Source organism: Pseudomonas sp. RA_105y_Pfl2_P56 (assembly GCF_963970845.1).
Taxonomy (GTDB): domain Bacteria; phylum Pseudomonadota; class Gammaproteobacteria; order Pseudomonadales; family Pseudomonadaceae; genus Aquipseudomonas; species Aquipseudomonas baetica_A.
The window spans coordinates 1-55,704 of the sequence record NZ_CAXAPL010000028.1 but is presented as its reverse complement, the minus strand read 5'-3'; the positions used below and the strand labels follow the sequence as shown (position 1 = coordinate 55,704).

The following is a 55,704-nucleotide window of genomic DNA, read 5'->3' as shown; positions in this document are numbered from 1 at the left end:
GATGAGTTGCATGGTTGCTACCTCGGGCCGAAGGCCGGAAAGCATACCAGAGCTGTAGATTCATCATAAAAGCCAAGAACTACAACGGCTTATGACTGTCTGTTGAGGCCGCTAGACGGCTTGTGTTGGTATGGTGGCACACTACTGTGCCACTCTCTCGCACTTTGCCAGCGCTCCTGGCGCTCTGTTTTCGTCGGCGATTTTGCCTCTCAGCGGTGAAATCGCCCCGTATTCTTTCCGGAGAGTGGATGATTCGTCCCTCGGTTTTGCTGCTGTTGTGTGGATCGTTACTGCTGCCGATGGCGGCGGTAGCGCGCCTGCCCGGGCCGCTGCAAGCCGTGCCGGCCGCCAAGGTGCGTGACTTGTCCGAGATTCGCGGCAGTCGCGTGCTGCGGGTGCTGGTCAACCAGAGTCGTAACAGCTCCGGCGAAGTCCAGGGGCAGGCCATCGGCGTCGAATACCATCGCCTGCGCGCCTTCGAGCAATACCTCAACGGCCATGCGCGTGACGGCCAGGAAATCACCCTCAAGATCATTCCCAAAGCCAAGGATCAACTGCTCGGTGCCTTGCAGCGCGGTGAGGGTGATCTGGTGGCGCCCGGTGAATTGCTTGATTTGCAAGCCGGCCGTGCGGTCGCCAGCAGTGAGCCGATAGCCAGCGACGTGCCGCTGGTGCTGGTCGGCATCAAGGGCGAGCGGCGCTACACCAGGCTTGAGCAACTCGCCGGCAAAACCCTCGCCTTGCCCACCGGCAGTGCGGCCGGGGAAGCGGTCAGCCAACTCAATCAGAAGCTGGCGCTGCATAAGCTGGCGCCGATCAAGATTGAATGGGTCGATCCGACACTGGCGGTCGAAGATGTACTGGAAATGGTCCAGGGCGGCATCTTTCACCTGACCATCGTCGAACAACCGATTGCCGAGCGCTGGGGCAAGATCCTGCCCAAGCTGCGTGTTGAGCGGCAACTGAGGATCGGCGATCCCGGCGAGGAATACTGGTTCGTGCGCCGGGATGCATCGATGCTGCGGGCGAGCATTGATCGCTTCCTCAGCGGTTACAAGAAGCCGTCGAACGAAGATGTAGCGTTTCTGCGCATCTATCGCCGTCTGTATAAAGTCCACTATCCATTGGCCAAGGCTGACCGTCAGCGTCTGGAGAAATTGCGCCCCGTGCTGCAAAAGCATGCCGCGGCGCAAAACATGGACTGGCTGAACCTGGCAGCGTTGGCATTCAAAGAGTCGCGCCTGCAGCCCAATGCCCGCAGCGGCAGTGGCCCGACCGGGCTGATGCAGATCACCCCGTCCGCAGCGCGACGGGTCGGTGTGAACAATATTCAGAATCTCGATGCGAATGTGCAGGCCGGGGCCAAATACCTGGCGATGATCCGCCGCAAGTTCTTCGCCAGCCCCAAGCTCAATGAGCGCGAGCGCATGGCGTTCACGCTGGCGGCTTACAACATCGGGCCGGAGCGGGTCCAGGGTATGCGTGCCGAGGCCCGGCGGCGGGGGCTAAATCCTGATCAGTGGTTCTTTCAGGTCGAGCGCATTGCCATGGAGCAGGTGGGAATGGGGCCGGTCAGCTATGTTAATAGCGTGAACAAGTATTACTTGGCCTTCGACCGGGAGCGGGAATCATTGGAGCCCGGTGGGCCGAAAGTTTTCTCACGTAAATAATCTAATAAATCGATTGTTATGGCGAAATATTTGCGCTTTTAACATAGAATTTACTGATTAATATAGCGGCCAATCCACACACACTTCTCGCAAAACAAGGAATGCCCCATGAGCTCTCTGATCAATAAGGTTCTGTTCACCCGCGCAGGCTACGGCTTGACCCTTCTGCGCATCGCTGTCGGCGTGATCTTCGCTGCCCACGGCTCGCAGAAACTCTTCGGTCTGTTCGGCGGTTACGGTCTGGCTGGCACTGCGCAGTACATGGAAAGCCTGGGTCTGACGCCTGGGTATGTGATGGCCACGCTGGCCGGCGGTACCGAGTTCTTCGCCGGTCTGGCCTTGATCATCGGCCTGCTGGTTCGTCCGGCGGCGCTGGGCCTGACGTTCCTGTCGCTGGTTGCGATCTTCACCGTGCACATCAGCAACGGTCTGTTCATGGTCAACAACGGTTACGAGTTCGCTCTGGCGTTGCTCGGTGGCAGCCTTGCCGTTCTGATCGAAGGTGCTGGCAAGCTCTCGGTGGATCGCGCCATCGCCGGTTGAGCGCTCTGACTCACGCCTAAGGCTCGCATTGTGCGAGCCTTTTTTGTTGCGGCTGATTCTTGACACTGATCGGTCACGTTCTCTAGGATGCTGCTCATGCGCCGATTTAAACAGCTACTTGCGGGGCGCCAGGTGACTACAACAGTTGCCGTCAGAAGCCGGAACAGGGCTTCGAAATACCGCTAAAGCGCTGGTTCGGTGTTGCCTCTCACCTGCCACGCAGACTTTTGAGGCAGAGACACGACACGATGAATGCACTACGCCCTCCAGCACGTCCCGCGCCGATCACGGCACATATCACCCAACGCAATCCAAAAATCCTGCTTGGCGGCAAACATCAGCCGACGCTGTTGCGTTATCTCGATGGCTGGCCACGTCGCAGCGGCGGCCCCGCCGCGTTCCTGATCCAGTTTGTCGAGGACGGCGAGTCGCTGGCACGGTTTGCCACTGACAGTTTTGATCTGGCCGTGATTCAGGTGCCGAGCCAGGAAGACGTGCCGCACATGATCGCGCAACTGGTCCGCGTCGCACGGCAAGGCTTGATTACCCGTCGCTAGGGTTTTCAGGGGTAGTCGATGGCCACGATGTACACGAACTGTTCGCCAGTCGGTGTCTGTACCCGCACTTCTGCGTCGAGCGCCTTGCCGATCAGGGCGCGGGCCAGCGGCGAGTCGATGCTGATCAGGCCCAGTTTCAAATCCAGTTCATCCGGGCCGACGATGCGGTAGCGCGATGGCTTGCCGTCTTCGTCTTCGATGGTTACCCAAGCGCCGAAGTAGACCTTGTTCGGGTCGCTGGGCTTTTCGCTGACAACCTTCAACGCTTCCAGCCGTTTGGTGAGGAAGCGCACACGGCTGTCGATCTCGCGCAGCATCTTTTTGCCGTAGGTGTATTCAGCGTTCTCCGAGCGATCACCCTGAGCCGCCGCCTCGCTGACCGACTGCGTGACCTGTGGACGGCGCACATGCCACAGTTCATGGAATTCAGCGCGCATCCGCGCTTCACCTTCGGGTGTGATCAGCGCGGTGCCGGCGGTACGGGGAGGGCGATAACGGCTCATGGCAATTTCTTGTGAGTTAGACGGCTGGAGTCTATCAACCCTCGCGCAACACTGTCAGCGGACTTGCGTTGAGTGCCCGACGTGTACCGAAGACGCCCGCGCCCCCGATCAGCGCCGCGCCAATCAGCGGTAGCACCAGCAGCCACGGGTGCGGATGCCACGGCAGATCGAAGGCGTATCGATACAGCACCAGGCTCACCGCTTCCGAACCAATGGCCGCTAGCAGTCCGCTGACCGCGCCGAGCAAACCGAACTCAATGCGACGTGCCTTGATCAGCAACTGCCGCTCCGCGCCCAGTGCTCTTAGCAATGCACCTTGGCGAATACGCTCATCCAGCGTTGCCTGCAACCCGGAAAACAGCACTGCCATTCCCGCCGCCAACACAAACAACAACACGTACTCCACAGCCAGCGTGACCTGGGCGAGGATGCTGCGCAGTTGTTCGAGCAGGGCTTCGACCTGAAGAATGGTCACAGCCGGGAAGGCCCGCGACAGATCGACGATCTGCTGGTCGTGTCCAGGCGCCAGATAGAAGCTGGTCAGGTAGGTCGCCGGCAGATCCTTCAATGTGCCGGGCTGGAAGATCATGAAGAAGTTCGGCTGGAAATTGTCCCAGTTGATCTCGCGCAGGCTGGTGACCTTCGCTTCTCGATTGACCCCGCCAACGCTGAACACCATGTGATCGCCGAGTTTGAGCTTGAGGCTCTCGGCGACCTTGCCTTCCACCGACACCCCGGGAACATCGTCAGTGGGCTGTTCAGTCCACCACGACCCGGCGGTGAGCTTATTGCCGGGCGGCAAGTCGGCGGCCCAGGTCAGGCTCAAGTCGCGTTGAATGGCGCGGTCGCCAGCAGAGTCCTTGCTGACGATCTGCTGCACCGCTTCGCCATTGATGCTGATCAGGCGCCCCGGCACCACCGGATACAGCGGCGCCGCTTGCGCTGACACGTTGATCAGGTGATCGGTAAAGGCCTGTTTGTCGGCTGGCAAAATGTTCAGGGCAAAATAGTTGGGGGCATTTTTCGGCAGTTGATTTTGCCAGGTGTCGAGCAGTTCGCCGCGCAGCAGGGCGATCAAGGCCATGGACAGCAGGATCAGCCCGAATGCCAGCGATTGGCCGGCTGCTGCGAGCGGATGACGCAGCAATTGACCCAGGCCCAGACGCCACGGCAAAGAAGCACGGGCGAGCATGCGCCGCAGGCTTTTGAGCAACAACAGAAGCAAGCCACCCAACACCAATGCGGCGACCACGCCACCGCCGAGCAAGGCAAACGTCAGCAACAGATCAAGGCTCAGGCGCCACATGATCAGGCCCAGCGCGCCGAGCGCCGCGCCATAGACCATCCAGGTGCTCGACGGGATCGGGAGCATGTCGCGGCGCAAGACTCGCAACGGCGGCACTCGTCCCAACGCCGCCAGTGGCGGCAGCGCGAACCCGGCCAGTGCCACCAGCCCGGTCGCGATCCCGGCAAGGGCCGGAAACAGGCCACCTGGCGGAACATCACTCGGCAGCAGATCATGCAACAGCGCGAACAAGCCCAGTTGCGCCAGCCAACCGAGTAACGCACCACTGAGGGCGGCGAACAGCCCAAGTGCCGTCAGTTGAATACTGAACAGCAACATGGTTTCCCGTCGCGACAAGCCGAGGCAGCGCAGTAATGCACTGGCATCGAAACGGCGACTGGCAAAACGGTTTGCCGACAACGCCACCGCCACGCCAGCCAGCAGCACCGCGACCAGGCTGGCCATGTTCAGATAGCGCTCGGCCTTGCCCAGCGCGCCGCCAATCTGCCGATTGCCGTCGCGGGCATCTTGAATCCGCTGATTCGCTGCCAGCCCTGGCTTGATCAGTTGTCGATAGGTTTGCAGTGCTTGCGGTTCGCCGCGCCACAGTTCGCGATAGCTCACTCGGCTACCGGGCTGCACCACGCCGGTCGCGGCGAGATCGTCGAGGTTGATCAGCACGCGTGGCGTCAGGCTATAAAAGTTACCGGCTCTGTCCGGTTCGTAAGTCAGTACCCGTGTCAGCTTCAGGGGCTTCATGCCGACGTCGATGCTGTCGCCGATCTTCAGGTCCAGCGCGGTCAGCAGGCGTGACTCGACCCAGGCTTCGCCGGGCTGGGGTTCGCCTCCGGGCTCTTCAGTTGCGAAGGGGACCGGGGCGCTTTTCAGTTCACCGCGCAATGGATAGGCGCGGTCTACCGCTTTGATGCTCGACAACTGAATGCCGTTGTCGGTCGCGATGACACTGGAAAATTCCACGACCTGCGCGTGATCAAGGCGTAATTCGGTGCCAATTCTGATTTGTTCCTGACGGGCCGGTGAGCTGCCTTCCAGTACCAGGTCGGCGCCGAGAAACTCGGTAGCGCGCAGCATCATGGCGCCATTGAGGCGGGCACCGAAATAGCCGATGGCGGTACTTGCCGCTACGGCGACCACCAAGGCGAAGAACAACACCCGCAGTTCTCCGGCGCGTGCATCGCGCATGAGTTGACGGATGGCGAGACTCAACAGACGCAACAGCGGCAGGCGTGCCATCAAGGCTCCAGAGGGGCGACCAACAGCCCGGCTTCAAGTCGGATCAGGCGCCGGCATCGATGGGCCAGGCGTTCGTCGTGGGTCACCAGCACCAGTGTGGTGCCGCGCTCCTTGTTCAATTCGAACAGCAAATCGCTGATGCGCTCGCCGGTGTGGCTGTCGAGGTTGCCGGTGGGTTCGTCAGCGAACAGCACGTCAGGCTCGGCGGCAAAGGCTCGGGCAATCGCCACGCGCTGTTGTTCGCCGCCCGAGAGCTGGCGCGGCGAGTGAGTCAGACGCTGGCCGAGGCCGACCCGTTGCAGCAATTCAGTGGCGCGCTCGCGGGCGTCTTTACGGCCATCAAGCTCAAGCGGCAGCATGACGTTTTCCAGCGCGTTGAGACTGTCGAGCAATTGAAACGATTGAAAGACGAAACCCACATGTTCGGCACGCACCCGAGCGCGCTGGTCTTCGTCGAGATTACCCAGACTCTGGCCGGCGAGGGTGACTTCGCCGCGGCTCGGTAAATCGAGACCGGCAAGCAGGCCGAGGAGGGTGGATTTGCCGGAACCGGACGCGCCGACGATGGCCAGGCTGTCGCCCTTGTTCAGTTCCAGGCTGAGTTCGTGCAGGATAGTCAGTTCACCTTCCGCGCTGGGAACCACTTTGCTGAGGTTCTTCGCGGTGAGAATGCTTGCGCCCATGGAGAATCCGATGCGTGTGTGGTTTTTGAGTGCTGGCCTGGCCTTGATGTGCATGGCCCAGAACGCAGCGGCGGGTACTGTCCTGATCGTTGGGGATAGTATCAGCGCCGGTTTCGGGCTGGATACCCGGTTGGGATGGGTCTCGTTGCTCGAGCAACGGCTCAAACAGGAGGGTTTCGACGACAAAGTGGTGAATGCCTCCATCAGTGGTGACACCAGTGCCGGAGGCCAGGCGCGGCTGCCCGCGCTGCTTGCAGAGCATAAGCCCGACCTGGTGATCCTCGAACTGGGTGGCAACGATGGCTTGCGCGGAATGCCGCCAATTCAATTGCAACAAAATCTTGCTTCGATGATCGACAGCTCCCGCCAGAGCGGTGCCAAGGTGCTGTTGCTCGGCATGCAACTGCCGCCCAATTATGGCAAGCGTTACACCGACGCTTTTGCCCAGGTGTACGGCAAACTCGCCGACGCAAAAAAGATCCCGCTGGTACCGTTTTTCCTCGACGGCGTGGGCGGTCATCCAGACTTGATGCAGGCTGATGGTTTGCACCCGGCAGTCGGGGCTCAGGGCAAGTTGCTGGAAAATGTCTGGCCTACGCTAAAACCGTTGTTATGAGGCTTTTCTAGCGGCAGGCTTTCGGCTAATGTGGCGCCCCCTTATTCGGAGCCCCCAATGCCACGTTCTGCCTGGTCTCTTTTTGCCTACCAACTGATCGAGCCTGACGAACAGCTGGATCTGTTCGCCTGCCAGGAAGTGCGGGTGCATCTGGTGACCCGTCAACTGGAACTCGGTGGTTCTGCGGATCGGACCCTGTGTGGCAGCCTGCTACCGGCGCAGCCGCGCTGGTCGAGCGTAGATCGTCGGGTGTTTCAGGATCAGCGCCTGTGCTCGCTGTGCCGGGCGATTCTGGAGTCGCAGAAGCGCGGCACCTCACCGATCTGGCCTGAGTTGCGCTTCGAACTCTAAAATCTTGAGTCAATAGGTTGACCGCGTCTTGAGAGCCAGTCTCCTCGCCGCAGGTCTTGTGGCTCCCCGAATTCCCGAGGTGCGGTGTACAATCGCGCGCTCATACCCTTGTTGATCATGCGAAGGATGTTCCGGATGTTGCCGCGCTTTCCTGCCGTCGCCCGCTGCCTGTCTCTTGCCGCCCTGTGTGTGGCCGGTCCCGTTGCTGCATTGGAGTTTCCCCTGCCACCGCCTGGTGAAGACATCATTGGTCAGGTGCAGGTGATCAAAGCCAAGTACGAAGACACTTTCGCTGATCTGGGCACCGCCTACGATCTGGGCTATTCGGAAATGCTCGCGGCCAACCCGGGTGTCGATGCCTGGTTGCCCGGCGCCGGCACCGAGATCGTTCTGCCAACCCGTTTCATTCTGCCGCCGGGTCCGCGTGAAGGCATTGTCATCAATCTGGCCGAATACCGTCTCTACTATTACCCGAAAGGCCGGAACGTGGTGTACACGTTCCCGCTGGGGATCGGTCGTGAGGGCTGGGGTTCGCCAATCGCGCACACATCGATCATTGCCAAGACGCCGAACCCGACCTGGACGCCTCCAGCCTCGATCAAGGCTGAACACGCTGCTGATGGTGATCCGCTGCCCAACGTGGTGCCGGCCGGTCCGGACAACCCGCTGGGACCTTTCAAATTCACCCTCGGCACGCCGGGCTATCTTATCCACGGATCGAACAAGAAATTCGGCATCGGCATGCGTACCAGTCACGGCTGTTTCCGCATGTTCAACAACAACGTGCTCGAGATGGCCAGCATCGTGCCGGTCGGTACCTCGGTGCGTATCCTCAATGAGGCCTACAAGTTCGGGAGCAGTGGCGGCAAGGTTTACCTTGAGGCGCACACGCCGATCGACGACAAGGGCGATCCGTCGGTGGTCGACAAGCACACAGCGGTGATCAACGCGATGCTCAAGCGTGATGACATTACTAACAACCTGCGCGTGAACTGGGATGTGGTGCGTGATGTGGTAGCGGCCGAGGATGGTCTGCCAACCGAAATCGGTACGCCAAACACGTCGGCACCGATTGTTTCGAACACGCCGATCGACCCGCTGCAGTAGGGTCGGATCCGAACCCGTCGAGCCTTGAGGCATCGACGGGTTTTTTATTGCCAGGACAAAAGCACCGGCAATAAAAAAGCCGACCCAAAAAATGGGTCGGCATGATAATAATCCCGAGGGACTATTACTTGCGGCTAGCCTTGTCGAGCATGCGCAGAGCGCGCTCGTTAGCTTCGTCAGCAGTCTGTTGTGCTTTTTGAGCAGCAGCCAGAGCTTCATCAGCTTTACGGTAAGCTTCGTCTGCACGAGCCTGGGAGCGAGCAGCTGCGTCTTCAGTAGCGGTCAGACGTGCTTCGGTTTCTTTCGATACGCTGCTGCAACCGGTAGCCAGAACTGCGGCCAGAGCCAGAGCAGAGAATTTCAGAACGTTGTTCATCGTGTTCCCCTTCAAGGACTTTCAATTAAGTGGCTGTCTCCTCGGATTGAGGAAATAGCCGGCGTACATACTACCCATTACTTGTAGTAAGTAAACTGACGTAGCGCAAGAAGCAAAAAAAATTGTAGGCGCTGATTCTTTTTCGAGCAACTTTTAACTGCCCTGTATAAAAAACATCCAGCTACAGGCCCCGCGCTGAGCGAGTCAATGAGAAAAAGTTCCCGTTGTCCTGTGCTGTTTTTGCAGAGTTGTCTAAAGTCTTTCTAGATGAATTCGTCCATACTTTTGTTCCGATTCTGCGTGCTGCTTCGCTTATCTTTGTTCATGTTGAGGTGACTTTATAAAAGGCGGCACGTCTTAAGTCTCAACATCCGGCAATGTTCAGGTGAGCGGCCCGGGAGATATCGTCTCCAGGCCATCCCTGCGTCCATCGGAGCAGCCCCCCCCGTCAAGCCGCTTGATGACGAGCGTACCTTGAGCATTTTTGCCAATGGTGCCTACTATTTACAGGTGCTCGATTGCGTGGGATCGGTGTGGCTCTTCTCGTTGTCCATCAGGCACGGGGTGGCGTAGATGTTCCTTCGCCGGAAAAACATCGGTAAGGTAGGGGTCAAAATTCAAGACCCGCGAGGAGTAGTGATGAGCGAGGCGTTGTCCATCCACCATGACCAGGCTGGTCATCAGTTCGAGACCAATGTGGACGGTCATCGTGCCTACCTGACCTACATGGATCTGGGTAAACAGACCCTGGATATCTATCGCACGTTTGTGCCCAACGCCCTGCGTGGCCGTGGCATTGCCGCAGCGCTGACAGAAAGCGCGTTGCAATACGCCGAGGAAATGGGCTACACGGTGATCCCGTCGTGCTCCTACGTCGAGCGCTACATGGAGCGTCATCAGCGCCGCGCTGCGAAAATCTGAACAGCACACACAAAAACGCCGGGCAATGAATGCCCGGCGTTTTTTTATGCCTGTAAAACGCGGATCAACTGCGCTCGCGTTTCGGCAACACATCCTTGAGCTTGGCGTGCATGCTGCGCAGGGTGCTCTCGGTGGCGGACCAGTCGATGCAGGCATCGGTGATCGACACGCCGTATTGCAGGTCGGCGAGGTCTTTTGGAATCGCCTGGCAGCCCCAATTCAGATGACTCTCGACCATCAGACCGATAATCGACTGGTTGCCTTCGAGGATCTGGTTGGCCACGTTCTCCATCACCAGCGGTTGCAGGGCCGGATCCTTGTTGGAGTTGGCGTGGCTGCAATCGACCATGATGTTCGGCTTGATCTTGGCCTTGTTCAGCGCCTGCTCGCACAGGGCGACGCTGACCGAATCGTAGTTCGGCTTGCCGTTGCCGCCGCGCAATACCACATGACCGTAGGCGTTGCCTTTGGTGGTGACGATCGATACGCCACCTTCCTGGTTGATTCCGAGGAAACGATGCGGGCTGGACACCGACTGCAGGGCGTTGATCGCTACCGTCAGGCCGCCGTCTGTGCCGTTCTTGAAGCCGACGGCCGAAGACAGGCCCGAAGCCATTTCACGGTGCGTCTGGGATTCGGTGGTGCGCGCGCCGATAGCCGACCAACTGATCAGGTCCTGCAGATATTGCGGGGAGATCGGGTCGAGGGCTTCGGTGGCAGTCGGCAGGCCTTTCTCGGCCAGATCCAGCAGCAATTGACGACCGATGTGCAGACCGTCCTGGATCTTGAACGAGTCGTCCAGATACGGATCGTTGATCAGGCCTTTCCAGCCGACGGTGGTGCGCGGCTTTTCGAAATACACGCGCATGACCAGGTACAAGGTGTCGCAGACTTCCTCGGCCAGCACCTTCAGGCGTTCGGCGTATTCGTGGGCAGCCTTGATGTCGTGGATCGAGCACGGACCGATCACTACGAACAGGCGGTGGTCGGTGCCATCAAGAATGTTGCGAATGACTTCGCGACCCTTGGTGACGGTGCGCAGGGCCGCGTCGCTCAGAGGGATATCACGCTTGAGCTGATCAGGAGTGATCAGGGTCTCGTTAGAGGCGACGTTTAGGTCGTTGATCGGTAAATCAGCCATCGTTTACTCGTCAGGTCACGGGTGCCGGCCGCCAGCGATCCCCGCGCGGCGGAGCACAGCAGATTTAAGCGCGTCGGGGAGCGGAACCTTAGCGCGTTAGACGCCTGCTCGACAATGGGCACGTCACTGTTTAAAACAGAGCCTAATCCAGCAATGGCTGCGCGAAAGCCTTGCGAACGCTGTCGTGGGAGAACTCGTCGGCATGTTGCTCGACCCAGTGCAGGGCCAACGCCTGAATATCCTGCAGGGCATCGTGAGCATCGTTTATTCGGCAATAGCGTTCGATCTGACACACTTGCTCACCCATTCGCGCACTGAACAGCGCCTGTTCATCGGTGAAGGCGATGCCCACCAGATACCCCTTTTTACGCCGCAGACACCACGCCACATAGCCCGGATAACAGATATCGGCATTGAGCGTCGGCATGCGGATTTGCAGCGCCGTGCCATGGCGCCAGGCGCGGTGATAATTGCAAGCGATCCCGCCGAGGCTGATAGTGTGCAGCTGTTGTCTGGAAATACACTCAGGCTTGAGCAAGGTTAATTCAACCGGCACTTCGTCCGGATGAGGAATGAAACGTCCCATGAGCACAGACTCCCTGTGTCGGCCATTTGACATTGTTTCCCCCAGTATAGTGGTCGAATCGCAGCTGACCGATTTCGACGCTGACCAGCGGCTGTTGGCGATGAACGGCGTTTCGCTGGTGATTTTTACCAGCGTCGGTTGCGCCAGTTGCCGCTATGCCCGTGAGGTCCTGCCCGGTTTGGATCTGACGGTGGATCGCTTGTGCTGGATCGACGCCGGCGAAAACGGTGGCCTGGTGGCGCGGTATCAGGTCTTTCATTTGCCGGCGCTGTTTGTCGTGCGTGACGGCGAGTTCTTTGGGGCATTGCACACGCGCCTGACGGTCGATGCGCTCAACGAGGCATTGGCGCAGGCCTTGGTTCGAATAGCAGAGGAGTTGCCATAAATGGGGACAATCAGCAAACCGGTGGTGGGGATTATCGGCACCGGCGCAATAGGTGGTTTCTACGGTTTGATGTTGGCGCGCGCTGGGTTCGATGTGCATTTTCTGTTGCGCAGCGAGTTCTCGTCGGTCGCCGAACGGGGCTTGCACGTTAACAGTGCGGTGCATGGCCCGCTGACGTTGAGCCCTGTGCAGGCTTATTCTTCTGCCCAGGACATGCCGCCGTGTGACTGGTTGTTGGTCGGCGCCAAGACCACCAGCAATGTGGGTCTTGCCCCCTCGATCATTCAAGCCTCGAAGCCCGGCGCGAAAGTGCTGCTATTGCAGAATGGTCTGGACGTCGAGGACAGCCTGCGTGAACAGTTGCCCGATTCGCTGCACCTGCTCGGAGGTCTGTGCCTTATCTGTGTACACCGCGAAGGGCCTGGGCAAATAACCCATCAAGCTTTGGGTGCTGTGAATGTCGGTTACCACAGCGGCCCGGCCATCGATGATGCCGGACGCATGGCGATTGTCGAAGAGGGCTGCACTTTGTTCCGCGCCGCGGGTATCGACTCGCAGGCGATGCCCGATCTGCAGCAGGCACGCTGGCAGAAACTGGTCTGGAATATCCCCTACAACGGTCTTTCGGTGTTGCTCGGCGCGAGTACCACGCCGCTGATGGCCGACGCCGACAGCCGCGCGTTGATCCAGGCGTTGATGACCGAAGTGGTGAAGGGGGCCAAGGCCTGTGGGCACGACATGCCGCCCGGTTACGCCGAGTACCTGTTCACGATGACCGAGAAAATGCCGGACTACTGGCCTAGCATGCACCACGACTTTTTGCACAAGCGTGCGCTGGAACTCGAGGCGATTTATGCCCGGCCACTGTCGGCCGCGAAAGCGGTGGGCTGCGAGCTGCCACGTATCGAAGCGTTGTATCGCACGTTGGGTTTTATCGACCGCCGCAACGTTTAAGTTTTTTTGTGAAAGGGCGGGTAGGCATGGCCAAGAACATCGATGACAAACTGGTGCTGGCGATTTCATCGCGCGCCTTGTTCGACCTGAGCGAGAGCCACAAGGTCTACCTGTCGAGCGGCGTTGAAGCCTATCGGCAATATCAGATCGAGCACGAAGACGAGATTCTCGCACCCGGTGATGCCTTCCCGTTGGTGGAAAAACTCCTGAGTCTTAACAGTCGCCTCGGTCGTGCTCGGGTCGAGGTGATTCTGGTGTCACGCAACAGCGCCGATACCGGCCTGCGAGTGTTCAACTCGATTCACCATTACGGTCTGGCGATTTCCCGTGCGGCGTTTGTCGGCGGGCGCAGTCCTTATCCGTATCTGAAAGCGTTCGGCTGCGATCTGTTTCTCTCCACCCATGCCGAGGATGTGCGTGCGGCACTGGATGCCGGTTTCGCCGCCGCGACGATTCTATCCGGGGGCGCCAGCCGTGCGGCCAGCGATGAGTTGCGCATCGCCTTCGACGGTGACGCGGTGATCTTTTCCGACGAGTCTGAACGCGTCTATCAGTCCGGCGGGCTGGAGGCGTTTCAAGCCAAGGAACGTGAGTCGGCCCGTGAGCCTTTGCGCGGAGGGCCGTTCAAGGGCTTTCTCGCCGCGCTCAATTTGCTGCAGCGCGAGTTCCCTGACGACGACTGCCCGATCCGCACGGCGTTGGTGACGGCGCGTTCGGCGCCGGCGCATGAACGGGTGATTCGCACGTTGCGCGAGTGGGATATCCGCCTCGACGAATCGCTGTTCCTCGGCGGCCTGACCAAGTCGGCGTTTCTTGAGGCCTTTGCTGCCGATGTGTTCTTTGATGATCAGACCGGCCATTGCGAACTGGCCCGCGAAGTCGTCGCTACTGGCCACGTGCCTCATGGCATCAGCAACGAACCGTCGATCTAAAGCCCCGGTGCTTCAAGACGTTGCGTCACACGTCGTACTCGCCAAGGCACTGCTAAGCTGAATCAAATCTGCGCCATGTTGGCTTGCGAGGGGGTCATATGATTCGTTCGATGCTGTATGCCACTGACCTCGGTCTGTACGCACCGTTAGTGATGCAGCACGCCTTGGCTTTGGCGCGAACGTTCGATGCCGACCTGTACGTCGTGCATGCGGTGGAGCCGATGGGGTTGTTTGCCGAATCGGTGTTGCAGAGTTATCTCGACGAGCAGGCGTTGAACGAATTCCACAGCCAGGGCTTGAAAACAGTCATCGCCAATATCGAGCAGCGGGTACTGGAAAGTTTTCGCGAAGAACTGGGGGACGAGGGCGAGCTGGATCTGCAGCGCATTCGAGCGGTGCGCGTGCTGCAGGGCGATCCGTCGCAGGTGATTCTTGATCAGCTACAGAAACTCTCTGTCGATTTGCTGATCGTAGGAAGTCACAGCCACGGGGTGGGCGCGGAAACGCCGTTGGGGCGCACGGCCGCTCGAGTCCTGCAATTGGCCAAGGTGCCGGTGTATCTGGTGCCACTGGTGGAGCGTCGGCGGCGGGAGGATCGCTAAAGCAGGAATAATGGCGCTTTGATAAAAAAGTTCTAGATTTATTATTCTAACCATTAATATAGTTATATATCGTCGCTGATGCCCGTGGCGTCTACCTGCTTTGAGGGATACATATGAAGCTTCAACAATTGCGCTACATCTGGGAAGTGGCGCACCACGACCTCAACGTTTCCGCTACAGCCCAAAGCCTCTACACCTCGCAACCGGGCATCAGTAAACAAATCCGTCTGCTGGAAGACGAACTCGGCGTCGAAGTGTTTGCCCGCAGCGGCAAGCACCTGACCCGCGTGACGCCGGCCGGCGAGCGCATCATCACCACCGCTGGTGAGATTCTGCGCAAAGTCGAAAGCATCAAGCAGATCGCCCAGGAATTCTCCAACGAGAAGAAAGGCACCCTGTCGATCGCCACGACTCACACCCAGGCGCGTTATGCACTACCGCCGGTGATCAGCAATTTCATCAAGCAATACCCGGACGTGGCGCTGCACATGCACCAGGGTTCGCCGATGCAGATCGCCGAAATGGCTGCTGACGGCACCGTCGACTTCGCTATTGCCACCGAAGCGCTGGAGTTGTTCGGCGATCTGGTGATGATGCCGTGCTACCGCTGGAACCGCTGCGTGGTGGTGCCGCAGGGCCACCCGCTGACCAAGCTGCCGAAGCTGACCCTCGAAGCGCTGGCTGAATACCCGATCGTGACTTATGTGTTCGGTTTTACGGGACGTTCGAAACTCGACGAAGCCTTCAGCCATCGTGGCCTGTCGCCGAAAGTGGTATTCACCGCCGCCGACGCCGACGTGATCAAAACCTACGTGCGCCTGGGGCTGGGCGTAGGCATCGTGGCGAAGATGGCGGTCGACACCAAACTCGACAACGACTTGGTGGTGCTCGATGCCAGCGAGCTGTTCGAATCGAGCGTGACCAAGATCGGTTTCCGTCGTGGTACTTTCCTGCGCGGGTTCATGTGCGACTTCATCGAGAAGTTCGCGCCACACCTGACCCGCGAAGTGATGGCCAAAGCTATCCAGTGTCACAACAAGCAGGAACTGGAAGATCTGTTCGACGGCGTCGAACTGCCCGTTCACTAAGCGCCCGCCTCAGAGCACCTCGGTGACAGTGAACTGTTGCCGGGTGCCCGCCACCAGAATCTCGACCTCATCACCTTCCAGCTTGCCTAGCAGGCTCTTGCCCAGTGGCGAGCGTGGGGTTATGACAGTAATTGGCTGACCCACCACATCGACTTTCAGGCCCGCCGCATCCGGGGCCAGAAACAGCCACTGCTCGCGCCCCTTTTCATCTTCCAGGCCGAGCAGGGCGCCCACTTCTATACCTCGGTTTTCGTCGTGCGCGCGCAGCGTCAGGTTCTGGCACAGCGCCAGTGACTGGCGAATTTCCTCGACCCGTTTCGCTTGCCCTGCCGCCAGATACGATGCCTCAAGCCCGAGGGTGTCGTACTTGTTTTCGGCGATGTTTTCTTCGTGGGTGGCGGTTTCGTAAGCGGTTTGCGCAGCGCGTTCGGCGATGTCGAGGTCGATGCGCAGTTTGTCGAGAATCAATTGGTGGACAGTGTGCTTGTTCATGATCAATCGCAGAATTGTAAAACGTTGGCGCGGCTTTTTTCGCTTGGCGCGGTCTGGTCCTGTTGCAGCCAGAACTGGCATTTCGGGTTTGACTGGTTGCGGCCGCTGCTGCGTGCCTGATCAAGGCGATTTTGCTGCTCGTTCTTGCGCAGGCTTTCTTCGTACTGCTCAAACAGCGGACTCTGCGGTGCAATGTCTGGTTGTGTCCGGACGGCTGGCGGGTTGGCCAATTGCTGTACAGCCTGGGCGACCGGCGCCAGTTGTTCGTTGAACAGAACGTGTGAAGCCAGCCAGCACGTCAGCGCAATGGCAAGAAAACCCAGCCATATGCCCAGGGCAATGCTGCCGGTCAAATGCAGCGCGCTCAGTTGAACCGGCAAGGGGCGACGCGGGTTAGGACGGTAGGGCATGGCTGCCTCCTGGCGGATGGGTGCGGGCAAATGGTGATTGTCGCACGAAGATTAATCGCCGTCGGCTCTTCTGCATGAGGTCATTTATGCGGACAATCGGTGTTTTGCCAACGGGAGTCTTGAATGCCGGAACCGAAAACCCGCTGGGATATTTTTTGCACCGTGGTCGATAACTACGGCGACATTGGCGTGACCTGGCGCTTGGCCCGGCAACTGGTGGCTGAGCATTCGCTGACAGTGCGGTTGTGGGTCGATGACTTGCGCGCATTCGAACGCACTTGTCCGCAAGTCGATATCAACGCCGCGCAACAATGGCAGCAAGGTGTGGAGGTGCGACACTGGCCAGGCGAATGGTTAGAGACGGACGCCGCTGATGTGGTGATCGCCGCATTCGCCTGCCAACTGCCGAGTGATTACATGAGCGCCATGGCCGAGCGGGAACAACCGCCGTTGTGGATGAACCTCGACTATCTCAGCGCCGAAGACTGGGTCGTGGGTTGCCACGGCCTGCCATCGGTGAAGTATAAGTCGGTGCAGAAGATATTCTTCTTTCCGGGATTCCGTCCAGGAACGGGCGGATTGTTGCGTGAGCGAGGTTTACTCGAACGGCGTCGGCAGTTTCAGCAAGATCCCCAAGTGCAGCGAGAATTCCTGCACGGTCTTGGGATCGACCGCGTGCCTGAAGCCCAACTGATTTCGCTGTTTGCCTATGAGAACGCTGGTTTGACCAGTTGGCTCGATGTGCTGGCAACCGATGCAAAGCCAACCCATCTGCTGGTGCCTGAAGGTCGGATACTCGGCGACGTCGCGCGATGGCTTGGGATGGAAAATCTCGACGTCGGGGCGATTCATGTTCGTCAATCGCTGACGGTGCAGGTGCTGCCGTTCGTCCGCCAGGATCAATACGATCATCTGCTCTGGTGCTGCGATTTCAATGCGGTGCGCGGGGAAGACTCGTTCGTGCGGGCGCAATGGGCGGGGCGGCCGATGCTCTGGCACATTTATCAGCAGGACGAAGACATCCATCTGGACAAGCTCGATGCCTTCCTCGCGCTCTACACAAAAGGCCTGTCACCGGCCGCTGCCGAGGCGATGAGCGGTCTCTGGCGAGCCTGGAGCGCCGGTCAGCCGATCGGCGAACACTGGCTCGCGGCCCGTCATCATTGGCCAGAACTGCAGAAAAATGCCGAAGCGTGGTGTCTGGAACAAGGCTTGCAGGCTGATCTTGCCGCGGCGCTGGTACAGTTTTACCTAAATTGGATATGATACGCGGCCTAGATTTTTGTAAATCCCATCCAAATTCGGATATTCGCAATGAAAACTGGTAAAGAACTGAAACCCGGTACCGTGATCCGTCTCGAAAACGATCCTTGGCTGGTTCAGAAAGCTGAATTCACCAAGTCGGGCCGTAACAGCGCGATCATGAAGACCAAGCTGAAAAACCTGCTGTCCGGTTACAAGACCGAGATCGTTTACAGCGCCGACGACAAACTGGACGACGTAATCCTCGACCGCAAAGAAGCGACCCTGTCCTTCATCAGCGGCGACACCTACACGTTCATGGACACCACTGACTACACCATGTACGAGCTGAACGCTGAAGACATCGAAGCCGTTCTGCCTTTCGTTGAAGAAGGCATGACCGATGTTTGCGAAGCGATCTTCTTCGAAGAGCGTCTGGTTTCCGTAGAGTTGCCGACCACCATCGTGCGCGTAGTTGACTACACCGAAGGTTCGGCTCGTGGCGACACTTCCGGCAAAGTCATGAAGCCAGCCAAGCTGAGCAACGGTACCGAGCTGCAAGTTGCCGACTTCATCGAAATCGGTGACAAGATCGAGATCGACACCCGCGAAGGCGGTTCCTACAAAGGCCGTGCCAAATAAGCACTGCTTTTTGCGGAAAGAAAAAACCCGACCATTGAGTCGGGTTTTTTTGTGCCTGCGATTTGTGCTGTTGCTCATCCTCTGTGGGAGCGGGCTTGCTCGCGAATACGTTGTTGCATCCAGTGAAGGGTTGACTGACAGGACGCCTTCGCGAACGAGCCCGCTCCCACAGGTTTTTTGCGTTTATCTCAAACGGTGGTGTGCAAACGTACATCAACATTGCCACGGGTGGCGTTGGAGTACGGGCAGACTTGGTGCGCCGCTTCGACCAGGCTTTGCGCGTCGGCCTGATCAAGGCCCGGCAGGCTGATGTGCAAATCGATGTCCAGACCGAAACCGCCTGGGATCTGGCCGATGCCGACGTGGGCGGTGATCGAAGCGTCGTCCGGGATTTTGCGTTTGGTCTGGCTTGCGACGAATTTCAGCGCGCCGATGAAGCAGGCCGAGTAACCGGCGGCGAACAGTTGCTCAGGGTTGGTCGCTGCGCCACCGGCACCGCCGAGTTCTTTCGGGGTTGCGAGTTTGACGTCGAGGATGTTGTCGCTGGAGATTGCGCGACCATCACGGCCACCGGTGGAAGTTGCGATTGCAGTGTAGAGAGTTTGCATGGTGTGAGCCTCGTTCAGTGTCGTTTTTTGCGCTAACTGTTTGCGCGCTAAGTAAGTGCGAGATGAATGTAGCTCGCAAATATTTTGTGCGCAAGATAATTTTTCAAAAAATGTCGGCCCTGATGTGTGAACAGTCCACTAATCATTAAAAGTGCATGATCTGAAAGGAATTTTTGAGTTGGCGCAGAAACATTGTGGAAGCGGGATTGCTCGCGAAGGCGTGGTGTCTGTTAACGAACAGGAATTTGACACCCCGCTTTCGCACGCAAGCCCGCTCCCTCATGGGGGGAGGTAATGGATTCAGGTGAGGCTGTCGTGCAGATGGCTGCGAAGTGCCTGCAACTCAGCTTGCAGATTCTGCAGGCGCTCCAGGGTGAAACCGCTGGCGCCTAGAATGCATTGCGGAACTGTTCTGGCTTGTTCCTTCAGTGCCCGGCCCTGTGCGGTCAATTCGACAATCACCACGCGTTCGTCTTCACGGCTGCGGGTGCGGCTGAGCAAGCCTTCGCCTTCCAGGCGTTTGAGCAATGGCGTCAACGAACCCGGATCCGTCAGCAGTCGTGTGCTGATTTCTCCGACAGTCAGACCGTCCTTCTCCCACAGCACCATCATCGCCAGATACTGCGGATAGGTCAGGCCCAGCGCTTGCAGCATCGGTTTGTAGACCTTGGTCATCATCAGTGAGGTCGAGTGCAGGGCGAAGCACGCCTGATTGTCCAGCAGCAGGTCTTCGCAGGTGTCGCGTTCGGATGTCATGTCAAAGCCTTGATCGGTGATGGTCATGAATCTAGCGTCCGAATGTTTAATGCGCCAGATAATTCTCCAGTTCTAGTGGCGGCCCAGATCACGCTGGAGTGCCAGATCCCACGGCGGTACGGGGCTGAATCGGGTCTTGAGGTATTCCAGCAACAAATGACTGCGCGAATGGGTTTGCCGTTCCATGCGCAACGCGTAGATGCCCGCGGATTCCGGCGCAGGCAGGCCGTGCTCGCAGAACAGCGGCAGCAACTCGCCGCGCAACAGGTACTCGCTGGCGAGCCAGGTTGGCAGGTGCGCAATCCCCAGCCCGGCCAAGGCGCCACACACAAGTGCCTCGGCGTTGTTGGCGCTCATGCGAATGCGTGCGGGACGATGCAGTTGCATCTTCCCGTCTGCCTCGAAACGCCAGGCAAAGGGCGGGGCGAGACCTTCCCAGTCCAGACCGTCGTGTTCACTCAATTGCGCGGGATGGTCTGGCACGCTTCGGCGTTTGAGATAGTCAGGGCTGGCGCAGGCAATGCGTACTATGCTTGCCAGCGGAGTGGCCACCAGCCGTGTGTCGGCCAGTTGTCCGGCCCGCAGCACCAGATCCACTTTGCCCAGGTTCGAACCGCTCATATCGACGAAGCTGTCGATCAGGTGCAACTGCACATCCAGCCCGGGATACAGAACGAGGAAGTCAGCAATGACCGGTGCCAAGTGTCGCCGCCCGAACGCGGCCGGGGCGTCGATGCGAATCAAGCCTTCCGGCGCACTGCTCAGGGAAACGGCTTCGGCGCGGGCCAGTTGCAGTTCGGCGACGATCCGTCGCGCCCGTTCGGCAAAGGCCAGGCCTGCGGGGGTGGCGCGCACGGCGTGTGTGCTGCGGATGAACAACTGGCTGCCGACCGCGCTTTCAAGGCTGTCGATGCGTCGAGCGACTGCCGAAGGCGTCAGTGGATGAAGGCGTGAAGCGGCGGAAAAACTGCCGCTTTCCAGCACATCGAGAAACAGCCCGAGTTGATCGGTCAATTGATTGGGGTTCATGTCGGTTCAACGCTTTTGCGAAATCGGCATAGCCATTGTGCGTTGCTGTGCGTTTCCCTGCCAGCCGCGACTGCGTAGGATGAATCGCCTGACGTAAGAGGAATTTGGCTGTGATGGACTTCTTGTTGTACCTGCTGTTCGGCGCGGCCCTCGGCACACTCGGTGGCATCTTCGGCATCGGTGGCGGCCTGATTGCCATTCCTTTGCTGGGCGTGTGGTTCGGGCTCGACCAGCAGATTGCCCAAGGCACCGCGCTGGTGATGGTGGTGCCGAACGTGATGCTGGCGCTGTGGCGTTACCATCAGCGCAATCGCATCGAACTGCGGCATGCGTTGCCGCTGGCCGTCATGGGCTTCTGTTTTGCCTGGATCGGCTCGATCTGGGCGGTGGGCATCGATGCACAGACGATGCGCATCGGTTTTGTCGCCTTTCTGGTCGTGTTGTCCGTCTATAACCTGGTGCGCATACTAGGCGCGCGGCCAGCGACGACACCCCGAATGCGTTATTCCTGGCCATGGCTGGGTGTACTTGGTGCGGCGTCCGGAACCATGGGCGGGTTGTTTGGTGTCGGCGGAGCCGTGGTGGCGACGCCGGTGCTGACCAGCGTGTTCGGTGCCACTCAGGTGGTTGCTCAAGGCCTGTCGCTGGCGCTGGCGTTGCCGAGCACTGGCGTCACCCTGGTCACCTACGCGGTGCATCACGAAGTTGACTGGATGATCGGCCTGCCACTGGCCATCGGCGGTCTGGCGAGCATCAGTTGGGGTGTGAAAGTTGCCCACGCGATGCCGGAAAAAATTCTGCGTGGGCTGTTCTGCGGCTTCCTGGTGCTGTGTGCGGTGATGCTCGCGATTAAAGTTTGAAGCCGTCGACGATGTGTTCGGCCAGGCACTCGGTAATCGGGGAAGGTTTGTTCAGGTTGCGGATCAGCATGATGCTCGCCTCGGGCAGCAGCGGCAGGTTTTCGTCGGCGCCGAGAATACGCATATCCGGGGTGATCAGGCTTTCCAGTTGGGCGGTGATCGCCAGACCAGCGCTCACCACCGCCATCAGCGCCGACAGGCTGGTGCTGTTGTAGGCGATGCGGTAATCGCGGCCCATTGCGTCCAGCGCATTGCATGCCCACAAGCGACAGAAACAATCACTGTTGAACATCGCCAAAGGCAACGGCGTCTGTTCGTGGGCGCTGAAGTTTTGCGCCTCGGCCCAGACGAAGCGCTCCTTGCGCAGCAGTTGACCAATCTCGTTGCCCGGCTCGCGGGTCACGATCGACAGGTCCAGGTCGGTGCGCTGCAATAGCTGTCTGGTCGATTCGCAATGCACTTCGATCTGGATCAGCGGATAGAACTGCGCAAACCGCGACAGGATTCCCGGCAGAAAGCGCATCACGTAATCATCCGGCGTACCGATGCGCACGGTGCCGACCATGTGCGGCTCGCGCAAGGTGTTGAACACTTCGCTATGCAGTTTGAGGATGCGCCGCGCGTAACCGAGCAGAACCTGACCCTCTGCAGTCAGTCGCACCTGACGGCCATCACGCTCGAACAGTTGGCGCTGCAACACGTCTTCTTCCAGCCGCTTCATTTGCATGCTCACCGCTGATTGCGTGCGGTTGACCATCTCGCCAGCGCGGGTGAAACCGCCCTGATCGGCAATCGCGACAAAGGTGCGCAGGACATCGGTATCGATACTGGGGTAGGCCGACAATTGATGAATCTCCGTGATGAATGCCATCAGAAACATTCGTTGGATTGATCTTAGCGCCAGCGCGAGACTGGGGCCATCCACAACGGAGGGCAATACGATGAAAGGTCAAAAAGTCTATGTAAGCGATGAAAGAGTTCCTGTTCATCTCATCTCGGATCTGCTGCACAAGTTTAGTCGCTGGTACGAGCTTCACCGCGAACGCGAGTTGCTCGCCAGTCTGAGTGACGAAGCGCTGAAAGACATCGGCGTCAGTCGCGCCGACGTCGAACATGAGTCGGTGCGGCCATTCTGGGACGATCCGATGCACAAATGATCAGGGCATTACTACACAAACCACTTTCAGGTGAGGTAGGTTGCGAGCAGACAAGGAGATGCTCATGCCCGCGACACTGTCCTTTTCCCTTAAACAGGCTCGACGTCTGGCGCTGGCTGCCCAAGGGTTCAACGGGCGCCAGCCGCCGACCGTCAAGGCATCGCACCTTAACCGGCTGATCGAACGGCTGGGCCTTTTGCAGATCGACTCTGTCAATGCCGTGGTGCGCTCGCACTATCTGCCGCTGTTCTCCCGTCTCGGTTCCTATTCTTCTGACTTGCTCGACCAAGCGGCCTGGACTTCGGGACGGCGTCGCACGTTGTTCGAATATTGGGGGCATGAGGCATCGTTGCTGCCGCTGTCGATGTATCCGTTATTGGCGTGGCGGATGCAGCGCGCCAAACGTGGCGAAGGCATCTATCAGCAGTTGGCGAAGTTCGGTCGCGAGCAGCAGGACACGATTCGTCGGGTGTTGGCGTCTGTTGAAGCACAGGGTGCTTTGGGGGCCGGCAGTCTGTCGACCCGCGAAGACAAGGCTGGGCCTTGGTGGGACTGGAGCGCGGAGAAGCATGCGCTGGAATGGTTGTTCGCCGCTGGCGAAGTGACAGTGGCGGGGCGACGCGGATTTAAGCGTTTGTATGATTTGCCCGAGCGGGTATTGCCGGCGTCGATCCTGCAGCAGACCCTGCCTGATGAGGCCCAGGCGCAGCGCGGATTATTGCTGCATGCCGCTGAAGCACTGGGCGTCGGCACGGAAAAAGATCTGCGTGACTACTTTCGTTTGAATCCGGCGGATGCCCGTCCGCGTCTTGCCGAACTGGTTGAGGCCGGACAGTTGCTCACCTGTGAAGTGGCCGGTTGGCGGCCAATCGCCTATTGCCTGCCGGAGCCGAAAGTCCCGCGCAAGGTAGCGGCCAGCGCGCTGTTATCACCGTTCGATTCGTTGATCTGGGAGCGTAGTCGCACCGAGCGTCTGTTCGATTTCCGCTATCGACTGGAGATCTACACGCCTCAGGACAAACGGGTTTACGGGTACTACGTGTTGCCGTTTCTACACAACGAACGGATTGCTGCGCGGGTCGATCTGCGTTCCGAGCGGGCATCGGGGCGATTGGCGGTGCAGGCGGTACACGAGGAGGCGGCGGGGCTGGATGACGAGGGGATGCTGGCGCTGGCGGTGAACTTACGGCGGATGGCGCATTGGCTGGGGTTGGAGAGGGTGCAGCTTAATTGTCAGCGCGAGAGTGCAGGGCGGTTGCGGGTGGCATTGGCGCAAATTGATGTTGATTGATTGGGCCTTTTCGCGAGCAAGCCCACACTGGATTGGTGTTGTTCACTAAACCAGTGTGGGAGCGGGCTTGCTCGCGAATGCGACCTGTCAGACGCTAGATGCCTGACTGATTCAACGGCGAACCTGCTTCAGCGTCTCAGCAATCAAAAACGCCAGTTCCAGCGACTGATCGGCATTCATCCGCGGGTCACAGTGCGTGTGATAACGATCCGACAAGCCATCTTCAGTGATCGGCCGCGCCCCGCCAATGCACTCGGTGACATTCTGCCCGGTCATCTCGATATGAATCCCGCCGGCATAAGTGCCTTCGGCTCCGTGTACCTGGAAGAACTGTTTCACCTCGCCGAGGATCTGCGCAAAATCACGGGTCTTGTAGCCGCTGCTGGCCTTGATCGTGTTGCCGTGCATCGGGTCGCAACTCCATAGCACCTGCTTGCCTTCGCGCTGAACCGCACGGATCAGTGCTGGCAGGTGATCGCCAACCTTGTTCGCGCCCATTCGCGCGATCAGGTTCAGGCGACCCGGATCGTTGTCCGGGTTGAGCACGTCGATCAGGCGGATCAAATCGTCGGGGTCCATGCTCGGGCCGACTTTCACCCCGATCGGGTTGTTCACGCCGCGCAGGAATTCGACGTGAGCGCCGTCGAGCTGACGGGTGCGGTCGCCGATCCACAGCATGTGCGCCGAGCAATCGTAGTAATCGTTGGTCAGGCTGTCACGACGCACGAAGGCTTCTTCGTAGTTCAGCAGCAATGCTTCATGGGCGGTGAAGAAACTGGTTTCGCGCAATTGCGGCGAGCTGTCCATGCCGCAAGCGCGCATGAAGGCCAGGGTTTCATCGATGCGGCCAGCGAGGTGGCTGTACTTCTCGGCCAGCGCCGAGTTGGCGATGAAATCGAGATTCCATTTGTGCACTTGATGCAGGTCGGCAAAACCGCCCTGGGCGAAGGCGCGCAACAGGTTCAGGGTCGCGGTGGACTGGTGATAAGACTGCAGCAGGCGTTCCGGGTCCGGCACACGGCTTTTTTCGTCAAAACCGATGCCGTTGACGATGTCGCCACGGTAGGCCGGCAGGGTCACGCCGCTGATGGTTTCGTCGTTGGCTGAGCGCGGCTTGGCAAACTGGCCGGCCATGCGCCCGACCTTGACCACCGGGCAGCCCGCGGCGAAGGTCATGACGATGGCCATTTGCAGCAACACTTTAAACGTGTCGCGAATTTTCGCCGCGGAAAATTCGGCAAAGCTTTCGGCGCAGTCACCGCCCTGCAGCAGGAACGCCCGCCCCTGAGTCACTTCGGCAAACTGACGACGCAGTTCGCGTGCTTCGCCGGCAAACACCAGTGGCGGATAGCTGGCCAGCGTCTGCTCGACCTGGCGCAAGTGCGCGGCGTCGGGGTATTGGGGTTGTTGCTGGATCGGCAGGGCACGCCAGCTTTCAGGGCTCCAGGGTTGGTTCATCACGGTCTCTAAGGTTCTACGCACGGAAGGCCATGGTATCAGCAAATTAGTGCGTGACCTGTTCCTGCCCCTTCGCCGACAATCGCCTCTTTGCCACGGCGCCAAAGCGGTGCCATCGCGTCACCGCGCCCGGTGACCATCAGGAGACGAAATGACTGAGGAGCGCGTCGAGCATCTGCTCGCCGAAGTACAGGATGAGTTCGGCGTGATTCGCGTGCTGGAAGTGGCGGATTACCGCTTTCTCGAATTCGGCGATGCAATCGAGCAGAGCTGTGTGTTCACCGCTGATCCGAGCTGGCTGGAATACGACTACACCCGGGCGATGCTGATTGGCGCGTTGTGCCATGAGCGCCCGGAGAGTGCGCTGTTCCTCGGACTGGGCGCCGGTACGCTGACTCAGGCCTGCCTCAGGTTCCTGCCTCTGGAGGATGTCGAAGCGATTGAGCTGCGTCCCGATGTGCCGCGTCTGGCCGTTGAATACCTTGGGCTGGATGATGATCCGCGTCTGTACATTCGCGTTGGCGATGCGCTCGAGTTGCTGCCAACCGCCGAGCCGGCGGATCTGATTTTTGTCGACCTCTATACCGATGTCGGGCCGGGCGTCGGGCACCTTGCCTGGCGTTTCCTGGGTGACTGTCAGAAGCGTCTGAATCCGGGCGGCTGGCTGGTGATCAATCAGTGGGCCACCGATGACGGCAAGCCGCTGGGTGCGGCGTTGTTGCGCGGGCTCTATCACCGGCATTACTGGGAGTTGCCGGTGAAGGAGGGCAATGTAATTCTGATTGTCCCGGCGGATCTCGATCAGGCACTGGACATGCAGGCGCTGACGGCCCGGGCCGAAGCACTGGCGCCGCAGTTGGGGTATTCGTTGCAGTCGTTGATCAAAGCCATTCGTCCGGCGACTTGAGTCTTCAGCGCTGACCCCTTCGCGAGCAAGCCCGCTCCCACACTTGAAATGCATTCCAAATGTGTGAGCGGGCTTGCTCGCGAAGAGGGCCTGAAGAGCACCACATTTCTCAGATCCCTTTGAAGATGCCCGGGCGCCGTTCAACCAGCGACTTGATACCTTCCTTGGCATCCTCACTACTCAGCAACTTTTTCACCAGCGTCGGCAACCCCTGCGCCGCCGCCGTCTCACCTTCATAGCGCGCCTGTCGCGCCGATTGCAACGTCGCCTGTACCCCCAACGGCGCCTGTCGGGCAATCCGCTCAGCCAGTTCAATCGCCCGTGGCAGCAGATCTTCGCTGGCCATCACTTCCTGCACCAACCCCAGCCTTAATGCGTCGTGGGCATCAAACTCATCCCCGGTCAGCAACCAGCGCATCGCATTGCCCCAGCCGGCCACCTGATGAAAACGTAAAGTCGCGCCACCAAAAGGAAAGATCCCACGCTGAACTTCCATTTGCGCGAAGCGGGTATTGCTCGCACACAGGTTGATATCCGCTGCCAGCATCAACTCGATACCAATGGTCAGGCAGTAGCCCTGCGCTGCAACAATCACCGGTTTGCTCACCCGTGGCCCGACGAAAACGCCCCAGGGATCGCAACCGCCGGTCGGAACCTGCCAGCCTTGCGCAAGGGCGGCGCTGGCATTGACCAGATCCAGACCGGCGGTAAAGTGTTCGCCATGCCCGAACACCACCGCTACCCGCGCCTCGCTATCCGCCTCGAACTCGCCGTAGGCCAGGCTCAGCTCATTGAGCAGGTCGAGGTCGAACGCATTGCGCTTGGCCGCTCGGTCGAGGCCGATCAGGTGGACATGACCACGACGTTCTCGGCTGACGCGGCCGGGGCAGGGCTGGTTCATGGCTAAATCCTCAGGCAGGAAGGGCGGGGCAGCGACGGTATGCCGCACATCGGTGAATCGTTTTAGCGTCATCACCCGTAGGGCCGGGCCTTTGAAAAATAGACCTTGGCGCGATTATCCGCAAAACCCCATTACACAGCGGTGACGCACGGATTCAGGCGATAAAAAAAGCTCCCTTTTTGGGCAAAATCCGGTATAGTGCGCGCCGGCCTTTAACCGGGCCGCGTTTAGGTAGCGCAATTTCCCGAAGTCAGCTTCGGCTGCACGTCCGCATTGCGGGCTCTTCCCGGACGATTCTTTTTCTCATTCATTCGTTTTCGCAAATCCCCGCCGACAAAGCTGCCAGGGCGACTCTTGAGTCTCAACACGGCATGCGCAGCTTTGGAGCATGGGTCTTTGCGGATGCACTTAGAGGCAGACCCATGACCCAGGAAACCGGCGGATTCGCCGCTTTTAATCTTAATCCGAATATTCTTGCAGCCGTCGCAGCGACCGGCTACGAAGAGCCTTCGGCGATTCAGCAGCAATCGATCCCGATCATCATGGCCGGCCAGGACATGATTGGCCAGGCGCAAACCGGTACCGGTAAAACCGCCGCGTTCGCACTGCCTATTCTGCACCGCATCGATCCTGCCAAGCGCGAACCGCAAGCCCTGATCCTGGCGCCAACCCGAGAGTTGGCGCTGCAAGTAGCAACCGCTTTTGAAACCTACGCCAAGCAAATGCCAGGCGTCACCGTTGTCGCCGTTTACGGCGGCGCGCCGATGGGCCCGCAACTGAAAGCAATCCGTAACGGCGCACAGATCGTTGTCGCCACTCCGGGCCGTCTGTGCGACCACCTGCGTCGCGACGAGAAAGTGCTGTCGACCGTGAACCACCTGGTTCTCGACGAAGCTGACGAAATGTTGAAACTGGGCTTCATGGATGACCTGGAAGTCATCTTCAAGGCTCTGCCAGCGACCCGTCAGACCGTTTTGTTCTCGGCTACCCTGCCGCAGTCGATCCGCGCCATTGCCGAACGCCACCTGCGCGATCCGCAACACGTCAAGATCCAGACCAAGACCCAAACCGTTACCGCGATCGAACAGGCTCACCTGTTGGTTCACGCTGACCAGAAGACTTCGGCCGTTCTCAGCTTGCTGGAAGTGGAAGATTTCGACGCTCTGATCATGTTCGTGCGCACCAAGCAAGCGACCCTGGATCTGGCCAGTGCCCTCGACGCCAAAGGCTACAAAGCCGCTGCGCTGAACGGTGACATCGCCCAGAACCAGCGTGAGCGCGTTATCGACTCGCTCAAGGATGGCCGTCTGGACATCGTTGTTGCGACCGACGTTGCTGCTCGTGGTCTGGACGTTCCGCGCATCACTCACGTTTTCAACGTGGACATGCCGTACGATCCAGAGTCCTACGTTCACCGTATCGGCCGTACGGGTCGTGCCGGTCGCGAAGGTCGCGCACTGCTGCTGGTGACTCCGCGTGAGCGTCGCATGCTGCAAGTGATCGAGCGTGTAACCGGTCAGAAAGTGGCTGAAGTACGTCTGCCGGACGCTCAGGCTGTTCTCGATGCGCGCATCAAGAAGCTGACCAACAGCCTCTCGCCGCTGGTGGCTGATGCCGAGTCGACTCACGGTGAACTGCTGGATCGTCTGACTGCCGATATCGGCTGCACGCCGCGTGCTCTGGCTGCTGCTCTGCTGCGCAAGGCCACCAATGGCCAAGCGCTGAACCTGGCTGCAATCGAGAAGGAGCGTCCACTGGTGCCGAACAATGCACCGCGTGGCGACCGTCCTGAGCGCACCGGTGATCGTCCAGATCGTGGTGACCGCGAGCGTCGCGCGCCAATGCCTTTGGGCGAAGGCCGTGCTCGTTGCCGTACCGCGCTGGGTGCGCGTGACGGTATCGCTGCGAAGAACCTGCTGGGCGCTATCCTCAATGAAGGTGGTCTGGCCCGTGAAGCGATCGGTCGCATCCAGGTGCGTGACAGCTTCAGCCTCGTCGAGCTGCCGGAAGATGGTCTGGACAAACTCCTGACCAAACTGAAGGACACTCGCGTTGCCGGTAAGCAGCTGAAACTGCGTCGCTACCGCGAAGATTGATCCGCTCCTGGCTGATTGATCGAACATAAAAAATCCCCGACTGGTTCGGGGATTTTTTTTGCCTGTTTTCTGGATTCACATCAATCCATGTGGGAGCGAGCGTTCTCGCGAAAGCGTCAGCCGAAACGATATATATCCATCCCCAACGCCCCCATCGTGAACCCCTTGTGCGCCACACTGAACTCGCCTCCGGCACCTCGCGCAAAATACAGCGGCAGCAAATGCTCATCACTCGGATGGCTTCGCACCGCATTGGGCGCCTGCTGACGGTAGTCGTGCAGCGCAGCCTCATCGTTGGCTGCAAGTCTGTCGATCATCCAGTCACGGAAGGCCTTGGCCCATGGCTCGACACTTTCCGCACCGGCATGCCAGTCCAGCTCACGCAGGTTGTGAGTGATGCTGCCAGAGCCGATCAGCAGAATCCCTCGTTCGCGCAGGCTTGCCAGCGCACGGCCGACGCGTGTTTGCAGTGCCGGACCGCCGCGACTCGGTAACGAAACTTGCACCACTGGAATATTTGCCTCGGGATACATCAGGGACAGCGGCACCCAGACGCCGTGATCGAACGGGCGCTGTGGATCGAGGCGCGCGGGTAGGCCTTTAATGGTCAGCAGATCGGCGACCTCGGCAGCCAGTTGCGGATTGCCCAGCGCCGGGTACTGCACTTCAAACAGGGCGCGCGGGAAACCGCCGAAGTCATGCAATGTCTCGGGTTGCGGATGGCTGCTGACCAGCAATTCGTGACTCTCCCAGTGTGCGGAGACAATCACGATGGCTTCGGGCCTGGGCAATTCGGCGGCCAGTCGTGCGAGGGCTGGGCCGCTGGCGCCGGGCTCCAGCGCGAGCATGGGCGATCCATGGGAGATAAACAGGCTGGGAAGCATGGACGGGTTCCTGAGCGGTAAGATGGGCCATCTTCAGTCAGTTCATTGATCTAAATCTAATATAAGTTTTAACGCTTTTTGATCGATTTTTTAGGAGCGACACATGCAGCCTGAGTTTTGGCACAAGAAGTGGGCATCTGACCAGATCGGCTTTCATCAGCCTGAGGTGAACCCCCATTTGCAGCGGCACTGGCCGGATCTGTCGATCCCTGTATCGGCCCGCGTACTGGTGCCACTGTGTGGGAAAAGTCTGGATTTGCTGTGGCTGGCCGGGCGTGGCCACAAGGTTTTAGGGGTTGAGCTGTCGGAAAAAGCTGTCGAGGATTTTTTCAGCGAGCAGCGGGTGTCCCCGCAAATCAGCGAGAGGGGCATATTCAAGGTATATCGCGCTGGATCTATCGAGCTTTGGTGTGGTGATTTCTTTGCACTGAAAGCGGACGATGTCGCCGATTGCGCAGCGCTGTACGACCGGGCAGCGATGATCGCGCTCCCGTCACCGATGCGTGAGCAGTATGCGGCGCACCTTCAGCAGATCTTGCCGCAGGGCTTGCAAGGATTGTTGATTACGCTGGATTACGATCAGTCACAGATGTCCGGGCCGCCGTTCGCGGTATTGGACGATGAGGTGCAGCGGTTGCTGGGCGGCGGTTGGCAGGTGCAAGTGCTCGAACAGCAGGATGTGCTGGGGGAGAGCTGGAAGTTCTTGCAGGCGGGCGTGACGCGGTTGGAGGAGAGGGTTTACCGTATTTCCGGTCATTAGTTGTTTTTCGGCAGTACTGACGTTATCGCTGACTTGCCAGCGATGACGTCAGCCAGAGCAGCCCATGACTCGAAGCAATAAAAAAGACCCGCATCACTGCGGGCCTTCTTTTTTTACGTGAGCTGGATCAACCGCGACGACGCAAAGCGTCGATACGCTCTTCCAGAGGCGGGTGACTCATGAACATGCGGGCGAAGCCCTGCTTGATACCACCGTTGATGCCAAACGCACTCAGGGTGTCCGGCATGTGTACCGGCAGGCCCTGTTCGGCACGCAGGCGTTGCAGTGCACCGATCATCGCGCTGGTACCGGCCAGACGTGCACCGGCTTCGTCGGCGCGGAATTCGCGTTTGCGCGAGAACCACATGACGATCGCACTGGCCAGGATGCCCAGTACCAGTTCGGCGAAGATGGTGGCCACGTAGTAGGCAATGCCCCGGCCTTCTTCGTTCTTGAAAAAGAACTTGTCGACGAAGTTGCCGATGATCCGCGCGAAGAACATCACGAAAGTGTTTACCACGCCCTGGATCAGCGCCAGGGTCACCATGTCGCCATTGGCAACGTGGCCGATTTCGTGAGCCAGCACGGCTTTCACTTCATCGGGCGAAAAACGCTCGAGCAGGCCCTGACTGACGGCGACCAGTGCGTCGTTCTTGTTCCAGCCAGTGGCGAACGCGTTTGCTTCGTAAGCGGGGAAAATACCGACTTCGGGCATCTTGATCCCGGCTTCGCGGGACAATTGCTCGACGGTTTGCAGCAGCCATTGCTCATGCCGTGTGCGTGGCTGGCTGATGATCTGGGTGCCGGTGCTCATCTTCGCCATCCACTTGGAGATGAACAGCGAGAACAGAGAGCCGGCGAAACCAAAGACTGCACAGAAAACCAGCAGCTGACTGAGGTCGAGATCAACCCCGTTGGCCGCCATGAACCCGTTGAAGCCAAAAAGGCTCAGGGTGATGCTGGCTATCAGCACGACCGCCAGGTTAGTGGCCAAAAACAGCAGGATGCGCATCATGGTTGTAGAAATCTCCTCAAGCTAAAGATGTAGCGTAGTGCGGGGTATATAAGGTGCTGCACCGGGCTATTCAACCGGGTGACTATTTCAAACTGTGTCCTACAGCGATTTCTTCGGCGCACGCCCCGTTTCCCACAACAGACACTGATACGGACGACACGCAGCCGCGACCCGTCGCCATGGCGTCAGGCGTATATGGCGGGTACGAATCGCAAGTGTAGAGGGCGTGTGGAGGAGGGGAGCGCAGAAGTGTTGCTGAATCAGACAGTGCGCAACGTTCGGGCCGTTGCGCACTGCTGGCCATTTACTGGCGGTAGGACTTGAGGAAGTTGCCGATGCGGCCGATGGCCATTTCGAGTTCGTCGACTCGTGGCAGGGTGACGACACGGAAGTGATCCGGCCACGGCCAGTTGAATGCCGTGCCCTGCACCACCAGCAACTTCTCGGAGAGCAACAGGTCAAGGACGAATTTTTCGTCGTTGTGGATCGGGCAGACCTTCGGGTCGATCCGTGGGAACGCGTAAAGCGCACCCATCGGTTTGACGCAGCTCACACCCGGGATATCGTTGAGCAGTTCCCAGGTACGGTTGCGCTGTTCCAGCAGGCGACCTTGCGGCAGTACCAGATCATTGATGCTCTGATAGCCGCCCAATGCGGTCTGGATCGCATGTTGGCTCGGCACGTTCGCACACAGACGCATGTTGGCCAGCATGTCGATGCCTTCGATGTAACTCTGGGCGTTGTGTTTCGGTCCGGAAATCGCGATCCAGCCAGAACGGAAGCCGGCCACGCGATAGGACTTCGACAGGCCGTTGAAGGTCAGGCACAGTAGATCCGGGGCCAGGGACGCGGTGCAGATGTGCACGGCGTCGTCGTACAGAATCTTGTCGTAGATTTCGTCGGAGAACACCACCAGGTTGTGCTGACGGGCCAGTTCCAGCATGCCCAGCAACACTTCCTTCGAATACACCGCGCCGGTCGGGTTGTTCGGGTTGATGATCACCATGGCCTTGGTGTTCGGGGTTATTTTGGCCTTGATGTCGGCCAGGTCCGGGAACCAGTCGGCACCTTCGTCGCACAGGTAGTGCACCGCGTTGCCGCCGGCCAGGCTCACGGCAGCGGTCCACAGCGGATAGTCTGGCGCCGGCACCAGCACTTCGTCGCCGTTGTTGAGCAGCGCCTGCAGCGACATCACGATCAACTCGGAAACGCCGTTACCCAGGTAGATGTCTTCAATGCCGACACCTTCGACCTGTTTCTGCTGGTAGTACTGCATCACGGCCTTGCGCGCACTGAACAGACCTTTGGAATCGCTGTAGCCTTGCGCGGTTGGCAGATTGCGGATCACATCCTGAAGGATTTCGTCCGGCGCTTCGAAACCGAACGGCGCCGGGTTGCCGATGTTCAGCTTGAGGATGCGCTGGCCTTCCTCTTCCAGTCGTTTGGCGTGCTTGAGCACCGGGCCGCGAATGTCGTAGCAGACGTTGGCGAGCTTGTTCGATTTGCTGAACTGCATGGCGATGTGATCCCGAAAATGAACGATCCAGACGGCGGATGGACAACCGTGCTGGGATTCCTGCGTCTTCGTACAGGCGAATGTCTTGAGGCATGGTGCCCAGAATCCGTTTGAATGCGCCCGGTCTGGCTGCCAGACTGGCGTGTGACGAGGCGCAATCATACGTGCCGCCCGATCCGTGGAAAAGGTACAGATCGGGCTTTTTCAGCCGCTGAGGTGTGATGATGGAAAAGTTGGAAAAAACCCTGGAAGAATGGAAAGCCATGCTTGATCCGCAGCAGTACGAGGTTTGCCGCCTCAGTGCGACCGAGCGACCGTTCTCCGGCAAGTACAACGCCACCAAAACTGATGGTGTTTACCACTGCGTCTGCTGTAACGAGCCATTGTTCGACTCCACGACCAAATTTGATTCCGGTTGCGGCTGGCCGAGCTTCTACGCGCCAATCGGCGAAGGTGCCATGACCGAAATCCGCGATATCAGCCACGGCATGATTCGTACCGAAGTGAAATGCGCGTGCTGTGATGCGCATTTGGGGCACGTCTTTCCGGACGGTCCGCCCCCGACTGGTTTGCGCTATTGCATCAATTCGGTGTGCTTGAATCTGGAGCCCCGGGAGTAGGAGTTTGGGCGGCCCAAGGGTCGCTCTTCGAATAATTAAATTGTGTGCAATTAAATTGTTCGCTATTTTTGCGGCTTCTTCCTGATTTCAGAGCGCGCCCCATGAGCGACAACCTGCTGAATATCCCTTGCACCACCATCAAGGGCGAACAAAAGACCCTGGCCGATTTCGCCGGTAAAGCGGTGTTGGTGGTCAACACTGCCAGCAAGTGCGGCTTCACCCCACAGTACAAGGGGCTGGAGGAACTGTGGCAGACCTACAAGGACCAAGGCCTGGTAGTTCTGGGCTTTCCATGCAATCAATTCGGCAAGCAGGAGCCGGGCAATGAGGGCGCGATCAGTGAGTTCTGCGAACTGAATTTCGGTGTCAGCTTCCCGCTGTTCAAAAAGATCGAAGTCAACGGCGCAGGCGCCCACCCACTGTTTGTGCAATTGAAGAAGCGCGCTCCGGGTGTACTCGGTTCTCAGGGCATCAAGTGGAACTTCACCAAGTTCCTGATTGGTAAAGATGGCCAGTTGGTCAAGCGCTTTGCGCCGGCCACCAAGCCGCAGGATCTGAGCCGCGAGATCGAAGCCTTGCTCAAATGAACAGCCTGTCCGTCGATTCGCTGAACCTCGACAGTCAGTTGTGCTTCAAGCTGTATGCGGCTTCTCGTGCGGTGATCCGCGCCTACAAGCCGATGCTCGATCAGCTTGGCCTGACCTACCCGCAATACCTGGCGATGCTGGTGTTGTGGGAATGGCAGGACAGCGCGCCAGAGCAACCGACGGTCAAGGCACTTGGCGAGCGACTGGCGCTGGATTCCGGCACCTTGACCCCATTGCTCAAGCGGCTGGAGCAATTTCAACTGGTACAGCGCCAGCGCTCTGTGCTCGATGAGCGTGAGGTGCATCTGAGCCTGACGGCGGCGGGGCAGGCGCTACGCGAGGAGGTCGGGCCACTGAAGGCCCGTCTGCTGTGCGACAGCGGTGTGGATCTGGACCGATTGAATGGCTTGCGCGACGGACTCGATCACTTGCTGGGCCAGATCAAAGCGCTGGCGTAGTCGTGATCCATTGGTCCAGCAATGCCGCCAGCTCTTCGCGGCGAAACGGCTTGGCCAGGTAGTCACTCATGCCCGCCGCCCGACAGCGTTCACGCTCCTCGGACATAGCGTTGGCGGTCAACGCGACAATCGGCAGGTTTGGCCAGCGTCCGCTCTGGCGAATCTGTCGGCTCGCTTCATAACCGTCCATCACGGGCATGTTGCAGTCCATCAGCACCAGATCGAATTCCTGATACTCCAACTGATCCAGCGCTTCGGCGCCATGGGCAGCCACCACGACATCACAGCCAAGTTTGCCGAGCATGCCTTTGGCCACCAGTTGATTGACCGGGTTGTCCTCGACCAGTAGCACACGCCCACGTCTGACGGGGGGCGAAGTTTCGAGTTGTGCATCGTTGATGGTGGCGACCTCCGGGTTCAAGGTGCGCCGCAGATTCTGATAGAGCGCGTTACGCGCCAGTGGTCGGGCCTGTTGTTGCAGCGGGGCGAGGGCTGCCGCTTCTTCGCTGGGCAGGAAACTGCCGTAGGCGGTCACCAGCAGGATCGGAGCGGTGAGTGTCGGACGCAGCCCGAACAGGCACTCGGGGCAGTCAGTGATCAGTACATCGGGCGACAGCCCCAGCAGCGAGTCGTCCATAGTGCGTTGTTCGTACGCAAGGCCCCAGACCGGCAGCAGATTTTTCAACAACTCTGCCAAGCCGCTGCTGGCGGCGGTAATGGCGAGGACTTTGCCATGCAGAAGCGCCGGAGCCAGTGCTCGGGTATGGCAGGGCAGCGGTAGCTCGGCGCAGAACTGGCTGCCGAAACCGGTCTCTGAAGTGATACTCAGGCGTCCCTGCATGGCTTCGCAGAGGTTGTAAGTCAGCGCCAATCCCAGTCCGGTGCCGCCGTACTGGCGGGTAATGCCGGCACCCGCCTGAGTGAACGGCTGGAAGATCTTCACCTGTGCTTCCTGTGCGATACCGATACCGGTGTCGCAGACTTCGATACGCACGCCATCCTTGTAGGTCGACAATCGCACATCCACCCGCCCGAAGCGGGTAAATTTCAGGGCGTTGGACAGCAGGTTGCTGACGATCTGCCGGACCCGGGTCGGATCGCCCAGCACCAGTGCGGGGAAGTGCGGATCAATCAGGCAGGTCAGCTCGACGCTCGGCGCCGCGTTCTGCGACAGCAGGTTGGCGGTGTCCTCGATCAATGAGCCGAGGTCGAACGGGATGTGCTCGAGCTCCAGTTGTCCTGCATCGAATTTAGACAGGTCGAGAATATCGTTGAGCAACTCCACCAGCACTTTGCCCGAGTCGTGGGCGATCGATAGCTGTTGTTGTTGCTCGGCATTCAGCGGTCCGTCGAGTGAAAGCGCGATCATCCCCAGCAGACCGTTGAGTGGCGTGCGGATCTCATGGCTCATGTTGGCCAGGAACGCCGACCGCGCTTCGGCCATCTCCAGCGCCGTGCTGCGGGCGACTTCGAGCTCCTGATTGGACTGGCTGAGCCGGGTATTGATCGCTTTGAGTTCGGCGGTCCGCGTCGAGACGATGTCTTCCAGTTGGCCGAGGTATTCGGTCAGACGGTTTTCGGCGTTGCGCCGCTGCTGGATCTCGGTGGCGATGTTCTCGAATTGCTGATTGGCGACTTTGACCAGTACGCCGATTTCATCGTTGGCATGCCCGGCCGGGCATTCCAGCGTGGCCGCTTCGGCGCTGCGAGGGTCACGTCCGCTGAGCTCGCGAATGACGCGAACCAGCGGTTTGGTCAGCATCACGTAAAACAGCGCCAGCAGAATGCCGGTCAGGATCAGGCTGCGCGCGAATCCATTGAGCAGTGTGACCTCGGCCCGGCGCAGGAAGCGGCTGCCGTACGTGTAGGTGTCGACTTCAAGACTCAGGATCCCCAGCGATTCGTTGGGCAGGTGATCCAGATACAGGCGATCTTCGAATTGACGCTTGGCGCCGAAGAGGAAATCGCTGATCACCCGATAGCCGTTTTGCAGCTCCGGGCGTTTGACACTGGCCAGCTCCGTATTGTTGTTGTCGATCAGTTGCGCAGAAATGATTGCCGGTGAGCGCAGCAGGCCCAAGGCGAGTTCCTGGGCCAGTTCGGCATCGATGTTGTAGGCAATGCGTGATGCCGGGTTATGGCTGATCTCCAGCAAAGACAGGATTTCACGGTTGATGGCGGCGTCTTCACTGGCATAATCGATGCCGATTTGCAGTAGGCTGAGCAGCGTGCCGAGAATGAACCCGACCAGCACAGTAAGCCGGGCTTGTTTGTATGACAGCCGGTGAGTGAATTTGATATCCATGGGGTGTTGAACCACTTCCGTTTCCCTTCGCTGCTCAAGCATAGTCGATCATGTACGGATACCGAGGTTCCCGAATCGCCTTGTAACAAGGCTCGGCGCGGGAGTTTTGATCTGAGTGTCGTCGCTGGATCGCCATCATCACTGTGAAAGGGCCCGAGGAGAAGACGTGGATTCCCGATTGAATGCTTTTCTTGAACGTGCCGAGTCTGTTCTGGCGCGGATCGAACCGTTGTTGCCGGTGCCTCGTCCTGTCATCGACTGGGGGACTTGCCTGGCTGCGCGCTGGCAGCGTGACGGACGCAGCGGTTTTCTGCTGCCGCTGGAGGTCAGCCTCGACATGCGGCTGTCCGACCTGATCGGTGTTGACCGTCAGCTTGAGCAACTGGGGCGCAACACCCGGCAATTCCTCGACGGCATGCCGGCCAACCACGCTTTGCTCTGGGGCTCGCGCGGCACCGGCAAATCCTCGCTGGTCCGGGCGTTGCTCGCCGAGCACGCCAAGGCCGGCCTGCGCCTGATCGAGATCGAGCGCGACCATCTGGCCGACTTGCCGCGCGTGGTCGAGCAGATTGCCAAACTGCCGCAACGTTTTGTGCTGTTCTGCGATGACTTGTCGTTCGAATCCGGTGAAGGTGATTACCGCATTCTCAAAAGCGTGCTTGACGGCTCGCTGGAGCAGGCGCCGGACAACGTCTTGCTGTACGCCACGTCCAATCGCCGTCACCTGGTGCCGGAGAAGGAAAGCGACAACGAAAACTGGACACGCGTCGACGGCGAACTGCACCCCAGTGAGGCGGTGGAGGACAAGATCGCGCTGTCGGATCGTTTCGGTCTGTGGCTGTCGTTTTATCCGTTTACCCAAGAACACTTCCTGAATGTTGTCGAACACTGGATCGGCCAGTTGGCCGCCAAGGCTGGCCTGAGCTGGCAGCGCGACGAAGCACTGGACATCCTTGCCGTGCGTTGGGCCACCGGCCGCGGCAATCGCAACGGACGTTGCGCGTACCAATTCGCCCGTTATTGGGTGGGACTGAAATTGTTGGAGCACAAGGCATGATTGATTTGCAACAAAGCGGCCAGGGCCTCGAAGGCTATGGCATGTTGGCCGCGCAACTGGAGTCGCTGCTGGCCGATGAGCGCGATTTTATCGCCAACGCTGCGCAGTTTCCGCGTTCCTGTTCAACCAGCTCGAGGATCTGAACTGGGCGGGTTTCTACCTCAATCGCCACGAAGAGTTGGTGCTCGGCCCGTTTCAGGGCCAGATCGCATGCGTGCGTATTGCGTTCGGGCGCGGTGTCTGCGGTGCAGCGGCGGCAACCTTGCAGACCCAGCGGGTTGAAGACGTTCACGCGTTTCCCGGTCATATCGCCTGCGACAGCGCCTCGAACAGTGAACTGGTCGTGCCGCTGGTCAAGGAGGGGCGCCTGATCGGTGTTCTTGACCTCGACAGCCCGAAGCTTGCGCGATTTGGCGCCACCGATCAGACGGGTATCGAGCAACTGGCGGCGATCTTCCTGCGCCTGACCGACTGCTGATCACGCGCCAAGGCCGGCCTTTTGCAACAGGCTGGCCGTATCCACTGAATCAATCTGGTGGGGGTCGAGAAAACGTTCGGCGTACTGCATGTACACGCCGTCGTTGATGAACAATCCAAACAACTGCGCATCGATGTGCGCCTCGCGGCACATGGTAGCCATGATCCCCAGAGCCTCGCTCAAGGACTTGGCTTTCTTGTAGGGACGATCGGCCGCAGTGAGTGCCTCGAAAATATCGGCGATCGCCATCATTCTTGCTGGCAGGCTCATCTCTTCGCGCTTAAGGCGTTTCGGGTAACCGGTGCCGTCCATTTTTTCATGATGGCCACCCGCGATTTCGGCAATGCTGTCGAGGTGGCCGGGGAAGGGCAGGTGACTGAGCATCATGATCGTCTGCACCATGTGGTGATTGATGATGTAGCGCTCTTCGCGGGTCAGGGTTCCGCGCACGATGCTCAGGTTGTACAGCTCGCCGCGATTGTATTTGTAGCGCGGTACATCCAGCTTGAAGCCCCACGGATTGTCGTCAGCAATCAACTCGTTTGCGTCGCGTTCAAGTAAATGTTCGGGTTTGTCCGCCAGCAACTTTTCGTGTGCTGGCAAACTCTGCACTGGTGTTTTCGCCTGACGCTTGTTTTCTTCCCATGACACGCCCAAACGGTCATCCAGCGTCCGCACCCATGTGCGTTGGGACAGATCATGCAGGCGCTGCAGATCCGCTTCGGCCATCGCTTCACTGCCCAGGTTGCAGCGGGCCACAAAGGCAAAGTCTTCGTCCAGTGCGTACAGGGTTGCATCGCGTCGTTCGGCCAGTGAGGTTTCGTCTCCACCCAGGGCCAGGGCCTGCCAGTAAATGATCCAGGCATCGCGCTTGAGCACTTCGAAACGGGTGCGGATTTCGTGGATGCGGTCGTTGAGGGTTTCCAGTTTGGTGGCCTTGTCGACCACGTATTCCGGCGTCGTGACCTTGCCGCAGTCGTGCAGCCACGCGGCAATGTGCAAGGCTTCCCATTCATCCTCGGTGGGTTGATAGGCCTTGAAGGCGGGCGCCTGGCTCGCCGCAGCGGCCTGGGCGAGCATCAGGGTCAGCTCTGGCACTCGTTGACAATGCCCGCCGGTATAGGGGCTCTTGGCGTCAATGGCCCCGGCGAGTAACTGAATGAATGCATCGAGCAGTTGTTTCTGTCTGGCTTGCAGGCGTTGGCTCTCGATACTCACAGCCGCTGCACCGGAGACTGCCTGCAGGAAGGCAATGCGGTCGGGCCGCAGTTTTTCGAGGTCGGCCGGGGTGCCGCTGTCGTTGATCAGCAGGATCAGCAGCCCGATGGTTTCGTTATGGCGGTTGTGCAGGCGGATGCCGATCAGATGGATGCGCGGCGAGGCCATTGCCAGCAAGACTTTCTGCAGATCCCCGGCCTGATCGACACCCATGTTGCTCACCACATTGTCGGTGCTGACCAATTGTTCAAACCATGCAGGGCCTTGGCTCTCGTGCAGGTCGTGCCCCTGAATATCGAACGCCTCCAACGCTTGAGGTGTGCCATTGATCACCAGCCCGTAAGGCTCCATGCGGCTGTCATCGTTTTCACGCAGATAGATCAGCCCTGCCTGAGCCTGGGCGATCTGCACCGTTTCGAACAGTACCCGTTGCAGCAGCGGTGCGAACCGGGTTTCGGCCCCCAGGGTGTCGGTTATCCGGAAGAAACTTGCCAGGGTATCTTTCATTCGGGCCATCGACACGCTCAATTGGTCGACTTCAAGTACCGGAGAGCGCCGGGCCAGTGGAAAGTTGAAATCGAAACTGCGGATCGCGTCCGCTTCCTTTACCAGCGCATGCAGCGGTTTGACCAGAATACGCGAGATCACCCAACCCAATGGCAGGCACAACAACAAGGTGCCCAGGGTGATCAACGCACCTTGCCAGCGCATGCGATAGGCATCGACCAACAGTTCGTCTTCCGGCACGAGCAACGCCAATTGCAAACCTTTCGGGCCGCCTTCCTGAATGCTGCTGCGCGCGACGATCCATTGCCGGCCGTTCGCTTCCAGTCGATTGCCCGTGTGTGCACCAGACAGCAGCGCATGGAGGCTGGGGCTCAAGTCGGCCGCCCTGGCCAGATGCGCGGTGCGGTCATCGACGATCAGGCGGCTGCTATCGGGATAAGCCACGGCATTGCCGTTGGCATCGAACAGGACAATTTCGGTGGAAGGCGTGACGACATGCTTGCTCAAGGTGGCAGACAGGGCGGCCAATGTCAGGTCGGCGCCAATCACCGCATTCTCGCCACTGCGTCGGGCCAGCGTGGTGCCGACATTGTGGGTGGAGAAAAACACATAGGGTTGGGTGGTGATCTGCTCGGTTTGCTGGCGGGCGTCGACGAACCAGGCGCGGCTGCGCGGATCGTAGGCGTCTTCGGTATTGTCCTGGCGGCTGATTGGCGTCAGGGCGAGGTCGAAGAACAGCGATTGCGAATGCATCTTGCCCTGCGGGTCATGCTCGATGCTCCAGACCTGATACGCCGCCGCTTCCGGTGCCTTGAGCAATGTCTTCAAGGCAGCGGTGCGTAGCGGGCGGACCATGAAAAAATCGCCATTGGCATAACCCAGATAGAGCGAGGCCAGGTTCGGGTTGTCCGTGAGCGACTGGCTGAACGGTCTGAGCAGCGGCAAGCGTTGATCAAGACGCATGGCCTGTGTGGCGGGATTGTCCGCCAGCAGGCTCAACAGGTGCCGGATTGGCTGATAGGTCGCGGACATGTCCAGGCGCACGTCCTGCTCGATCCTGTTGAACAGTTTTTCACTGCTCGACAGGATGATCTGTGTCGTCTGGCGATAATTGAACAGTCCCAGCACCACGCCCGTGAGCAACAGCAGAAACGTGAACATGACACTGATGTGCACGTGCAGCGGGAACCGGCGTTGTTGCGGGCGCAGTGGGCTGGGCATTTCCGGTTCTCCTTGATGGTTAACTCACTGCTCAGCGCCAAGCATAGTTAAGGCACGCTCATTGTGCCTTGATCGGACAATGCTAATTGTTGTTGCAAGGCTTGCTCCAGTTCGAGTATTGCCCGGTTGCTCGCCTCGCAACGGCGGGCGATCTCGTCCGTTGCCAATGCCTGTGCGCAGGCCTGTTCAAGGGCATCGCAGCATTCGATTACGCGTGTTGCCTGAGCGATGCGCGCGGCGCCTTTGATCTTGTGAGCGACCACGGCCAAGGCTCCGGGATTGTCTTGCGGCGACAACGCGAGCAGTTCCTGTCGGTCGAGACGGCTGCTTTTGAGCAGTTCAACCAGCAGCCGCCGAGCCTGTGCAGGATTGCCGCCGGTCAACATGTTCAGACTTTGCAGGTTGAATGCTGGCGAGGGTGAAACCGGGACGATGCCATCGAGCCACTGGCTGAGCAGACTCAGGCTCAGGGGTTTGAACAGGCAATCGTTCATGCCGGCCTGTTTGCAACGTTGTATTTCCTCGGGTTGTGCATTGGCGGTGAAACCCAGCACGGTGCAGGGTGGGCAGCGGCTCTGCAGCTCTTGCTGGCGAATGGCGCGGGTCAGTTCATAGCCATTCATCAAGGGCATGTTGCAGTCGACAATCACCAGATCGAACCGGCCATCCTTCCACACTTCAAGTCCGCAGCGACCGTTCTCGGCGATGCTGAAGTGATGACCGAGGAACTCCAGTTGCTGACACATCAACAAGCGGTTGGCAGGGTGATCGTCCACCACAAGTACGCGCAGGGGCGCCAGCGAAGTTTTGACAGGGGGTTCACTTCGGGCCGTACTCACCAGGGCCGGCAAGGTTTCCAGCGGCAAGGAAATGCATACCTGGGTGCCGATCCCGGGCTGGCTGCTCAATTGCAGTTGTCCGCCCATCATTTCGCACAGATTGCGACTGATGACCAGGCCCAGACCCGCGCCGCTTCTGGCCTGCTGATGGCTGTTCTGCGCCTGGGCAAAGGGTGCGAACAAACGCTGCTGATCCTCGGCACTGATACCGACGCCGCTGTCCTGTACGGTCAGTTGCATCAGCGCACGAGCCGGCACCTCCGTGCTCATGAGGTCAAGAGTGATCCTGATATGTCCGCGCTCGGTGAACTTGATGGCGTTGCTGATCAGGTTGGACAGCACTTGCTTGAAGCGCAGTGGGTCCAGCTGCACGTCGACCGCCAGATCCGGCGGATTGAAGATGATTTGCAGGGCGAGATTTTTCTGCCGGGCGAGGCCGTCGAAAATTCTGGCGACAGACGCCACCGTGTCGACCAGATTGACCCGTTCCGGACAAAGGCTCAGGCGTCCGGATTCGATCCGTGCGATGTCGAGAATGTCGCCGATCAAGCCCAACAGATCCTTGGCTGAATGGTAGGCAGTGTCGATCGATGAACGGTCCGGATGCTGTTGATCCATGCGTTTGAGCGTCAGCTCGAGCATACCGATCACAGCATTCATCGGTGTGCGGATCTCGTGACTCATGGTGGCAAGAAAAGTGCTCTTGGCACGGTTCGCCTCATCTGCCTGCTCTTTGGCGGTGCGCAACTCGTCGAACAGTTGGCGACGCTCGCTGATGTCGATCCAGCCACCGATGATGCCTTTCACTTCGCCGCTGGAGTCGCGATACGGGATGATCCAGTGATAGATCGTCAGCCGGCGGTTACCGATGTGCAGGGGACGATCCAGTAACTGGGGAATGCCTTCGTTCACTACACGCTGATAATCGGCTTGAAACGCCTGCGCTTCGAAGGCGTTGCTCAGAGTGCCTTGCATGACGCTTTTGCCGATAACATCCTCGCGTCTGGCATTGAATACTTCGAGGTAGCTGTCGTTGCAGCTTTGCAACAGACCTTTGCGGTCGCGAACGTAGATCGGGTGTGGTGTGCCGTTGACCAGTGAGCTCATGAACTCGAACTGGTCGCTCAAGGCTCGCTCGGCTGCCTGGCGCTGTTTGATCTGGTGTCGCATGTAGGCGTTCCAGGCCAGCAGGAGCAGCAGGACCAGGCAGGCTCCTGTGATCACTTGATAGAACAGGCGCTGATAGTTGCGCCAGATGTTCTGCGAGGCGCTGGAGTAACCGCGCCACCGGCCGTTGATCACGCCGAGTTCTTCGGGGGCAATGCTCAGCAACGCTTTGTTGATGATCGAACCCAGTTCCTTGTTGTCACGGGCAGTTGCCAGGGAGAACGCTGCCTGACCGGTGCCGATGGTGGTGGTGATTTGCAACGCGCGTTCGAAGATCCGCGAAGAAATGAAGTAGTTGGCGATCACCAATGAATTCACCGCGCCGTCAACGTGACCTTCGGCCAGTAGCGAGACGGCGCTGAATGTATCTTCTGTTTCGATCAACTGGATACGTGGGAACTCGCGTCGCAAATACTCGACCATCGGATTGCCTTGGGCAATCGCCAGTCGCTTGTCTTTGAGCTGACCCAGATTGGTCGGGCTGTCAGCGCTTTTGCGAGTCAGCAAGACGTAAGAGTTTTCCAGATAGGGCCGACTGAAGTTCAGGGTTTTTTCCCTCTCGGCAGTTGGCAGCAGTGCAGCTATGAGATCGGCCTTATGGCTGTCGATCTGTTTGATCATCTGTGCGTCGTTACGGCTGCGATGGATCTCGAAGCGCAAGCCGGTGCGCAGGCGGATCAGTTCGAGAAGGTCTGCGCTGATTCCTCGAAAATTGCCGTCGCCGTCGAAGAAGGTCAGCGGCGCGTATGCTTCATTCACCACCACACTCACCACGGGATGCTGTTTGAGCCATGTTTCTTCGCGTCTGGTCAATTGCAGCTTCTGATCGGTGAGGAGCAGGTCGCTGCCGGCGCTCCAGCGTTTGGCGATGTTGTCCCGTTCGCTGCGTGGAACCGCTTTGAGCACGGCGTCGATGATGCCCAGCAATTGCGGATTGTTACGCCGTACGGCGAAGCTGAATCCGAGGGCTTCCTGCTTGCCGAAATTAGCCATGCGGACGTTGTTCAGGTGGCCCTTGTTGATCATGTAATGGGTGGAAAGCGTGTCACCGATAAATACATCGGCCTGATCGAATGCGACGGCGTTGATCGCGTTTTGATAGGAGGGATAACAGGTAATGAGCGCTTTGGGATAAAGCATCTTGACGTCAGGGGGCGGCAGGTAGTGATACACCATGCTCAGTCGCAGGCCTGCCAGGCCTTCGGTCAGGGAGCGGTTTTCGTCTTCGCGGGTAACGAGCACTGGCTGATCAATTGCGTACGGTTCGGATAGCGCGATGTCGGCATTACTGGCTTCGAACCCGTTCGCCGTACCCAGCAGGTCAACCTGGCCGTCGATGAGCGCGTGAATCGCGGCCTCTCGGGAGGGAAAGCGTTTGACCCGGATCGGCAAACCGATGGTTTGACTGAGAAGCCCTGCATAGTCGGCGGTCAGCCCCTCGTAATCGCGACCGCTGGCGGTCATGTCGAAGGGGGGGTAATCGGGGGCAGAGGTGCCCAGTATCAGCTCGCTACGGGTTTGCAGCCACTGTCGTTGAGACTGTTCGAGTGCCACTGGCACCGATTCGCTCGCCGAGCGGCTGAGCAAGTTATAGTCCGGTGAATCAAAAGGCATGGCGAACACATTGCTGCTCAAGAACAGACCGGCACTCAACGCAATTAAATAGTCTTTTAAACGACTGGGCATGCTGGCTCTCACACGAGTGCGTTACGTTTGGCCATCTCGATAAGCTCTACAAGGGATTTGGCTTTGAGTTTCTGCATAAGGCGTTTTTTGTAGGTGCTGACGGTTTTATTGCTGAGAAACATGCCTTTGGCTATTTCCTTGTTGGTGCGCCCTTGGGCAAACAGTTGCAATACCATCAACTCGCGATCGTTGACGGACTTGAAGAGTTCCAGTTCTGTATAACGAATATCGTCGCTGCGAACCGGGTTCAACGCTTGGCTGGGGAAATAGTTGTAACCGGAAAGTACCGCCTTTATAGCACTCACCAACTCGCTCAGGTCTTCCTGTTTACATACATAGCCCGACGCACCGGATTGCATGCAGCGAATTCCGAATAAAGTCGGGCATTGCGCGGTCAGTACCAGGGTTTTCAACGGAGAACTCATGGCGTTGAATCGCGCCAGTACCTCCAGGCCGTCGAGTTTTGGGATGCTGATGTCGAGAATGATCAGGTCGGGCATGCACTCTCGCACCATCTGCATGGCATCGACCCCATTATCGGTCTCTCCGACAACCTTATAACCTTCATGTTCCAGCAGCATGCGAACGGCGAGACGGATGACCGGGTGATCGTCGACAATAAAAACGGAGTTCATAATCAAATCCCATACAAGCACCAATAAAGCGCGCACCTTAGCCCAGATAGATGAAGGCTCGCATGAACTGACTTGGCTTCAGTCGCGATATCGGATTATTCCTACAATTAATGAGGAAAGGTACTACGGTCGAACTAGGTTTGGCGTAAGGATGTACAGGGAATGCAGTGGCTTATAGTTCGGCTTGAATGTTTTACAAGTGTTGGTTGTTAATGGTTTTTTATAGGTGTTTAAGTGTGCTGGTTCGTCGCTTGTTTGTTTTTGTTTGTTTTGCCGTTACGTCGCGCCATAAAACTGCTGAGTGTGCCCGTGTCATAAGGGATTGAGCAGAGAAAGTGATTGCCCGACATTCGGTCGGCTAAATGCCGACCGAATGAGGCTGAATCAGCGACTGGAGCGACCGGTCATTTCCAGCGCCATGTCGCTGGCGTAGCTGTCGGTCATGCCGGCAATGAAATCGATCATGCGTAAAAATGACGTGTGCAACGAACCTTGCGGATCCGGTGCGTTATTGCCCAGCAAATCGAGAATACGTCGACTCTTGAACGACGGTGTGCGCCCGTTGTGTTGTTCCAGTGCGGCGCCGCAGAACGAGTTGAGCAGAATCTCCAGCGTCGTGTAGGCGCCGATTTCGTGCAGGGTTTTGCGTTTGTCCTGAAAGATCTTCTTGCGGGCAATGTCCTTGGCGTTCAATACACAGCGCTTGGTCGGGCCGTGCATGTGCTCGACCAGATCGCCGTGCAACGTGCCGGCGAGCAGTGCGTCCTGTTGCTCGACAAAGGCCCGCGCCGCCGCGTTGGTCAAATGCTCGATGGCCTTGCCACGCAGGATTGCCAGTTTGCGTCGACGCGAATCCTGCGGGCCAAGCTGACGATAGGTTTCCGGCAGATCATCACCCACCAGTCCGAGCAGCAGCGATTCGACTTCGGCGTATTCCAGCAACTCCATCTCAAGACCGTCCTCGAGGTCGATCAGGGCATAGCAGATGTCGTCGGCGGCTTCCATCAGGTACACCAACGGATGGCGCGCCCAGCGCTGGTCTTCCAGTTGCGGCAGTCCGAGCTTTTGAGCGATCTGTTCGAGCAGCGGCAACTCGCTCTGATAGCAACCGAATTTGTGTTTTTTGTATCCCAGGGAGTCAGCGTGACGGGCTGTCCACGGGTATTTCAGATACGTGCCAAGCGTGGCGTAGGTCAGGCGGGTGCCGCCGTCGAACTGATGGTACTCAAGCTGCGTGAGCACCCGGAAACCCTGGGCATTGCCTTCGAAATTGAGGAAATCGGCGCGTTCGGCTTCACTCATGCCATCAAGCCAGCCACGCCCGGCCGCCTGTTGAAACCAGTGGCGAATGGCATCTTCACCTGAATGGCCGAATGGCGGGTTGCCGATGTCGTGAGCCAGACAAGCCGATTGCACGACCATCCCCAGGTCGGCGGGATCACACCAATCGGGAAGGGCATTGCGCAGGGTTTCTCCGACGCGCATGCCCAACGAGCGGCCGACGCAACTGACTTCCAGTGAATGGGTCAGGCGCGTGTGGATGTGATCGTTGCTCGACACCGGATGCACTTGGGTCTTGCGACCCAGGCGGCGGAAGGCGCCGGAGAAAATGATGCGGTCATGGTCTTTATGGAAAGGGCTGCGGCCGAGCTCTTGCGGGCTGTGCAGGGGCTTTCCGAGGCGTTCGCGGTTGAGCAGGGTGTGCCAATCCAAGGCTGATTCTCTCCGTCTGGTGACTGAATTGCCCTAGCTTCCCGGTTCACGGCGGCACCTGCAAGCGGAACTACAGCCCCGCCGCATCGATGTCGATCAACAGCAACCGTTCGCCGTTGTCGAAAAACTGTCCGGCCGTCAGGCAATACTGGTTGCTGGTAGCGTCGCGGTAGGTGTTGGAGAGGGTCAGGCGCCGCTCCTCCCAGCCTTCGGCGAGTAAATGGTAGAAGTACGGGCGCCATGACCAGTTGTGCCCCAGATACCGGTTATCAGCGACCCAGCCGTTGTTGCGCCATTCCAGATTGGGGGTCAGTTGCGTGCCATGACGGTCGCATTGATAAAACCGCAGCAGCCATGGGAAGGCTTCCAGTTGTGGCAATGCACTGAGTGGCGCGTGAGCCTGAGCCCAGTGTTGCAGGATTGCCATCAATTCACTGAGTTGCTTGCGCATCTGCATCAACCGTGCGCGTTCGGCGAGTTTCTGATGAACGTACCGCTGGCGTAGCTCGGCAAAACGCTGCACAAAAGCGTCTGTCGGATAGAAGGCTTCCTGGGCCCGGGCGAACAGAAAACCCTGCACGTAACGGGAACCGCACTCAAGGGCGAAATTCAGTTGGGCTTCGGTCTCGACACCTTCGGCGATGATCCAGCAGCCGGTTTTCTCGGCCATTTGTGCAAGCGCTTTCACCACATCACTGCTCGGGCCGCCTAGGGCGGCGGCCTGAAATAAACGCATGTCGAGTTTGAGGATATCCGGTTGCAACGCCAGTACTCGATCAAGTTGCGAATAACCGGCGCCAAAGTCATCGATGGCAATCCGCGCACCGGCCTGGCGATAACGCGCGACCACTTCGGCAAGGCGCTCACCATTGCCCCCCAATTCGGTGATTTCGAACACGATACGTTGCGGATCAACATCATGTCGTGTCAGTTGTTTAAGGCTGGGTAGCGCTTGATCGGAGCGCAGTCGACTGATCCAGCGCGGCGACATGTTCAGGCTGAGAAACCAGTCAGCCGGAGCTTCATGCAAGCGACTCAGGGCGTTGTCACGAATCTGCCGATCAAGGCGGCGCAGTGCGATGGCAGGCGTGCGGCTGTCGGCGAACAATGGCCCGACCGAGGTCAGTTGACCGTCAGCCTGACGCAGGCGTCCTAACGCTTCGACGCCTGCTATGCGTCCGGTGGCCGTGTCGATGAAAGGCTGAAAGCAGGCGAGCGGTTGCCCGTCGATCACGGGGCCTCCTTAGTCGTTCTTGTTCTGGCTGAACCCCGTCGACCGGGTAGGCGCGAGAGGATTGAACCTCCGGATACAGGAGGTTCATCTCGCGGCTATTGCAAGAATGTAGCCAGATGCGTTCGTTCAGCGTTTGCCAGAACCCTGCATGACCAGTTTGATCAGCGGCCCAAGGCTGGTGCCCAGACGAATCAATCGGGTCAGCCCCCCGACGCCGCCGCTTTTCGCGCCTTTGCCGGTAATAAAGCCCAGCAGTGTGACAGCCGCCACGCCCCACAGCGGCGCGTGCTTGATGCCCAAGCCACCCTGCAGGTTTTGTGTCATGCCGCGCATCCGCTGCAGGGGCTGCATCACCTGACCCGCTTCATGGCGGATTTCCTGCCGGTGCATTTCCATGCGAAGGCGGATAAGCGCTTTGCGCATTTCCCGGCGTGAGCTGTTCTGTGGAAGTTCATGCAGGCTCATGGCAGCAGGCGCTCCCGGTCATTGGCCAGCTCTTCGAGCGTGCCGTGGAAGGGCGAGGATTCATCGAAGATCGCAGCCTTGAGGCGCAACCCACAGAAGATCGCCGCCAGGGTGTAGAACACGCACAGGCCGATGATCGCCGGGAGACGGTAGGTGTCCCAGAACACAATCAACACCAATGTCGACAAACCGACCAGCAACAGCAGGGCAAACACCAACGCCAGGCCTGCAAAGAGCAACAGGCTGACGGTGCGTGCTTTCTGCTCTTGCAATTCGATGCCGAACAGCTCGACATGACTGTGCAACAAGCCAAGGACGGCAGCGCCCAAACGCCGCGTGGAGGAGGCGGTGCCCGCAGTCGGGCCGGATTCACCGATCGACATGATCAGCGCCGAGTGGCCAGCAGGCCGATCAGGAAGCCGACGCCTGCCGCGATACCAACGGACTGCCAAGGGTTGGCCGACACGTAATCTTCGGTGGCAGTGACAGCGGCCTGACCACGATCACGCAGAGTGTCTTCGGTCAGTTTCAGGGTTTCCCTTGCACGCAGCAGACTGTCGTGGATCTGATCTCGCAGTTCATCGGCCTGATCGCCTGCCAGACTGGCGGTGTGCTCGAGCAAACGTTCGGTGTCGGCGACTAATGTCTGGAAGTCGTTGATCAGGATTTCTTGAGCAGTCTTTGCCTTGATGCTGGCCATGGTGGATCTCCGTAGGTGGCGTCTGAATCGTTCGAGTATGAGCCTTGCGCGAAGGTTCAGTACAAATGACTGGTACAACTTTTGCTGTGTCGTGGTGCGTCGCCCGGCTGTCGTGCGCGGTTGCTGGGCACGCAAGCAGGAAAACCTTAACTCAAACAATCCATGTTCGTGTCAGGACATCGACCTCGTGCGCCAAAGTGGTTCATCGGCCCCTGGGGTACATGACAGTTTGGTCGCAACTTGGTGCATGAAATGCCCGCACGAACTGCTTTGGTGCCTTTTTAAGCCCTCAGGTCTGCCTCTTTATGGAAAATCTGCAAAGCGCTGTGGACACGCTGGTTCACAGCTCCAATACGTTGTTCATTCTGATCGGTGCGGTGATGGTGCTGGCAATGCACGCCGGTTTCGCTTTTCTGGAGGTCGGTACGGTCCGCCAGAAAAACCAGGTCAACGCATTGTCGAAAATTCTCAGCGATTTCGCCGTCTCGACCCTGGCCTATTTCTTTATAGGTTATTGGATTTCCTACGGCGTGACCTTCATGCAACCGGCGGCGGTGTTGAGCGCCGATCATGGTTATGGGCTGGTGAAGTTTTTCTTCCTGCTGACTTTTGCGGCGGCGATCCCGGCAATCATTTCCGGCGGCATTGCCGAGCGAGCACGCTTTGTTCCGCAATTGTGCGCTACGGCGCTGATCGTGGCGTTCATCTATCCGTTTTTCGAGGGCATGGTCTGGAACGGCAACTATGGCCTGCAAGCCTGGCTGACGGCGCGGTTCGGTGCGGCGTTCCATGACTTTGCCGGTTCTGTGGTGGTACATGCCATGGGCGGCTGGCTGGCAATGGCGGCGGTGTTGCTGCTCGGCCCGCGTAATGGGCGTTATCGCGAAGGACGTCTGGTGGCCTTCGCGCCATCGAGCATCCCGTTTCTGGCCTTGGGCTCGTGGATCCTGATTGTTGGCTGGTTCGGCTTTAACGTGATGAGCGCGCAAACGCTGCAAGGGGTCAGTGGTCTGGTGGCTGTCAATTCGTTGATGGCGATGGTCGGTGGCACCATGACGGCATTGATCGTCGGACGCAATGACCCGGGTTTTCTGCATAACGGCCCGTTGGCCGGGTTGGTGGCGATCTGCGCAGGCTCTGATCTGATGCATCCGGTCGGTGCGCTGATAACCGGGGCCATTGCCGGTGCACTGTTTGTCTGGTGCTTTACCGCTGCGCAGGTCAAATGGCGCATCGACGATGTGTTGGGAGTGTGGCCATTGCACGGTTTGTGCGGCGTCTGGGGTGGGATTGCCTGCGGGATTTTCGGCCAGACAGCGCTCGGCGGTCTCGGTGGCGTGAGTCTGATCAGCCAATTGATTGGCTCGGCGCTCGGCGTTGCGGTGGCGCTGATCGGTGGTTTCGCCGTGTACGGTGTGATCAAGGCGTTGCATGGGCTGCGCCTGAGTCAGGAACAAGAGTATTACGGCGCCGACCTGTCATTGCACAAGATCGGCGCGGTGAGTCAGGACTAAGTTTCCTCATGGTCGGCACCGGGGTAAAAACCGTGCAGCAGGCGATAGCGATCAATGCGTACCAGATCGACTTTTTCCTGTACCTGATGCGCCGGCAAACCGAGCATGATCAAGGCGTGCGAGGCCAGCATCAGGCTCGATTCCAACAGTTCCGGCACCACTTCGGTGGCGCCGGCGGCTTTCAATTCGGCCCATTGACTGTCGTCGCGGGTGCGCACCAGAATCGGTACATGTGCGTTGAGCCGGCGGGCTTCCTTGAGGATGCGCAGGGCGACATCGCTCTGATCCACCGCAATCACCAGCAGCCTTGCGCGAAGCAGGCCGACGGCAGTCAGGAGATCTGCGCGTGAGCAATCGCCATAATGCACGTCACTTTCTCCGGATGCGGCTTCCTGTACCCGCACCGGGTCGTTATCCAGAGCAATGTAGGGTTGCTTCGCATTGCACATGAAGCGGCCGATCGATTGGCCGACGCGGCCGTATCCACAAATAACCACATGCTTGTCGAGTTCGGCGTTGAGCGCGCTGATCTCCTCGATCTGTGCTTCCTGGTTGGGTTTGCGATGCAGGGCCGCAGCGATGCGTGGAGCGGCCCGCAGCAACAATGGTGTCAGTAGCATCGAGCAGAAGGTTGCCGCGAGCAGCAGCGCCCCCAATTCGTCGGGCATCATGCTGTTTTGTTGCATCTGCGCCATCAGCGCGAAACAGAATTCGCCGCCCTGTGCCAGGGCCAGACCGCTGCGCCAGGCGGTTTCACTGTCACTGCCGCGCCACTTCACCAGAAGCGCCACAACTATGCCTTTGATGACCATCAATCCGAGTGTGAGGCCGAGAATCAACAGGCTGTGGCTGACGAACAATTGCAGATCGATCAGCATGCCGATGCTGACGAAAAATACCCCGAGCAGAATGTCGCGGAAGGGCCGGATATCGGCCTCGATCTGATGCCGATAGTGGCTTTCACCCAGCAGCATGCCGGCGAGGAAGGCGCCAAGTGCAGGGGACAGACCCAGCAGATGAGTCAGCCATGCAGTCAGTAGCACAATTACCAGCGCCAACAGCACAAACAACTCTGCAGAGCGCGAAGCGGCCACTTCTTGGAACAGCCGAGGCAGCAACCAGCGACTGGCGAACAGCAGGCCGACAAACAGCACCCCGGTTTTCGCCAGGGTCAGCGGCAATGCCCAATACCATGCTTGATCGCTGCTGCCGGCGAACACCGGCACCAGCGTCAGCAGCAAAACGGCGACAACGTCCTGAAACAGCAATACGCCGACTGCATTCTGGCCGTGGCTGCTGAATACCTCGCCGAGGCTGCCCAGCTCTTTGGTCACGATCGCCGTGGACGACAATGACAGTCCGGCGCCGAGCAACAGCGCTGGAGTCATCGGCATGCCCAGCAGCATCAGCAGCAGCCCCAGCAGCGCTGCGCTGATAAGCACCTGCTGGCTGCCCAGGCGAAACACCACCTGGCGCAACGCGATCATCTTCGACAGGGAAAACTCCAGGCCCAGCGAAAACAGCAGAAACACGACGCCCAGTTCGGCCACGTCTGGCAGGTGTTCACTCTCGTTGACCCAGTCGAATGCGCTCGGCCCGACCAGCAGCCCCACGCACAGGTAACCCAGCACCGGCGGTAGCCGCAGACGACGGAACAGGGCAATCACCACGAGGGACGAGGCGAGGATGATCAGCAGGTTGGCAAACACTAGGCACTCCGATGTCAGGCTCTGGCTTCTCAAGCGTAGAGGCAAAAAGAGCGGAAGCATCGCGTAATTGGTTATTGCGTGAACTGATATGAGTCAGGGTTTTGCGAGGGAAACGCCAAAGAGGCGCTGAAGCCTTTGGGCGGTGGTGGCTCGACGGGTTTCCAGGGGAGGCCTAGAATAAATTCATTAAATTTTGGTTGAGCAACCATGCCTCCTGAATGTCAGTTGTTCGGCACCCTGGGGTGTCATTTGTGTGAAGTCGCTGAAGCCCAATTGATGCCTTTTGTCGAGCACGGCCTGCTTGTCGAACTGGTGGATATCGCTGAGGACGAGCGCTGGTTTGAGGCCTATAGCCTGCGGATTCCGGTGCTGCGCCGAGTCGACACCGGTGCGGAACTGGGCTGGCCGTTCAGTGCCGATGAGGTCGCGGCGTTCCTTGGTTGAGGAGCTTTACCGGATTATCCCGCTGGTCGCCGATGCGAATCCATCCCTTGGCACTTCACGGTTTATTCGGTTACTGTATGGGCATACAGTAATTGGGTCAGAGGGACGAACCGTGGTCAATGTCGAACAGTTGAAGAACAGCGTGAACCGGATGTCGGTTGACGTGGTGCGCGAGGCCGTTCTCGAATTGCGCCTTGACGGACTGGTCACGGAAGGCAAGACGCCATTCAACAAATTGCATTTCAACACGTGTTTTGCCGAGATCGAAGCCCTGTTTCAGCGCGCCGGTTACCACAAGCAATTGGATGTGGTTGGCTATCAGGGTTTGCTCTATGCCTTGTATGACCCGGGTCGCTGGGAGGCTGTCGATGTGTTGCGCTGGCTCAAGGAGTTCACCGAGGCGGCGGCACTCAAGTCGATTCCCGCCTGAGGATTCTGCGCTAGGTTCGCTTCTCTCATTGCGGGATAATGCCAGCCTGCATTGAGGGTCCGAATTTTCGTATGTCCACATCAACATTCTCTGCTGCGCAAAATCAGGCCAGCACGCTTTATCTGCCACCCGGTAAGTGGCCGACCGTACTCGATTGTCTGTGCGAGCACTTCAGTGCCATTGGTCGCGAGCAATGGCTGGACCGAATCGCCCGGGGGCGGGTACTCGATGGTCAGGGGCAGCCAATAGCGGTGGACCTGCCCTACAAGGAAGGCTTGCGGATTCACTACTTTCGCGAGGTGCCGGACGAAAAGCCGATCCCGGTGGTCGAGTCGATTCTCTATGCCGATGAGCACTTGGTGGTGGCTGACAAACCTCACTTCCTGCCTGTCACGCCGGCCGGCGAGTATGTCGAGCAGACCTTGCTGCGCCGGCTGATCCGGCGTCTGGATAATCCCCATCTGGTGCCATTGCACCGTATCGACCGGCATACGGCGGGGCTGGTGATTTTTTCTGCCAATCCACAAACCCGCTCGGCGTATCAGTCGCTATTTCCGACGCGGCAGATCGACAAACGCTACGAAGCCATTGCCCCTGCCTTGCCCGAACTGAGCTTCCCGTTGGTGCATAAGAGCCGCCTGATCGAGGGGGAACCGTTTTTCCGCATGCAGGAGGGGCCGGGAGTCAGTAACACTGAAACGGCTGTCGAGGTTCGGGAGAAGAATGGCAATCTCTGGCGCTACGGCCTGTATCCAGTGACCGGCAAGAAGCATCAACTGCGTGTCCACATGACCGCGCTGGGGGCAAGTATCTGCAACGATCCGTTTTACCCGGATGCGCTGAAAGACGTTGAGGACGACTATGCCAATCCGCTGAAACTCTTGGCGCAAGGACTTCGTTTTATCGACCCGGTAACAGGTGAGGAGCGCGAGTTCGAGAGTCGTATCACCCTGCAATGGTGACGCCGTGCGCACTTTTTGAGTGTGTCTAGTCCTGAAATAGGTTTACACCGATCTCACCCTAACGCCCGATGCACTGCATCGGGCGTTTTGTATTTTAAGGACAGGTGCGGGCGCTCTTGGTTGTAGATCAAGACCGCTTCCCGCACCATCTGCTCCGCTTGCTTCAGGTCGGTCGGC

At 58.8% G+C, this 55,704-nt stretch carries 57 protein-coding genes and 1 pseudogene (1 of these 58 only partly in view); 29 read left to right on the top strand and 29 right to left on the bottom strand.

Features of this window, described 5'->3' with window-relative positions; translation table 11 throughout:
- Positions 1-12 carry the beginning of a TatD family hydrolase gene (locus AACY11_RS19085; RefSeq protein WP_339431175.1) on the bottom strand. The gene continues 795 nt to the left of window position 1, outside the view, so the window shows 12 of its 807 coding nt (coding positions 1-12); its start codon is at positions 10-12; its stop codon lies beyond the left edge, outside the window.
- A gap of 236 nt (positions 13-248) precedes the next feature.
- Here AACY11_RS19085 and AACY11_RS19080 point away from each other — a divergent pair, with 236 nt between their 5' ends.
- The 3 genes from AACY11_RS19080 (at position 249) to AACY11_RS19070 (ending at position 2,770) form a co-directional block, all read left to right on the top strand.
- Positions 249-1,670, top strand: coding sequence for a transglycosylase SLT domain-containing protein (locus AACY11_RS19080; protein ID WP_339495514.1), 1,422 nt, complete (start codon positions 249-251; stop codon positions 1,668-1,670).
- 108 nt (positions 1,671-1,778) lie between these two features.
- Positions 1,779-2,213 carry a DoxX family protein gene (locus AACY11_RS19075; protein WP_339495513.1) on the top strand — a complete coding sequence of 145 codons (435 nt, stop codon included), beginning with the start codon at positions 1,779-1,781 and terminating at the stop codon, positions 2,211-2,213.
- Between the two features lie 248 nt (positions 2,214-2,461).
- A complete protein-coding gene (locus AACY11_RS19070; RefSeq protein ID WP_339495512.1) occupies positions 2,462-2,770 on the top strand; it encodes a class I SAM-dependent methyltransferase in 309 nt (102 codons plus the stop codon).
- Between the two features lie 5 nt (positions 2,771-2,775).
- On the opposite strand, the gene greB is transcribed toward AACY11_RS19070, so the two are convergent.
- Genes greB through AACY11_RS19055 form a run of 3 tightly spaced genes read right to left on the bottom strand, consistent with a single transcriptional unit; the run spans position 2,776 to position 6,495 of the window.
- Positions 2,776-3,273 carry a transcription elongation factor GreB gene (gene greB, locus AACY11_RS19065; protein ID WP_339431178.1) on the bottom strand — a complete coding sequence of 166 codons (498 nt, stop codon included), beginning with the start codon at positions 3,271-3,273 and terminating at the stop codon, positions 2,776-2,778.
- A gap of 34 nt (positions 3,274-3,307) precedes the next feature.
- Positions 3,308-5,812: an ABC transporter permease gene (locus AACY11_RS19060; protein WP_339495511.1), complete on the bottom strand. Its 2,505-nt coding sequence runs from the start codon at positions 5,810-5,812 to the stop codon at positions 3,308-3,310.
- A complete protein-coding gene (locus tag AACY11_RS19055; RefSeq protein WP_339431180.1) occupies positions 5,812-6,495 on the bottom strand; it encodes an ABC transporter ATP-binding protein in 684 nt (227 codons plus the stop codon). Before AACY11_RS19055 ends, AACY11_RS19060 begins: the two co-directional genes overlap by 1 nt.
- A gap of 10 nt (positions 6,496-6,505) precedes the next feature.
- Between AACY11_RS19055 and AACY11_RS19050 the strand changes: the two genes are divergently transcribed.
- From AACY11_RS19050 to AACY11_RS19040, 3 genes are all read left to right on the top strand, one after another.
- Positions 6,506-7,111, top strand: coding sequence for an arylesterase (locus tag AACY11_RS19050; protein WP_339431181.1), 606 nt, complete (start codon positions 6,506-6,508; stop codon positions 7,109-7,111).
- A gap of 57 nt (positions 7,112-7,168) precedes the next feature.
- Positions 7,169-7,462 (top strand): hypothetical protein, encoded by a 294-nt coding sequence (locus AACY11_RS19045; RefSeq protein WP_007955656.1) that lies wholly within the window; start codon positions 7,169-7,171, stop codon positions 7,460-7,462.
- Positions 7,463-7,597: 135 nt separating this feature from the next.
- On the top strand, positions 7,598-8,569 hold the full coding sequence (locus tag AACY11_RS19040) for a L,D-transpeptidase family protein (RefSeq protein ID WP_339495510.1): 972 nt from the start codon (positions 7,598-7,600) through the stop codon (positions 8,567-8,569).
- Between the two features lie 124 nt (positions 8,570-8,693).
- Here the strand turns inward: AACY11_RS19040 and oprI are convergent, their stop codons facing one another.
- Positions 8,694-8,945, bottom strand: coding sequence for an outer membrane lipoprotei OprI (gene oprI, locus AACY11_RS19035; RefSeq protein WP_002553018.1), 252 nt, complete (start codon positions 8,943-8,945; stop codon positions 8,694-8,696).
- A 639-nt stretch (positions 8,946-9,584) separates the two neighbouring features.
- On the opposite strand from oprI, the gene AACY11_RS19030 reads away from it, so the two are divergent.
- A complete protein-coding gene (locus tag AACY11_RS19030; protein WP_003226804.1) occupies positions 9,585-9,866 on the top strand; it encodes a GNAT family N-acetyltransferase in 282 nt (93 codons plus the stop codon).
- A gap of 64 nt (positions 9,867-9,930) precedes the next feature.
- On the opposite strand, the gene AACY11_RS19025 is transcribed toward AACY11_RS19030, so the two are convergent.
- Both AACY11_RS19025 and AACY11_RS19020 read right to left on the bottom strand, forming a co-directional pair.
- Positions 9,931-11,007, bottom strand: a complete 1,077-nt coding sequence (locus AACY11_RS19025; RefSeq protein WP_339431183.1) for a 3-deoxy-7-phosphoheptulonate synthase — start codon at positions 11,005-11,007, stop codon at positions 9,931-9,933.
- 142 nt (positions 11,008-11,149) lie between these two features.
- A complete protein-coding gene (locus AACY11_RS19020; protein ID WP_339431184.1) occupies positions 11,150-11,593 on the bottom strand; it encodes a PilZ domain-containing protein in 444 nt (147 codons plus the stop codon).
- Between AACY11_RS19020 and AACY11_RS19015 the strand changes: the two genes are divergently transcribed.
- The 5 genes from AACY11_RS19015 to cysB all read left to right on the top strand — a co-directional run bounded on the left by AACY11_RS19015 (position 11,592) and on the right by cysB (position 15,554).
- Entirely contained in the window at positions 11,592-11,978 is a 387-nt protein-coding gene (locus AACY11_RS19015) for a thioredoxin family protein (RefSeq protein WP_339431185.1), read from the top strand. The genes AACY11_RS19020 and AACY11_RS19015 overlap by 2 nt on opposite strands.
- Entirely contained in the window at positions 11,979-12,932 is a 954-nt protein-coding gene (locus AACY11_RS19010) for a putative 2-dehydropantoate 2-reductase (protein ID WP_339495509.1), read from the top strand.
- Positions 12,933-12,958: 26 nt separating this feature from the next.
- Positions 12,959-13,864 (top strand): 5'-nucleotidase, encoded by a 906-nt coding sequence (locus tag AACY11_RS19005; protein ID WP_339431187.1) that lies wholly within the window; start codon positions 12,959-12,961, stop codon positions 13,862-13,864.
- A 98-nt stretch (positions 13,865-13,962) separates the two neighbouring features.
- The gene (locus AACY11_RS19000) at positions 13,963-14,466 is read left to right on the top strand and encodes a universal stress protein (protein WP_339495508.1); all 504 of its coding nucleotides are present in this window, start codon (positions 13,963-13,965) and stop codon (positions 14,464-14,466) included.
- Between the two features lie 113 nt (positions 14,467-14,579).
- On the top strand, positions 14,580-15,554 hold the full coding sequence (cysB, locus tag AACY11_RS18995; RefSeq protein ID WP_221729209.1) for an HTH-type transcriptional regulator CysB: 975 nt from the start codon (positions 14,580-14,582) through the stop codon (positions 15,552-15,554).
- Positions 15,555-15,563: 9 nt separating this feature from the next.
- Here the strand turns inward: cysB and AACY11_RS18990 are convergent, their stop codons facing one another.
- A complete protein-coding gene (locus tag AACY11_RS18990; protein ID WP_221729208.1) occupies positions 15,564-16,046 on the bottom strand; it encodes a GreA/GreB family elongation factor in 483 nt (160 codons plus the stop codon).
- A 2-nt stretch (positions 16,047-16,048) separates the two neighbouring features.
- The gene (locus tag AACY11_RS18985) at positions 16,049-16,456 is read right to left on the bottom strand and encodes a hypothetical protein (RefSeq protein WP_339464806.1); all 408 of its coding nucleotides are present in this window, start codon (positions 16,454-16,456) and stop codon (positions 16,049-16,051) included.
- Between the two features lie 123 nt (positions 16,457-16,579).
- Here AACY11_RS18985 and earP point away from each other — a divergent pair, with 123 nt between their 5' ends.
- Complete coding sequence (gene earP / locus AACY11_RS18980; protein WP_339495507.1) at positions 16,580-17,722, top strand: elongation factor P maturation arginine rhamnosyltransferase EarP; 1,143 nt, start codon at positions 16,580-16,582, stop codon at positions 17,720-17,722.
- 48 nt (positions 17,723-17,770) lie between these two features.
- Positions 17,771-18,340: an elongation factor P gene (locus AACY11_RS18975; RefSeq protein WP_339495506.1), complete on the top strand. Its 570-nt coding sequence runs from the start codon at positions 17,771-17,773 to the stop codon at positions 18,338-18,340.
- 188 nt (positions 18,341-18,528) lie between these two features.
- Here AACY11_RS18975 and AACY11_RS18970 read toward each other — a convergent pair whose 3' ends face one another.
- The 3 genes from AACY11_RS18970 to AACY11_RS18960 form a co-directional block, all read right to left on the bottom strand.
- Positions 18,529-18,948 (bottom strand): organic hydroperoxide resistance protein, encoded by a 420-nt coding sequence (locus tag AACY11_RS18970; protein ID WP_339431191.1) that lies wholly within the window; start codon positions 18,946-18,948, stop codon positions 18,529-18,531.
- Between the two features lie 300 nt (positions 18,949-19,248).
- A complete protein-coding gene (locus AACY11_RS18965) occupies positions 19,249-19,704 on the bottom strand; it encodes a MarR family winged helix-turn-helix transcriptional regulator (RefSeq protein WP_339431272.1) in 456 nt (151 codons plus the stop codon).
- 72 nt (positions 19,705-19,776) lie between these two features.
- Positions 19,777-20,733 (bottom strand): LysR family transcriptional regulator, encoded by a 957-nt coding sequence (locus AACY11_RS18960; protein WP_339464804.1) that lies wholly within the window; start codon positions 20,731-20,733, stop codon positions 19,777-19,779.
- Between the two features lie 110 nt (positions 20,734-20,843).
- Between AACY11_RS18960 and AACY11_RS18955 the strand changes: the two genes are divergently transcribed.
- The gene (locus AACY11_RS18955) at positions 20,844-21,593 is read left to right on the top strand and encodes a sulfite exporter TauE/SafE family protein (RefSeq protein WP_339431193.1); all 750 of its coding nucleotides are present in this window, start codon (positions 20,844-20,846) and stop codon (positions 21,591-21,593) included.
- On the opposite strand, the gene AACY11_RS18950 is transcribed toward AACY11_RS18955, so the two are convergent.
- Positions 21,583-22,437, bottom strand: coding sequence for a LysR substrate-binding domain-containing protein (locus AACY11_RS18950; protein ID WP_339431273.1), 855 nt, complete (start codon positions 22,435-22,437; stop codon positions 21,583-21,585). The two genes, AACY11_RS18955 and AACY11_RS18950, sit on opposite strands and share 11 nt — an antisense overlap.
- Before the next feature lie 97 nt (positions 22,438-22,534).
- Here AACY11_RS18950 and AACY11_RS18945 point away from each other — a divergent pair, with 97 nt between their 5' ends.
- Both AACY11_RS18945 and AACY11_RS18940 read left to right on the top strand, forming a co-directional pair.
- Entirely contained in the window at positions 22,535-22,750 is a 216-nt protein-coding gene (locus AACY11_RS18945) for a DUF1127 domain-containing protein (RefSeq protein ID WP_339431194.1), read from the top strand.
- Between the two features lie 64 nt (positions 22,751-22,814).
- On the top strand, positions 22,815-24,041 hold the full coding sequence (locus tag AACY11_RS18940; protein WP_339495505.1) for a winged helix-turn-helix domain-containing protein: 1,227 nt from the start codon (positions 22,815-22,817) through the stop codon (positions 24,039-24,041).
- A 111-nt stretch (positions 24,042-24,152) separates the two neighbouring features.
- On the opposite strand, the gene AACY11_RS18935 is transcribed toward AACY11_RS18940, so the two are convergent.
- Positions 24,153-25,499 carry a class II 3-deoxy-7-phosphoheptulonate synthase gene (locus AACY11_RS18935; protein ID WP_339431196.1) on the bottom strand — a complete coding sequence of 449 codons (1,347 nt, stop codon included), beginning with the start codon at positions 25,497-25,499 and terminating at the stop codon, positions 24,153-24,155.
- A gap of 151 nt (positions 25,500-25,650) precedes the next feature.
- On the opposite strand from AACY11_RS18935, the gene AACY11_RS18930 reads away from it, so the two are divergent.
- Positions 25,651-26,406 carry a spermidine synthase gene (locus tag AACY11_RS18930; protein WP_339431197.1) on the top strand — a complete coding sequence of 252 codons (756 nt, stop codon included), beginning with the start codon at positions 25,651-25,653 and terminating at the stop codon, positions 26,404-26,406.
- A 109-nt stretch (positions 26,407-26,515) separates the two neighbouring features.
- Here the strand turns inward: AACY11_RS18930 and AACY11_RS18925 are convergent, their stop codons facing one another.
- Positions 26,516-27,307 (bottom strand): crotonase/enoyl-CoA hydratase family protein, encoded by a 792-nt coding sequence (locus tag AACY11_RS18925; RefSeq protein WP_339431198.1) that lies wholly within the window; start codon positions 27,305-27,307, stop codon positions 26,516-26,518.
- Positions 27,308-27,729: 422 nt separating this feature from the next.
- Here AACY11_RS18925 and AACY11_RS18920 point away from each other — a divergent pair, with 422 nt between their 5' ends.
- Complete coding sequence (locus AACY11_RS18920) at positions 27,730-29,403, top strand: DEAD/DEAH box helicase (RefSeq protein ID WP_008088238.1); 1,674 nt, start codon at positions 27,730-27,732, stop codon at positions 29,401-29,403.
- A gap of 116 nt (positions 29,404-29,519) precedes the next feature.
- Here AACY11_RS18920 and AACY11_RS18915 read toward each other — a convergent pair whose 3' ends face one another.
- A complete protein-coding gene (locus AACY11_RS18915) occupies positions 29,520-30,287 on the bottom strand; it encodes a DODA-type extradiol aromatic ring-opening family dioxygenase (protein ID WP_339495504.1) in 768 nt (255 codons plus the stop codon).
- A gap of 103 nt (positions 30,288-30,390) precedes the next feature.
- On the opposite strand from AACY11_RS18915, the gene AACY11_RS18910 reads away from it, so the two are divergent.
- Positions 30,391-31,047 (top strand): thiopurine S-methyltransferase, encoded by a 657-nt coding sequence (locus AACY11_RS18910; protein WP_339431200.1) that lies wholly within the window; start codon positions 30,391-30,393, stop codon positions 31,045-31,047.
- 127 nt (positions 31,048-31,174) lie between these two features.
- Here AACY11_RS18910 and htpX read toward each other — a convergent pair whose 3' ends face one another.
- Both htpX and AACY11_RS18900 read right to left on the bottom strand, forming a co-directional pair.
- On the bottom strand, positions 31,175-32,062 hold the full coding sequence (gene htpX / locus AACY11_RS18905; protein WP_339431201.1) for a protease HtpX: 888 nt from the start codon (positions 32,060-32,062) through the stop codon (positions 31,175-31,177).
- 304 nt (positions 32,063-32,366) lie between these two features.
- Positions 32,367-33,578: a pyridoxal phosphate-dependent aminotransferase gene (locus AACY11_RS18900; RefSeq protein ID WP_042560257.1), complete on the bottom strand. Its 1,212-nt coding sequence runs from the start codon at positions 33,576-33,578 to the stop codon at positions 32,367-32,369.
- A gap of 224 nt (positions 33,579-33,802) precedes the next feature.
- On the opposite strand from AACY11_RS18900, the gene msrB reads away from it, so the two are divergent.
- The 3 genes from msrB (at position 33,803) to AACY11_RS18885 (ending at position 35,243) form a co-directional block, all read left to right on the top strand.
- Complete coding sequence (msrB, locus tag AACY11_RS18895) at positions 33,803-34,198, top strand: peptide-methionine (R)-S-oxide reductase MsrB (RefSeq protein ID WP_339431202.1); 396 nt, start codon at positions 33,803-33,805, stop codon at positions 34,196-34,198.
- A gap of 101 nt (positions 34,199-34,299) precedes the next feature.
- Positions 34,300-34,785: a glutathione peroxidase gene (locus AACY11_RS18890; protein WP_034155230.1), complete on the top strand. Its 486-nt coding sequence runs from the start codon at positions 34,300-34,302 to the stop codon at positions 34,783-34,785.
- A complete protein-coding gene (locus tag AACY11_RS18885) occupies positions 34,782-35,243 on the top strand; it encodes a MarR family winged helix-turn-helix transcriptional regulator (RefSeq protein ID WP_339431204.1) in 462 nt (153 codons plus the stop codon). The genes AACY11_RS18890 and AACY11_RS18885 overlap by 4 nt, the downstream gene beginning before the upstream one ends.
- Here AACY11_RS18885 and AACY11_RS18880 read toward each other — a convergent pair.
- Complete coding sequence (locus tag AACY11_RS18880; protein WP_339431205.1) at positions 35,227-37,548, bottom strand: hybrid sensor histidine kinase/response regulator; 2,322 nt, start codon at positions 37,546-37,548, stop codon at positions 35,227-35,229. The two genes, AACY11_RS18885 and AACY11_RS18880, sit on opposite strands and share 17 nt — an antisense overlap.
- Before the next feature lie 166 nt (positions 37,549-37,714).
- Here AACY11_RS18880 and AACY11_RS18875 point away from each other — a divergent pair, with 166 nt between their 5' ends.
- Together AACY11_RS18875 and AACY11_RS18870 are read left to right on the top strand one after the other, a co-directional pair.
- The gene (locus tag AACY11_RS18875) at positions 37,715-38,605 is read left to right on the top strand and encodes an ATP-binding protein (protein ID WP_339431206.1); all 891 of its coding nucleotides are present in this window, start codon (positions 37,715-37,717) and stop codon (positions 38,603-38,605) included.
- A pseudogene (locus AACY11_RS18870) lies at positions 38,602-39,083 on the top strand (GAF domain-containing protein). The gene AACY11_RS18875 and the pseudogene AACY11_RS18870 overlap by 4 nt, the downstream one beginning before the upstream one ends.
- On the opposite strand, the gene AACY11_RS18865 reads toward AACY11_RS18870, so the two are convergent.
- From AACY11_RS18865 to AACY11_RS18830, 8 genes are all read right to left on the bottom strand, one after another.
- Positions 39,084-42,029 (bottom strand): HD domain-containing phosphohydrolase, encoded by a 2,946-nt coding sequence (locus AACY11_RS18865; protein ID WP_339431208.1) that lies wholly within the window; start codon positions 42,027-42,029, stop codon positions 39,084-39,086.
- A 47-nt stretch (positions 42,030-42,076) separates the two neighbouring features.
- Positions 42,077-45,721 (bottom strand): transporter substrate-binding domain-containing protein, encoded by a 3,645-nt coding sequence (locus AACY11_RS18860; RefSeq protein ID WP_339495503.1) that lies wholly within the window; start codon positions 45,719-45,721, stop codon positions 42,077-42,079.
- An 8-nt stretch (positions 45,722-45,729) separates the two neighbouring features.
- Positions 45,730-46,356, bottom strand: coding sequence for a response regulator transcription factor (locus tag AACY11_RS18855; RefSeq protein ID WP_103304761.1), 627 nt, complete (start codon positions 46,354-46,356; stop codon positions 45,730-45,732).
- A 384-nt stretch (positions 46,357-46,740) separates the two neighbouring features.
- Positions 46,741-48,069 (bottom strand): deoxyguanosinetriphosphate triphosphohydrolase, encoded by a 1,329-nt coding sequence (locus AACY11_RS18850; protein WP_339464796.1) that lies wholly within the window; start codon positions 48,067-48,069, stop codon positions 46,741-46,743.
- A 70-nt stretch (positions 48,070-48,139) separates the two neighbouring features.
- Positions 48,140-49,303, bottom strand: a complete 1,164-nt coding sequence (locus AACY11_RS18845) for an EAL domain-containing protein (protein WP_339431212.1) — start codon at positions 49,301-49,303, stop codon at positions 48,140-48,142.
- A 126-nt stretch (positions 49,304-49,429) separates the two neighbouring features.
- Entirely contained in the window at positions 49,430-49,768 is a 339-nt protein-coding gene (locus AACY11_RS18840) for a hypothetical protein (protein ID WP_339431213.1), read from the bottom strand.
- Positions 49,765-50,151 carry a phage holin family protein gene (locus AACY11_RS18835; protein ID WP_221729181.1) on the bottom strand — a complete coding sequence of 129 codons (387 nt, stop codon included), beginning with the start codon at positions 50,149-50,151 and terminating at the stop codon, positions 49,765-49,767. The genes AACY11_RS18840 and AACY11_RS18835 overlap by 4 nt, the downstream gene beginning before the upstream one ends.
- Before the next feature lie 2 nt (positions 50,152-50,153).
- Positions 50,154-50,468 carry a DUF883 family protein gene (locus tag AACY11_RS18830; RefSeq protein WP_339431214.1) on the bottom strand — a complete coding sequence of 105 codons (315 nt, stop codon included), beginning with the start codon at positions 50,466-50,468 and terminating at the stop codon, positions 50,154-50,156.
- Between the two features lie 305 nt (positions 50,469-50,773).
- On the opposite strand from AACY11_RS18830, the gene AACY11_RS18825 reads away from it, so the two are divergent.
- On the top strand, positions 50,774-51,982 hold the full coding sequence (locus AACY11_RS18825; RefSeq protein ID WP_339464793.1) for an ammonium transporter: 1,209 nt from the start codon (positions 50,774-50,776) through the stop codon (positions 51,980-51,982).
- Here AACY11_RS18825 and AACY11_RS18820 read toward each other — a convergent pair.
- Complete coding sequence (locus AACY11_RS18820) at positions 51,979-53,691, bottom strand: cation:proton antiporter (protein ID WP_339495502.1); 1,713 nt, start codon at positions 53,689-53,691, stop codon at positions 51,979-51,981. The two genes, AACY11_RS18825 and AACY11_RS18820, sit on opposite strands and share 4 nt — an antisense overlap.
- Before the next feature lie 207 nt (positions 53,692-53,898).
- Here AACY11_RS18820 and AACY11_RS18815 point away from each other — a divergent pair, with 207 nt between their 5' ends.
- The 3 genes from AACY11_RS18815 to AACY11_RS18805 all read left to right on the top strand — a co-directional run bounded on the left by AACY11_RS18815 (position 53,899) and on the right by AACY11_RS18805 (position 55,527).
- Positions 53,899-54,135 carry a glutaredoxin family protein gene (locus tag AACY11_RS18815; protein ID WP_339431217.1) on the top strand — a complete coding sequence of 79 codons (237 nt, stop codon included), beginning with the start codon at positions 53,899-53,901 and terminating at the stop codon, positions 54,133-54,135.
- 112 nt (positions 54,136-54,247) lie between these two features.
- Positions 54,248-54,565 carry a transcriptional regulator gene (locus AACY11_RS18810; RefSeq protein ID WP_003226726.1) on the top strand — a complete coding sequence of 106 codons (318 nt, stop codon included), beginning with the start codon at positions 54,248-54,250 and terminating at the stop codon, positions 54,563-54,565.
- Positions 54,566-54,636: 71 nt separating this feature from the next.
- Positions 54,637-55,527, top strand: a complete 891-nt coding sequence (locus tag AACY11_RS18805; protein WP_339431218.1) for a pseudouridine synthase — start codon at positions 54,637-54,639, stop codon at positions 55,525-55,527.
- Positions 55,528-55,580: 53 nt separating this feature from the next.
- Here AACY11_RS18805 and AACY11_RS18800 read toward each other — a convergent pair.
- Positions 55,581-55,704, bottom strand: a 124-nt coding sequence (locus tag AACY11_RS18800; RefSeq protein ID WP_445261975.1) for an integrase core domain-containing protein, incomplete at its 5' end; no start/stop codon positions are given.

Coding starts and splice junctions, on each gene's coding strand:
- AACY11_RS18965 (WP_339431272.1), bottom strand. CDS start 19,704: ATGACATCCGAACGCGACACCTGCGAAGACCTGCTGCTGGACAATCAG.
- cysB (WP_221729209.1), top strand. CDS start 14,580: ATGAAGCTTCAACAATTGCGCTACATCTGGGAAGTGGCGCACCACGAC.
- AACY11_RS18990 (WP_221729208.1), bottom strand. CDS start 16,046: ATGAACAAGCACACTGTCCACCAATTGATTCTCGACAAACTGCGCATC.
- AACY11_RS19020 (WP_339431184.1), bottom strand. CDS start 11,593: ATGGGACGTTTCATTCCTCATCCGGACGAAGTGCCGGTTGAATTAACC.
- AACY11_RS18830 (WP_339431214.1), bottom strand. CDS start 50,468: ATGGCCAGCATCAAGGCAAAGACTGCTCAAGAAATCCTGATCAACGAC.
- AACY11_RS18890 (WP_034155230.1), top strand. CDS start 34,300: ATGAGCGACAACCTGCTGAATATCCCTTGCACCACCATCAAGGGCGAA.
- AACY11_RS18885 (WP_339431204.1), top strand. CDS start 34,782: ATGAACAGCCTGTCCGTCGATTCGCTGAACCTCGACAGTCAGTTGTGC.
- AACY11_RS18860 (WP_339495503.1), bottom strand. CDS start 45,721: ATGCCCAGTCGTTTAAAAGACTATTTAATTGCGTTGAGTGCCGGTCTG.
- AACY11_RS19030 (WP_003226804.1), top strand. CDS start 9,585: ATGAGCGAGGCGTTGTCCATCCACCATGACCAGGCTGGTCATCAGTTC.
- AACY11_RS19025 (WP_339431183.1), bottom strand. CDS start 11,007: ATGGCTGATTTACCGATCAACGACCTAAACGTCGCCTCTAACGAGACC.
- AACY11_RS19045 (WP_007955656.1), top strand. CDS start 7,169: ATGCCACGTTCTGCCTGGTCTCTTTTTGCCTACCAACTGATCGAGCCT.
- AACY11_RS19055 (WP_339431180.1), bottom strand. CDS start 6,495: ATGGGCGCAAGCATTCTCACCGCGAAGAACCTCAGCAAAGTGGTTCCC.
- AACY11_RS19050 (WP_339431181.1), top strand. CDS start 6,506: ATGCGTGTGTGGTTTTTGAGTGCTGGCCTGGCCTTGATGTGCATGGCC.
- AACY11_RS18910 (WP_339431200.1), top strand. CDS start 30,391: ATGCAGCCTGAGTTTTGGCACAAGAAGTGGGCATCTGACCAGATCGGC.
- AACY11_RS18880 (WP_339431205.1), bottom strand. CDS start 37,548: ATGGATATCAAATTCACTCACCGGCTGTCATACAAACAAGCCCGGCTT.
- AACY11_RS18925 (WP_339431198.1), bottom strand. CDS start 27,307: ATGAACCAGCCCTGCCCCGGCCGCGTCAGCCGAGAACGTCGTGGTCAT.
- AACY11_RS19005 (WP_339431187.1), top strand. CDS start 12,959: ATGGCCAAGAACATCGATGACAAACTGGTGCTGGCGATTTCATCGCGC.
- AACY11_RS18815 (WP_339431217.1), top strand. CDS start 53,899: ATGCCTCCTGAATGTCAGTTGTTCGGCACCCTGGGGTGTCATTTGTGT.
- AACY11_RS19075 (WP_339495513.1), top strand. CDS start 1,779: ATGAGCTCTCTGATCAATAAGGTTCTGTTCACCCGCGCAGGCTACGGC.
- AACY11_RS18930 (WP_339431197.1), top strand. CDS start 25,651: ATGACTGAGGAGCGCGTCGAGCATCTGCTCGCCGAAGTACAGGATGAG.
- AACY11_RS18970 (WP_339431191.1), bottom strand. CDS start 18,948: ATGCAAACTCTCTACACTGCAATCGCAACTTCCACCGGTGGCCGTGAT.
- AACY11_RS18865 (WP_339431208.1), bottom strand. CDS start 42,029: ATGCCCAGCCCACTGCGCCCGCAACAACGCCGGTTCCCGCTGCACGTG.
- AACY11_RS18805 (WP_339431218.1), top strand. CDS start 54,637: ATGTCCACATCAACATTCTCTGCTGCGCAAAATCAGGCCAGCACGCTT.
- oprI (WP_002553018.1), bottom strand. CDS start 8,945: ATGAACAACGTTCTGAAATTCTCTGCTCTGGCTCTGGCCGCAGTTCTG.
- AACY11_RS18825 (WP_339464793.1), top strand. CDS start 50,774: ATGGAAAATCTGCAAAGCGCTGTGGACACGCTGGTTCACAGCTCCAAT.
- greB (WP_339431178.1), bottom strand. CDS start 3,273: ATGAGCCGTTATCGCCCTCCCCGTACCGCCGGCACCGCGCTGATCACA.
- AACY11_RS18940 (WP_339495505.1), top strand. CDS start 22,815: ATGCCCGCGACACTGTCCTTTTCCCTTAAACAGGCTCGACGTCTGGCG.
- AACY11_RS18840 (WP_339431213.1), bottom strand. CDS start 49,768: ATGAGCCTGCATGAACTTCCACAGAACAGCTCACGCCGGGAAATGCGC.
- AACY11_RS18835 (WP_221729181.1), bottom strand. CDS start 50,151: ATGTCGATCGGTGAATCCGGCCCGACTGCGGGCACCGCCTCCTCCACG.
- AACY11_RS18855 (WP_103304761.1), bottom strand. CDS start 46,356: ATGAACTCCGTTTTTATTGTCGACGATCACCCGGTCATCCGTCTCGCC.
- AACY11_RS19015 (WP_339431185.1), top strand. CDS start 11,592: ATGAGCACAGACTCCCTGTGTCGGCCATTTGACATTGTTTCCCCCAGT.
- AACY11_RS18915 (WP_339495504.1), bottom strand. CDS start 30,287: ATGCTTCCCAGCCTGTTTATCTCCCATGGATCGCCCATGCTCGCGCTG.
- AACY11_RS18985 (WP_339464806.1), bottom strand. CDS start 16,456: ATGCCCTACCGTCCTAACCCGCGTCGCCCCTTGCCGGTTCAACTGAGC.
- AACY11_RS18900 (WP_042560257.1), bottom strand. CDS start 33,578: ATGCAGTTCAGCAAATCGAACAAGCTCGCCAACGTCTGCTACGACATT.
- htpX (WP_339431201.1), bottom strand. CDS start 32,062: ATGATGCGCATCCTGCTGTTTTTGGCCACTAACCTGGCGGTCGTGCTG.
- AACY11_RS19000 (WP_339495508.1), top strand. CDS start 13,963: ATGATTCGTTCGATGCTGTATGCCACTGACCTCGGTCTGTACGCACCG.
- AACY11_RS18960 (WP_339464804.1), bottom strand. CDS start 20,733: ATGAACCCCAATCAATTGACCGATCAACTCGGGCTGTTTCTCGATGTG.
- AACY11_RS18945 (WP_339431194.1), top strand. CDS start 22,535: ATGAAAGGTCAAAAAGTCTATGTAAGCGATGAAAGAGTTCCTGTTCAT.
- AACY11_RS18935 (WP_339431196.1), bottom strand. CDS start 25,499: ATGAACCAACCCTGGAGCCCTGAAAGCTGGCGTGCCCTGCCGATCCAG.
- AACY11_RS19070 (WP_339495512.1), top strand. CDS start 2,462: ATGAATGCACTACGCCCTCCAGCACGTCCCGCGCCGATCACGGCACAT.
- AACY11_RS19060 (WP_339495511.1), bottom strand. CDS start 5,812: ATGGCACGCCTGCCGCTGTTGCGTCTGTTGAGTCTCGCCATCCGTCAA.
- AACY11_RS18975 (WP_339495506.1), top strand. CDS start 17,771: ATGAAAACTGGTAAAGAACTGAAACCCGGTACCGTGATCCGTCTCGAA.
- msrB (WP_339431202.1), top strand. CDS start 33,803: ATGGAAAAGTTGGAAAAAACCCTGGAAGAATGGAAAGCCATGCTTGAT.
- AACY11_RS19040 (WP_339495510.1), top strand. CDS start 7,598: ATGTTGCCGCGCTTTCCTGCCGTCGCCCGCTGCCTGTCTCTTGCCGCC.
- AACY11_RS19080 (WP_339495514.1), top strand. CDS start 249: ATGATTCGTCCCTCGGTTTTGCTGCTGTTGTGTGGATCGTTACTGCTG.
- AACY11_RS19010 (WP_339495509.1), top strand. CDS start 11,979: ATGGGGACAATCAGCAAACCGGTGGTGGGGATTATCGGCACCGGCGCA.
- AACY11_RS18920 (WP_008088238.1), top strand. CDS start 27,730: ATGACCCAGGAAACCGGCGGATTCGCCGCTTTTAATCTTAATCCGAAT.
- earP (WP_339495507.1), top strand. CDS start 16,580: ATGCCGGAACCGAAAACCCGCTGGGATATTTTTTGCACCGTGGTCGAT.